Source organism: Belliella calami, from assembly GCF_022549695.1.
GTDB lineage: Bacteria > Bacteroidota > Bacteroidia > Cytophagales > Cyclobacteriaceae > Belliella > Belliella calami.
Map to the genome: position 1 here is coordinate 1 of NZ_JAKZGS010000018.1, position 57671 is coordinate 57671.

Genomic DNA, 57671 nt, shown 5'->3' on the forward strand with positions numbered 1-57671 from the left:
ACAAAGATCCAGAAAAATTAATGTACATCCTTGTTGATGCGGAGCTATTGGATTAGAATCAAGTTCATCTGAATGGATTTAAAAGATAAAAGGTCAGCGAAATTATTCGCTGACCTTTTATCTTTTTATTTGAGTTGTTTCAATAGCACCAGATTCTAGAGTTTAACATGGAAGTACAATTCATTTATAAACAATCTTGAAACTTGAATGATGGCTATTTTAATAAGTATGATTTTTCTCCATCTCCACAAAATCAGCTATCAATTTTTTGGTTATTTCCCCTACTTTTCCATCACCGATCTTTTGGTCATCAATTGTGGTAATAGGTAGGATTTTCTTTGTGGTGCTCGTGATGAATAATTCATCTGCATCAAGCAATTCCTCAAAACTAATTGACCTTATTTTGCATTCAGGAGCTAATTCTAGAACCCTCTTTCTTGTGATGCCATGCAAAATATGATTATTTGGTGTGCTGATTTCTCCATTTTTCACCATGAAAATATTACTTCTCGAACTTTCAGAAACCACTCCATTAAAATGATAAATGACATCCTCAGCACCAGCATCCTTCCATGAAGGACTTAACCATACTGGATAGGCATAGTTGGTGGTTTTGATGTCGGCGATCATCCGTACATGTTCTGCACTGAGTAATTTCACCCCATTTTCATATTTTTCTTTGCCTGGAAAAAGTAATTCTTCACAGAATATGAACAGCTCACCCTCAGCAGGGGAGAAGTGATTCTCTGAAACTCCACCCGTTAGCAGCATCCTTATGCCTCCATCTCGAAGGTCATTTTTTTGCACTAACTCAAGTATGATGTCTTTTAATTCACTTTTGGTAAATTTTAGTTTAAGGTGTGTTTTTTCGGCAGACCGTATGAATCTATCTAGATAATCAGATAAAAACATAGGGATGTAATTTGAAGTCCTGAAAAAGTCAAAGATCCCATAGCCCCTGATCAACCCAATATCCATCGGGTGAATTTGCGCAGTTTTAGAATCGATTATTTCGTTTTTGGCAAAGCAAAATGGTTTCATAAAATTTATTTTTGTTTTATGGCTGTTATTTAGTTTAATCTGTATATTTGCAATTATGTTGCAAATTATAAAAAGAATATCGGCTCAATCTGCCGACATCATGGGGATTTCGGCTTCTGTATTGTGTTTGATTCACTGCTTGGCTTTTCCGGTTTTGATTTCCATGGGTTTTATTTTCAATACAGATGATCATCATGACCATGACCATGATCATGCACATGTTCATTGGCATTGGATGGATTTTGTGTTCGTTATTTTGGCTGTTTGGGCAGTCATAAACGCCGTTAAAAGTACACAATCTAAAGGTATAAAAATAGCACTTTGGATTGCAGTTTCGATTTTTTCAGTAGGTGTTCTGATGCATGAGATCTATAGCTGGATGATTTTCGTCTCTTTGATAGCTTCTGTATCTTTGGTAATAATTCACATTATTAATTGGAAATATCACAGAAACTGTAAGGTAATTGTGAAATAATTTCTTTTTTAAGTGAATTTGGTATTCCTTTGTTGTATAAGATTATAACAAAGGATGATGAGATTTAACATTGTGATTGTATCAGTGGTTTCATTTTTGATTTTAACATTTTCTTGTCAATCTGAAAAAGTTGATGAAAATGAATTGTTGAGAGAAGAAGTGATAGCTATCCATGATGAAGTTATGCCTCATATGGGAGAGCTCAAAGCATTGAGGAAAAAAATTGATGCGAAAGCAAATTCGCTCGAATCAGATAGCCCAGAGGTTAATTCTGAAAAAGTGAAAGAATTGAGAGTATTGGCAGTGGAATTGGACGAGGCTTTTGATGGAATGTTTGTATGGATGAGGCAGTTTAAGAATTCTTATGAAGATATGTCAGAAGAAGCTATTCATGCTTATCTTTTGAACCAAAAAGAGTTGGTGAAAAAAGTAAATAATGATATCAATGTTTCTATGAAAAAAGCAAACGAAGAGTTGAAAAAGAGTGATCAATAATTTTGATCACTCTTTTTTGGTTTCTAAATATTCTGCTACTTTTTTACCATCTATCACCCCTTTTTCGTTGCCCCAAATGTTATAAATGTAAGTAACTATTTGTGCTATTTCCATATTTGTGAGGTTTGGATTGGCAGGCATTGGTTGATTATAAACCTGGCCATTTACTGTTATTTCTCCCTTTAAGCCATGTTTTATGATTCTGACTGTTTTACCTGGTTCATTTTCCATATAGTCAGAGCCTTTGAGTGGAGGGATTAGCTTACCCAAACCTGTTCCATCATTTTGATGACAGTTGGCACAGTAGTTTTCATATAAGATTTTACCTTCAATTGCGTATTGAAGCACTTTTGGATCTTTGATGTCAGATAACTCTCTATCGATTTTGTCTTTTTCTGGAGCACAGCCAAAGAATAAAAGGGAGATTATTAATGTCAGGAATATGTTGAATTTCACTTTCAGTTATTAGGTAATATTTTTGGGATGTCTTTTATCATTCTGTCGACTTGATTTTCTTTTGTGCCATCATATACCCCTCTGATGTTTCCATTTTGATCCACCAATACAAATGCACCAGAATGAAGGATTCCTCCAGGTTCATTCTTATCTTCCATGGCAGTTGTTAGATAGCTTGTTTGTCCAATTTCAAATATCTTTTCTTGATCTCCTGTCAGAAAATGCCATGTATCGTCACTTTCAACGCCAATTCTTGCAGCAAATTCTTTTAATAATTCTTCGGTGTCATGTTCTGGATCCAAAGTGTGGCTCAAGATCATGAAATCTGGATTGTCTTTGAATTTTTCATAAACCCTTAGCATTTGGGTTTTCATGATAGGACAAATCGTAGGGCAAGTAGTGAAAAAGAAATCTGCCACATAAACTTTCCCATTGGTGGTGTAATTGGAAATCTTTTTTCCTTCTTGATTTGTAAATGAGAAATCTGCGATTTTATGGCGAACTGTGTCTATTACTGTTTTCCCTTCCATTTCGAATTCATTTACGTGCCAATTTCCCAAAATAGGAAGTGGTTCGTTTGAATCTGTTTCTTTTGAGTTGCAGCCAAATGAAATATATAGAATCGATGTCAGCAAAAAGATGCTTCTAATTTTTTTCAACATTTTATTACTATTTTTAACCTTGATTTTTATTTCTAATTCTTTTATAAAATTTTATTCCCAACATCATGGTCACTCCTAGTGCCAATATCCCAACGATGCCCCAGACTACACTGATCAGACTTTTTAATACAATGAGAAAGACTATAGCAAAGAGCAAAACAGTAGCTACTTCGTTCCATATCCTTAATTGTGTTGAAGTCAACTTGGAAGTGCCATTTTGCAGATCAGTATAGATCTTTTGACAATAGAAGTGATATAAATAGAGTAGGAATACAAAGCCTAATTTGGCATGCATAAACCCTTGTTGCAAGTATCCCCAGCGGTATGATAAAACCCAGAATCCAAAAACAAGTGTGAGAATGGCAGAAGGCCAAGTGATAATATACCACAAGCGATTGGCCATTAGATTGAGTTGTGGTACGAGTATTTTTCTTTCGTTTTCAGGTTTTTGCCAAGCTTCAGCTTGATAAATAAACAGTCTGACGATATAGAATAACCCTGCAAACCAAGTAACTATGAAAATGATATGAAGAGCTTTGATGTATTCGAAGGCCATTATACTTTTTTTCTGCTAAATTAAGGCTTTAAATCTAAACATCCTTAAGAACATGCCAACTAGATATTTGTTTTATGTTATTATTTTGATTGTTGTGTTTCTAGTTATTTGGATAGGCAAAGAATCCTTTACACAACCCGGAGTAAATGATCTCGAATTGGAATTTGAAGAAATGGCGTTTTACAGAAATGAAAACAATACAGGCCCTGTCATTCGAGTTTATTCAGTATATGCAGCCGATACGCTTTGGAATATTTTGGAAGAGTATGGAGCATTTATGCCTCATACCAAATATGGAAATACAAAAGTTTTCTTTTTTGATTCAAAAGAAAATAGTCCTAAGACCACTTTTCCTGAAGAGCCATATTTTGACGAGAAGTATTACAAACACTGTATAGGTAAATATGAAAAATCAAGCATGGGAGATGAAAAATTTGTAAAATTCCCATTTAGGTAGCAATCAAATTCATCAAGAAAAATATTGGGTTTTGAAAAAAAGAAGAAGACTTTCCGAACAAGAGTATATAGAAGGTGTATTGGCAGGAGATCGTGTGGTTTTGAGTCAGGCGATCACTTTGGTGGAGAGTGCTTTACCTTCAGACCAACTGATTGCTGAGAATGTGATGTCAGCGATTTTGCCATTTACTGGAAAATCTATCCGGATAGGGATTACAGGAGTGCCAGGAGTTGGGAAAAGTACGTTTATTGAGCGTTTTGGGCAATTGGTGATTGAGGAAGGTTTGAGGCTGGCCGTTTTGGCTGTCGATCCAAGTAGTCAGTCAGGTAGGGGAAGTATCCTTGGTGACAAAACGAGGATGGAGATACTATCTATGGACAAGAGAGCCTATATCCGACCTAGCCCTTCTGGTACAGCTTTAGGAGGGGTCAGTGCAAGGACTAGGGAAGCAATGTTGCTGTGTGAAGCGGCAGGGTTTGATGTTATTTTTATAGAGACAGTGGGTGTTGGTCAGTCAGAGATTGCTGTCAAGGGTATGGTTGATTTCTTTCTTTTACTCATGCTTGCTGGTGCTGGTGATGAATTGCAGGGGATCAAGAAAGGGATCATTGAGATGTGTGATGCTTTGATAATCAATAAAGCTGATGGTGAAAATATAGAAGCAGCCAAAAGAGCCAAAAGAGAATATGCCAATGCTTTGCATTTGTTCCCAATAAAAGAAAACACATGGCTTCCAAAAGTAATGATTGGCTCAGGATTGAATGGTGAAGGGTTGCAATCCATCTGGGAGATGATTCTATCTTACAAGGAAAAGATGATCAACAATGGGTATTTCGAAAAAAACAGAGCTGATCAAAGATTAAATTGGATGAATGACCATGTCAGATATCTTCTTGAATCCACTTTTTACCAAAACCCTACAATAGAAAAAAGAATCAATGATTCCTTGACTGACATCAAGTCAGGAAATGTATCAGCGATCAAAAAAGCTAGAGAGTTGGTTGAGATTTTCATCCATCAAATCAAAATGGATGATAAGTAGCGTTTTAGTAAGAACGCATTTTGAATTTCTTTTTCAATTCATTGACAGAATTTCTGAAAGCAGTATCTGTTTCCATCAAATCATTTACGGTCTGTACCGCATGAATCACCGTACTATGGTCTCTGCCTCCAAAATGATAACCAATTGATTTCAAGGAATGATTTGTGAATTCTTTAGAGAAATACATGGCTACTTGCCTTGCCGTAACAATTTCTTTTTTCCTCGTTTTCGCTTTTAGATCATCAAGTTTTATGTCGAAATAATCGGAAACTGTTTTTTGGATAAAATCTATCCCAACTTCGGTTTCTATATCCTTGACAATATTTTTCATGATCTGCTTTGCAAGAGTAAGATCAATCTCTACTCTGTTTAGCGAAGCATGGGCGATTAAAGAGATCATTACCCCTTCCAGCTCTCTTACATTGGTGTCTACCGTGTAAGCTAGGTATTCAATCACGTCATCAGGGATGTAAATCCCCTCAGACTGCATCTTTCTTTTGATGATCGCTACCCTTGTTTCAAAATCAGGCATTTGCAAGTCAGCCGTAAGACCCCACTTGAACCTTGATAGCAATCTTTCTTCCAACCCTTTCAAATCCCTGGGAGGACAATCGGATGTCATGATGATTTGCTTTTTGTTTTGATGCAGGTGATTGAAGATGTGGAAAAACATCTCCTGGGTTCTATCTTTTCCTGCCAAAAATTGAATGTCATCGATGATCAAGACATCCACTTGCATGTAGAAATTTGTAAAACTTTTGATATTTCCATCTTTGATGGAATCCATAAATTGGTTTACGAATTTTTCAGATGATACATAAAGGACGAATTTCTCTTCAGGACCATTTTTGATTTCGTTTCCTATTGCTTGTACCAAATGGGTTTTGCCAAGTCCTACTCCTCCATATACCATCAATGGATTGAAAGAAGTAATTCCCGGCTTGGTAGCTACCGCAAAACCAGCAGACCTAGCTAATCTATTGCAATCTCCCTCTATGTAAGAGTTGAAGGAATAATTGGGGTTAAGGTTAGATTGAAGAAGCATGTCACTATTCAATGACTGCATTTCAAATGGACTTTTGCTTTCTTCTAATGGCTTTGGTTTTTTTGGATTGTTGGCAGCGGCGTTTCCTTGGGGATAGCTGACCATATATGGTTGGTTTTGGGAATTGCCCCTGTCCACCACTACAGCATATTCAAGCCGTCCATTTTGACCCAAAGTAGTTTTAATGGCTAGTTTGAGAACTTCCACATAATTGTCCTCTAGCCATTCGTAGAAAAATTGACTTGGAACCTGAATTGTAAGGCTACTTCCTTCTAATCTTACAGGATTGATGGGTTTGAACCAAGTAGAGAAACTTTGTTCACTGACGTGTTGTTCGATCACACGTAAGCATTCCTTCCATACTGCATTAGCCTCTGAACTCATTTATTTTATTGAAATACTGTATTTTGAAAAGATTGAATAAACTCCTTGTCTTATTTGAAGGGCATCAAATTTGGGGAAAATTAATTTAAATAAAAAATCAATTTCAGCTTGATTTTCTAATAAATTGTTAGATTTCTGGAACTTGCAAAGGTTATTTTGTCACTGTTTGAAAATTCAAAATCTAATTTTCCTAATCTAAGAGCTCCCGTGCCCACTTGATTTACAATTGTTGTGTGGCCTTCAGCATTTTTTACCAATGTCGGTTCGTCTAAGAAAGTATGCGTATGTCCTCCCAATATCAAATCAATTCCAGAAACTTGGCTGGCTAACTTGAGGTCGTCAATTTTTTCAGATCGATAAGAATATCCCAAATGTGATAAACAGATGATTAAATCACATCTATTCCGCTTCAGCTCTTCTATCATTTCTTTGGCAACTTCCACCGGATCCAAATATTTCGTTTTGCCATAATTTTTGGAACCCACTAATCCTTCCAAAGAGATACCCAACGCAAAAACACCAATTTTTATTCCACTTTTTTTGAAAATCTTGAAAGGGCGGAAGGCCTCTTTCAGTATTGTATCTGAAAAGTCGTAATTAGAAGATAATATTTCAAACTTGGCGTGTTCTAATTGCTGTAGGATTCCCTCCAAGCCATTATCAAATTCATGATTTCCCAAAGTACTCGCATCATAACCCATTTGACTCATAAGTTTGAGCTCCAATTCCCCCCGATATAGATTGAAATACGGGGTTCCTTGAAAGAAATCTCCAGAATCCAGCAAGAGAACATTGTCAGAATCAGACCTTACTTTATTGACTAGTGATGCTAGTTTTGTCATTCCGCCCTGATTTGCATTTCTTCCTCCATCATTTGGGAAAGGCTCTATTCTAGAATGGATGTCATTGGTGTGAATGATTGTGATGCTTTTTGAACTAGCCTTTAGGCTGGATAAAGCCATTACAGAATCACCAATACTTAAGCCTAAGCCCGTCAATATACTATTTTTAAGAAACGATCTTCTTTGCATCTTATCTGTAAATTTGTCTGCCTTCTATTTCAGCGTTAAGGTTTTTTCCTTCGCTTGTTTTTTCCTGAATCATTTCGATCAGCATGTCTCTCAGTAGTATGTTTGAGTTCTCTTTGATGTGTAATCCCATCAAAAAGTCCATGTTGTCACCACCATTCGCCAAATAATCATTAATAGCTAAAAGATAGGTTTTCCCTTGCTCTACGGATTTTCCATTGACAGAAAATTCTTTAAGCTGATTGTCTTCTCCATATATTCTCATACCGCTCACTGACATGTTTTTTCTTTCTGTCATGAATTCAGCTAGTTTTATGACGTCATTGGATTGTAATTCTAAGACAACTAGGTAATTGTCAAAAGGAGAAAGTTCATAAATATTCCCCAATGTAATTTTTCCCAAAGGTAGTTCGTTTCTCATTCCACCATTGTTGATGATAGAGATATCAACCGCAAGTCCGAATTTTTTTTCAACATATTCTTTTTGTATGTCGGTAACAAAATTCCCTAGCAAATTTTCCCTGCCTTCTTTTGTCAAAGCTTTTTCCGAGACACCAATTACAGTTCCCATTTTCTCTTCCATAGTTTCTTTGTAAGGAGAAACGAATTGGACGAAGCTCTCTTCTTGCTCAATTGTTTCATCAGCTGCTTTATAATTACCCTGAAACTGAAAACCCAACTGCGGGCTACAATTTAGAAAAAGTAATGAGATCATGCTGGCAAAAAACAATTGCTTTGTCAGTGATGTGTTATTCATTAGAATTGTCCTTTAAGCTTAGAATTATGATTGTTCCAAAGATAAAATTTTTAATTGTTTATACCCTAATGACTTTTTGAAGGATCTTATTTTTCATTACACAAACTCAACGTAATCCTTTTTTCTATATAAAATAAAGGACAACTTTAGGGATGGACTATCAGAAAGTAATAGAAGAAGTATATAACGAGGTCTTGGATGAAAACCCAAGAGGCAAAGTTGCAACTTATATCCCCGAACTTGAAAATGTCAATCCTGATCAATTTGGAATAGCTCTAGTTGACTTGGAAGGGAATGTTTATGGAGTAGGGGATTATCAAGTACCTTTTTCGATCCAGAGTATCAGCAAGGTACATACATTGACTATGGTTTTTCATGTTTTCAAGTCAAAACTATGGTCAAGGGTAAATGTCGAGCCTAGCGGTAATCCTTTCAATTCTATAGCCCAGCTTGAGTTTGAAAAGGGAATTCCTAGAAATCCGTTTATCAATGCAGGAGCTTTGGTGATTACTGATGCCTTATGCAGCAAATTTAAAGAACCGGTCAAGCAAATATCAGATTTTATCAATGAAATCTCAGGCCAAAACTGTGTAAAAATTGACCATCAAGTCAAAAATTCAGAAAAAAACCACAGCGAAAGAAATACTGCAATGGCATACTTTCTTAAAGCATACAAAAACTTTGACAATGATATTGCTGAAGTCTTGGATGTTTATTTTTCACATTGTGCCATGGAAATGTCTTGTGTTGATTTGGCAAAGTCCTTTTCTTTTTTGGCAAATGATGGGTATTCGATCTTTGCAAATAGGGAGATAGTTTCTGAAAGCCATGCAAGAAGAATCAATGCATTGATGTTGACTTGTGGGTTTTATGATGAATCAGGTGAATTTGCTTTTAGGGTTGGGCTGCCAGGTAAAAGTGGAGTTGGTGGAGGAGTAGCAGCTGTCATGCCTCATAAATTCAGTATAGCAGTTTGGAGTCCCGAGCTGAATGAAAAAGGCAATTCCGTCAAATCTGTGAAGGCTCTGGAACTATTGACAGATAAATTGTCTTTTTCGTTGTTTTAAGACAAAAAAAAAGTAAGTGAAGGATTAACCTTTACTTACTCTTTTTGGCTTATCTAAAGATGCGTGTCTGTAATGTTACACTTTATGTAAAAAAAGACTTCACATGTTACAGATACTTATACTTGCCAACAACTTTTGGCAGCGGCATAGACAATATAAATTCAAATCTCTCACCCCAGTTTTATTTGGCTAAGCGGTAATAAAGCAGGTGGTCTTTTGTATAAAATCAGATTTGAAAAGTGTGCTTAGAGTCATTGAAATGACTTTTTTTTATGATCTTTAAATATCAGTTTTCAGTCTCAATGCGTGCCTCTACTTTTCTATCCAAATCATTGGATGATTTCTGGGAGCCACGAATTACTTGACCTCCAGACTCAAAAGAAATTTTTGAAGCGCTTATCCCGAATTTTTCTTCCAAAATACCTGCAACTGCTTTCATTCTTTCATCAGCCAATTTCAGATTATAGGTCACATTGCCTGTATTGTCTGCATATCCAGTCAGCAAGATTTTATACCCTTCATTGCTATTTACAAACTCTACCATTTTACCAAGTTTTTGGATTTCACTTTGATCGGGTTCTCTTTGATTGACTTGGAAATAGATGATCTCTTTAGATCGCAATAGCTTTATCTCTGGATCATTTTCTATAAATACAGTATCTCTAACGATAATTTGATCGGGGATTTTTTGAACAATGCTATCTTCAGTTGCCTTATATTTGGCCATTTCTGATTTTTTTTCAGCGGCATTTTTGGCCAATCTATTTAGCTCGCCTTGATCCAATCCTAATGCTATAAAGCTCCAAGTTGTAGCAACTCTATTGACCCTATTGATTTGTTCCAAATCGATTTGCGTCTCTTCTTTTACAGCTTCCTCGTTAGCATTTGTAGGATTCTGATCATTGGAGGATACGGCCTTACCGACTGCCGCACCTCCAAAGAATGCTCCTATAGTTCTCCAAAACCCACCTCTTTCCCTTCTGTTTCTTTCAGGTTGTTGTACCACTCTATCCCTTATTACAGTTTGGTTGTTTGTAGTGATTCTTTGAGGTTCAGTATATTGTACTGGGGAGGGATTGTCCGATGAGGATCTTCGACTTCCCATATATATTACTTCTCTCGGTAATGCATTGAGGCTATCTCTTTCGGCTTTCAACCTTCTTGATTCAGCTTCTAACTTTGTAATTCGCTCTGCTTGCGCTGAATTTTTTTTTTGGATATCCTCTTCTACTCTAGACTGCAACTGACCTAATGTGTCTGATTGGTCGAATTGATTTGCTCTTTGAGAAAGCAGTGGCCTGGATTGATCTTCTACTAATGAAACAGAATCTTTTGCTGAAGCGATGTTTTTTGATTTTTCACCAATTACTTCATCGCTAAATCTACTTTGAACCGTCAGCGTGCTGTCTTCTATTACCCTAACTGATTCATTACCGAACAAGATAGAATCACTTTGATTCATTGGTAACAAATAATTGTACGGTAAGTAAGACCTGACCTGAGATTGGATTTGATAATTGTTTTTAAGATTTGCAATACTGTCAATTTCAAATTCATGTTGCATTTTACTCTTTTGAATGCTATCTAGGCTATATCGTAAATCAAAAACCCGTTTTTCAGTAGCGTTTTTCAAAGAATCTTTCTCCGACGCATTTAGGATTGTGTCATTGGCTAGATAGTCCAAATTTTGAATCAGGTTTTGTTGGATTTCCAGAAGTGTTTTTTCTTCCAGCCTGTTTTTCAGAATTTGCTCTTTTCTACTTGCAATCTGTTGATCCCATGTCAATATTTTTGTTTTGTACTCTATGCTATCTCTCCACCCTTGATCAACCATCTGGATGTTGGTGTAATAATTATAAGTGTTTCCATATTTCTCAATAGGTTCAGCTTCGGTCCTTGCTTTTAGAGATTCATTAATGGAGTCCTTTTTAGCTACTTCTATTGCTTTTGGGCCTATTGGCTGATTGTCTGTGTAAGAAGGATATGTTGTACTGAGTCTGGGTGCGCTAAAGGACGTTTTACTAGCTCCGAAATTGAACTTTATACCTACACCATGATAGATTACCCAGTCGTTCAGCCCATTGTTTTTGCCTCTGTTGGGCTCTATTGGATCTACTACATTTGGTCCGGGTTTGGCAGCATATGCTTGGAAACTATTGTCGTAACTGTCTCTGTATGTTCCGCTGACATCATCCAAATAATCTGAAAATGAATGGATAAAGTCACTTTGGGCGAATATCTCAAATCTATTCCCCAGTCTCAATCTAATACCAAGACCAAAGTTTGCATAAAACGTACCTAAGTCATATCCATCTTCCAATTCGGTTCTAAGAGGGCTAAGTTCGGTTTCATAAATGCCATTATTCAGGGTATTTGGATCAAGGTAATTGTATTGATTTCCTTCATCATCAAGTAAATCACCACTGATATCAAAATCCAAGAAACCAAATCCCAAAGTGAAATAAGGTGCTAAAAGGGATTTGGATGATAGGAATCTGTCATTATCAGTTTTGAAGACCAATGAGATGCCCATATCTCTAGTGTTGTTTTGGAAATTTAGGGCACGGTCAAAGTTTCGAGAAGTACTTAGGATTTCCCCGTTTCTTTGGATATATCTATCACTCATCGAATATTGGTATTGACCATAGCTAAATTGTAGACCAACAGTTGGACTTAAGCTTTTTTCTAATGAGATCTTGAATGAATATTGATCAAAATAATTTTCATTAAAATAGAACAAATGATGGAGGGCATCTGTGTTGGAAAGGCCTCTTATCCGAAATGGGGTAAGATCTCCATAATAGTTTGAGTAACCTCCACTAACTCCCAATCTCCAATCAAATTCTTTTTGTTGCCCAATCAGGCTTGATAGAGAGATGGTACATGCGAATATTGTGAATATTAGCTTTTTCATCAGATTACCTCCTGTTGTTTAGCCCAACCCATAGGTTGAATTCAAGGCTTAAACCCACATAAGGCTGGATATAATCAGTTTTGTTGCCAGTGGTTGCATCCTCCAAGTTGATCATTACAGCGCCGGCATTGAACCTCATGAAATTGAACATTTTATAGCCCAATCCTGCATAAATAGGTAGATTGACAATAGGCCCCGAAATTTTACTGCCATTTTCCGACTCAAAATTTTGGACAAAGACACCTGTGGAAAATGAAGCATTTCCCAAAAATTTCCTAAAAGTTCTGTTGCCAAGGGGAAGGGAAAGTCCTAGATATGGACCGTTGAAATATTCTGTAGACCCCAAAGTTCTTTTGACTGCAAAAGCACCATATCCAAAGTTCAACGGTAAAGTATTTGGTTTCTTCTCTGTAGGATATGCATTTACCTCTCTTATGTCAACCAAAGACATGAGGCTTCTTGCCAGAAATTGATCGAGCTCATTTTGTACAGTTGCTGTCAATTCGCTGATATATTTATCTGCATAGACCGCTTTTTCATTCTCTCCATCTTTATTGCCTAGGATATTGAATCTAGCTCTTCTAAGTTTTAATTTGTTTTTTTGAGCCAGTTTTTGTCTGACTAAGTCACTGAAACCTGGAAAATCTCTCCCTAAAAAATGTCTGTAATCGATCAAACCATTTTCTACTATTTGGTTCATTTGGGAGATCAATACTTGATCATTGTTGTAAGATTTGATCCCGCTGGAAGCTACTTCTAAATTTGCATTTATATAAGAGGCCAAGTTTTTGTTGAGTGAGCTTTTTACTTCCTCCATCTGTGCTTCTTCTGCTCTTTCGTAAAAATAAAACTCTAGGTTGTACTCTGTGTTGCTTTTAAGTGGATTTCCTATATAGAGTTCATATTGGTTGATTTGAAAATCAAAGGCTGTTTTCCAGCTATACTCCTCAGTTTGGTTTTCATTTTTGCCAGGCCTGTTTATTTTTACTTTCACAAACTCTATATTCTGTGGCAATGTTCCCCTGATGTAAAATGGTTCTTCAGCAGGTAGAGGCACACCTGAGTTTACTTGATTTGAAATGACATTATATTCTACGGATTTGATTTGTGCAAAAGAATGGCTGCAAACCGTAAATACTAAGATGATTATAAATATTTTTTTCATAACTATATTTGATTTAAAAATTAGGTTGAAAATTTAAATTTACTTGTACTTTTCAATTTTATCTGAGATGAAAACATCTTCGTTATTTCTTATTTGAATTCGGTAATAAACCAAAACTTCTTCAGCTCCAGCTTTGAAAACTGCTTCTTGAGCATTTCTGGCGATCTTCATTAATTCGTCTTGCTCACCTTCCATTACTGTTTCGAATGGAGTGACTACATAGGGAATACCCGAATTTTTGATCACTTCAATTGCTTTATCTACGAGTTCATAGCTGTCAATGGATTTGCTTTTTGGGACGATTTGAATTCCGAGATTTACAATGTTTTTTTTCATAGGTGTGGGGTTATTTTGTTTGCCCAGATGGCATAACCTTTTTTATTCATGTGTAATTTGTCCTGAACAAATAGACCTTCTTTTGGTCTCCCATTTTCGTCTAGCATTTCATCCCAGATATTGATAAAAGTCATGTTCCCTAACTGCTGGCATAAGGCTAATGTTTTTTCATTCAATTGTTCGAATTGTTTCTGCTTTTCCCATCTGCTAGGACTTGGTTTGGCACTGATGAAGAATAATTCAGTATTAGGGTTATGCGAAATGATTTTCTTGTAAAGCGCTTTATACTCTTGCAAAATTTGCTTAACAGCTTTTCCCTCTTGGATATCATTTTCTCCTACATAAATGAAAACCTTGGAAGGAGAATAGCGAAGGATCGTCTCTTCGATATAAAACAGTAGTTCATGTGTCTGTGACCCACCAAATCCAGTGTTTATAATTTTATTGTTTGGAATATCCTCTTCCAAATTTTCCCAAAGCCGAATGCTTGAACTTCCTGTAAAGACAATTCCTCCTTTTTGGTATGAATTTTCTGGGTATTTGTCTAAAATAGAATTGATTTCATTCTGGAAAGGCTGACCTTGAGCGTATCCATTGAATGCTATAAACAATAGAAAGAAAAAGGCTAGAAATAAATTTCTGTACTTGAGGAGGGGTTTCATCAATAGGGTTGGTTTTGGTGGTGAATTTGACTAGTCTTTTGTTTCATTTCTGAACTATGACTGTCCGAAATTGGGATTTTAAGTGTTGTTAAGATACGCTTATTGTGATTTGTAATTGATGTTAATCAAGTTTATGTCACAGAAATGTATGCTTTCAAGTTGTTTTCGCCCTATTTTGTCACATTTTAAATGTTTTCTATATAGAAGCGATTGGTTTTGTAGATGATTAGTCCGTTTTTTGAGATAACAACTCTATTATTTTAGAAACACATTTATGAAAAAAGTCACTCAATTCTTTTGGTTTTGTAGCGGAGCCAATTTCAATTTGCTGAAAAAGGCTCCTACAGATGGGAATAAATTTTTTGGAATTGGAGGCACAATTTTCTTTACTGGATTGCTTGCCACCATCTCGGCAGGTTACGCTTTGATGACTGTTTTTCAATCGATTTGGTACGCGATTGGATTTGGGATTATTTGGGGTTTGATGATCTTCAATCTTGATAGGTTTATTGTGTCCAGTATGAGAAAAAGAGCGAAATCTTGGTCAGAATGGAAGATGGCAATTCCTAGATTGATAATGGCTGTGATCTTGGCTTTGGTTATTTCCAAACCTTTGGAGTTGAAGATTTTTGAAAGGGAAATTAACAGGAAGTTGGATGAGAAAAAATCCGAAATGATCGCTCAAAGCAAGGAGTCTTTGAAAAATGGATTCAAAGAAATCGATGAGCTTGAAGTTCGAAAAGACAGTCTAAAATCTGAATTGGGAAATGCAGTCAAATATCGAGACAGATTGCAACAAGAATACGACTACGAAAGATTTGGAACTAAAACTGACGGGACTAGTGGTCTCGTTGGATTGGGTTCAAATGCCAAAAAGAAAGAACAACAGCTTGATGCTGCTCAAAGAAGTTTGGATTTATTGAATCAGACCTATCAGGAAAAAATAGATTTGATAGATGAGGAGATCAAGAGATATGTTTCTTTGAGAGAAGCTGAATTTGCTAAAATACAGCCAAACATCGATGGTTTCGATGGGATGGCTGCAAGAATTGATGCATTGTCGATTTTGACCCAAGAAAGTCAAGCGATGAAAATGGCAAACTTGATGATTGTTTTGCTTTTTATAGCGGTAGAGACTGCTCCGATTTTTGTCAAATTGATTTCTCCACGAGGGCCTTATGACGATCTTCTGGATTTGGCAGAAAAAGGAGTGGAAGTATATACCAGCGAGCAAACTGTCAAATTGGTTAAGAGAAGCGAGTGGCGACAAAGAGCTTTTTCTGATTAAAAGAAATACTTTTAGAATCAAGAAACAGCATCTTTGGCTACTTGATCAAGTCTTTTCATATTGTTGCTAACTGATCTCCATTCGCTCAAACTTATAATCGCTATGATCCTGCTAAGCCTAGTCCCGGGATTCACCATGCCTTCTGCTAACCCTGCTATCACCTGATCTCTCAATGCGATGCAGGAATTTCTATCATCATGCGAAAAGTACTCGTTTGCAAACTTCCAGGCTCCCTCTCTCGCAAGTTTGATACTGAAATTCACCAAAATCTCGTCCCTTCCTTTGGCAAAGCGAATGAGTAATTTGAATAGTGGTGATATAGCTCCAATATTGTTTTTCACACCATCTACCAATTCTGAAAGTACATTGTTGATAATCACAAAATCATTTTGGATGGTGAGCAAGTTTTTTTCTCCAACCGTTTCCACTGCTGCTATACCCAGATCTAGGTTGATATGCGCATTGATACCCAAAAGCAAGTGTTGGAGAACAATGTGTTTTGTGTTTTTGGCAGCATCAAAACTGATTTTCCAACAAACCGTCAACCCCGCTCCATTTTGATAAGCTTCATAAGCATCGATAAATCTCTTTGCAAAGATCACGTCAAGCTTTTCCATTCTTGGATTGTCTTCAAATTCACCCTTCAAAATGCCTTCTTTGACCCGGATCGTGACTTGTCTGTAGAGAATGGCAAAGTAACCCAGACGTGATTCTTTTGCGGCACATTCTGTCACAATTTCATCCATTCGTGCTATTACATCATCTATCGTTTTCATCTAGCTATTCGTTATTAAAGATTCCAAAAAATCTCCTACATAATATGCAACCAAAGCTGCGAGAAAACCTAATGCCAAGGTTTCACCAATACTTTTGAAAATGTTTGTTTGATTGACGAAACTTTTGAGCCAACCTACTGTAGTAAAGGCAATCCCTGTAAATATACTTGTCCATAGGAATACATCAAAACTTGTCTCTTGAAAGAAATCATAAACATAGATCATCAATGGAATAAAACCGACCACTATAAATGAAATCAATGTTGCCAAGCCGATCTTGAATGGACTTTTGGTTTCTTCCATCATATTGAGCTCGTCTTTCATCATTTCGTCTACCCAACGATCTTTATCTGCAGTAATGACGTCCACTACTTTTTGTAACAAATCACCTTCAAACCCTTTGTTTCGGTATATTTCTTCGATTTCCTCACGCTCTTTTTGAGGTAAGTTATCCACTTCCCAATATTCAATAGCCTTGTGTTTGTCAAAATTTTCCTGATCTGATTTGGAAGAAAGAAACGCCCCCACAGACATCGAAAAACCATCTGCCAGCAAGTTGGCAAATCCGAGGATAATAATGATCGAAGGGTCAAGGTTGGCGCCGACAGCACCAGCCACCACTGCAAAAGTTGTCACAGCGCCATCAATGCCGCCATAAACGAATTCCCTCAGATATACTTGGATGTTGCCAATAAATGAAATCTCCTGATGTAATTTTGTCTCTTTCATACTTTTAAATTAAGGAAAAAAGGAGGTTTTGTAACAAGAGAAAAATAAAATGCTGTAATTTGGAATGCGTCTTATTCTAAAAATCCATCAAATAGTAACATTATGGAAAAAGCAAAAAAAATAATTATAGGAACCCTCTTGATATTTTTTGGGATTATCCTGATTGATTATGTGATAGAAGTACTTTTTAGAGGTACTGAATTTGTGGTATGGAAAACATACATTACTACTCTCAGAGTTTGGCTTACAAGGCTGATAATCTCAATTGCTTTGGCTTTTTATAATGTATGGAAGCAGGAGAAAAGAGAAAATGCGAAAAAAATGGATTAAGGTGGTGTTTTAATGAACCTCAGTTTTTTGGGGAGTAACCATTAGTAATGCTTATATCATTTTTGTTTTTGCACTTTTACTAATCGATTGAAAACCAATAGCTATTTCCGAAAGAGACATAGGGATTAAGGTTGGAATTCATTTTAACTCATTTTCTTCAAGTATTTCCTCTCCAGTTTTGGTAGGGATAAGATTTTCTAATTCTTCTGTGGTAAAAAGCCTAGATCGAATCATAAACCTGATTCCCATTGGAATTTCTATTGAAAAGCTACTTCCTCTACCAGGTGTGATGTCTAGGGTGAGTTGGGTGTGTTTCCAATATTCAAATTGATCTTGATTCATAAAAAAATCACAGCCATAGACATTACCAAGCCAAATATCACTTGCACCAACTTTGAAATCTCCTTTTTCGAAGCACATAGGGGACGATCCGTCACAGCAACCGCCACTTTGGTGAAACATCAGGTCTGTACCAAATCTTTTTCTCAAAGTGTCGATCGTCTCTTTGGCAGCGTCGGAAATGAGTACTCTAGGAACATGTTTGTTATCAGACATTTGTTTTTGGTTGTCATGGTTGTAAAATAGAAACCTTTGAGGTCTATTTCAGACCTCGAAGGTTTCTAGAATCTAGCAAAATTTCAATTTTCTAATAGGCTTGATAGGGCATGGAAAATCTTTGCTTTCTTTTAAAGACCTCAAAGATTTTCTTCGTGCCCAAATCCTGAATTTTTCTACATTGTCTTTTGCTTTATAGAAATAACCTTTCAGGTTTCGTGCCCGCATTCCTTGAAGACTCGTGCTTTTGATGAAAACTGAAAGGTTGAAGGATATTAGAATTTTCTAAAAGAATCCAAGCTTATTCTTATCATAAGAAATTAACATGTTCTTGGTCTGACGATAATGATCAAGCATCATAAGGTGGTTCTCTCTTCCGAAGCCAGATTTTTTATATCCACCAAATGGCGCATGAGCAGGGTAATTATGATAGCAGTTCACCCAGACACGCCCTGCTTGAATAGCTCTCGGTACTTGATACAATTCATGTGCATCTCTTGACCATAAGCCAGCACCAAGACCATACATGGTGTCGTTTGCGATTTCTATTGCTTCTTCTGTGGTTTTGAAAGTTGTGACAGATACTACTGGACCAAAGATTTCTTCTTGGAAAATCCGCATTTTGTTATTCCCTTTGAAAATGGTTGGCTGAATGTAGTAACCTGTTTCCAGACCTGAGTTCAAACTGGCTTTTTCTCCGCCGCATAGAACCTCAGCACCCTCTTGCTTTCCGATATCCATATAGGATAGGATTTTTTCATATTGATCATTAGATGCTTGAGCTCCCATCATTGTGTCTTCAGCAAGCGGATGTCCCATTTTGATGGCTTTGGTTCGCTCTATTACCTTTTCCATAAATACATCGTAAATATCTTCATGAACCAATATTCTGGAAGGGCAAGTGCAAATTTCGCCTTGATTTAATGCAAACATCACAGCACCTTCTACTGCTTTATCGAAAAACTCATCATCAGCATCAGCTACAGATTTCATAAAGATGTTTGGAGATTTACCACCAAGTTCCATGGTGACTGGAATCAGGTTTTCAGATGCATATTGCATGATCAATCTACCTGTAGTAGTCTCGCCAGTGAATGAAACTTTGGCAATTCTTGGTGATGATGCCAAAGGCTTGCCAGCTTCTGGACCAAACCCAGTTACTACATTCAGAACCCCCGGAGGAAGGACGTCTGCAATCAGTTCCATTAGTACCATGATACTTGTTGGGGTTTGTTCTGCTGGTTTTACTACTGTACAACATCCAGCTGCTAAAGCAGGTGCGATTTTCCAGGTGGCCATTAGTAGAGGGAAGTTCCAAGGTATAATTTGCCCGACTACACCTAAGGGTTCGTGGAGAGCAATACTTACAGTGTGTTCGTCATGCTCCGAAATCGAACTTTCATCTGCACGGATTACCCCAGCGAAATATCTAAAATGATCAATCACTAAAGGTAGATCAGCTGCACGGGTTTCTCGTAATGCTTTGCCATTGTCTATAGTTTCTACTCTAGCCAGCATTTCCAAGTTTTCTTCTATGATATCGGCGACTTTGTTCAAAAGCTTGCTACGTTGGGCAGGAGAAGTTTTGGACCAAGATGGGAAAGCAGCATGTGCCGCGTCAAGGGCCAAATCCACATCAGCTTTGTTGCCCCTGGCAGCTTTCGCAAATGGTTTTCCGTCGATAGGAGAGATGTTATCAAAATATTCACCTGAGGATGGTGCTACCCACTTTCCTCCAATAAAATGGTCGTATTTTTCTTTGATTTTTGGCCTTTCTACGGGCTTTGATTGAGATAATGTTAGTGTTGACATATGATTTTTATCTTGGGTTTTTTCAAAGTTCTTTAATAATTTGATGAAAAAATCAACCTATTAAATCATATTATCAACCTGAGGTGAGGTGTCATTTGATTGACATTGTGTTTGAATTGATTTTGGAAGATTGCTTATCTATAATTAAGCTTAAGGACATGTGTTTGTCCTTTTTATTTGAAATCTAAACTTTAGTTATATGGCTATGAAGCTTGCGTGATAAACTAGCCAAAAAAAAATACTGCAACCCTGAAGTGTAAAATTTTGTTTATAATATTTCTTAATGATTGACATAATTGATAACTTTAAAAAGCCCAATAACCTAAAAACCAAAGAAATGTCGAGCAATTTTATAGCAGGAGTACCTTGGAGATCAGATAGAGATCTAAAGACACTTGTAGAAAACCGGACTACTTACACTTTAAACAATTGCGAGTTAAATATTTTTGAAACACATCAAGAAGCAAAAGATGTCAATTTGGTGTTTGGTGATTTGGTTTTGACTACGATGCTGAAGGGCAAGAAGGTTATGCATCTTTTTGATAAAGCAGGTTTTGATTACTTGCCAGGAGAATCAGTAATTGTACCACCAAATGAGTTGATGAAAATTGATTTCCCTGAAGCTAAGTTTGATAATCCTACGCAATGCATAGCATTATCCATTTCTCAGGAGATGATCGAAAATACATTTAATTTGCTCAATGAAAGGTTCCCTGATAAGATCCTTTCGGAAGATTGGGGTTTGGACTTGTCTAATTTTCATATGATAAACACACAAGACCTGTCAGAGATCATCAATAGATTTATCAGAATTGGTGTAAAAGAAAGGTCAAAGGAAAAAGATGTAATCGCAACTTTAGCATTGAAAGAGCTGCTGATTCGTCTTACTCAGACCCAAGCTAGGGAAATGCTTGAAAAGACGTATAAACAATTGGCGTCAAGCAATAGGCTAGCGCACGTTGTTGATTATATAAAGAAAAATATAAGAGAAAATCTTACGCTGGAAGTTTTAAGTGCCAAAGCTTGTATGAGTAAGGCTCATTTTTCTAGGTCCTTTAAAAATGAACTTGGAATGTCTCCAATGGAATATATCCTAAAACAACGTCTTAATTTAGCAAAGAATTATCTTCGGATGGCGAACTATCAAATCCAAGAAGTTTGTTTTATGGCAGGTTTCAATAATATAACCTATTTTATACGTGCCTTTAAATCAGAATTTGGAACCACTCCCAAGGTTTTTCAAAATTCTATCTAAATACAGTAGAATCATTGGTCTTCGTTATTTATCAAAAAAATATTGTAGAAGTTTTTTGCCATTTGTTATGTTTTTGTTATGTTTATAAAAATTTGGTAGTGAAAAAACTTTAAAAGTTGAGGATTTACCAAACGAAATATGGCTGAGGTCAGTTACAAATAAACCCACTCAAGGAGTCTTTTACAAAGACTCCTTTTTTTATTGTTAAAATTTAAACGTGATTATTGAGTTTATGTGTATAAATTGAAAAAACTGGTTAAAATTTTAACCAGTTTTTTCAATTTATACATTTTTATATTTTTTTGACACCTTCTAATGAGCCAAAATGGGCTTTCAAGTTGTCTGAATAGGGTTTTTATACTTAAATTTCAAACTAGACTGGTCAGAGTGGCCAAAAAAGTAAGATCAACGGGATGCCTACCAAGATAAGGATTACTTCCAAAGGTGCCCCTAATCTTAGGTAATCCGTAAACTTATAACCTCCCGGTCCCATCACTAAAGTGTTGCTTTGGTGACCGATTGGCGTTAGAAATGCACAAGATCCGCCTACCGCAACAGCCATCAAGAAGGGTTCTATATTCACCTGCATTCCAGAAGCTATATTTACAGCAATAGGAGCCATCAGTACTACAGTAGCGGCATTGTTGATAATGTCTGAAAGACACATGGTGATAATCAAGACCAAACCTAATATCGTCCATGCGGGCATAGAGTCTTTGAATGTCAGTAATTTCTCAGCTATCCAACTTGCTCCACCTGATGTTTCGAGGGCAGTGCCGAGCGGAAGTAGAGCTCCCAATAAAATGATTACAGGCCAGTCTATAGATTTGTAAAGTTCCCTGATTGGAAAGATTTTGAAGATAACCATTAGCAACGCTGCTAGGGTGAAAGCAATCTGCACAGGTAACAAACCAGAGATGATCAAAGCCAATGATAAAGTGAATATCCCGACAGATAAAAGTATTTTTTTTGGTTGGCCTAAGTTCAGCTCTCTGTCGGCTAGCGGCAGGCATCCCATTCTTTCTATTGCTTCATCTACTTTATCTTGGTCTCCTTGGACTAAGAGGACATCGCCTACTTGGAATTTTACATGGTCAATCCGCTTGCTTATTTTTTGGTTTTGTCGAGAAATAGCCAACAGATTTATACCATACCTATAGCTTAGGTAAAGTTTAGCAGCAGTGGTATTGATGATATTTGAATTTGACATGACGACAGCTTCCACCAATAATATATTTTCAGGTTTGACTTCTTTTCCCGTTTCTTTTTCTTTACCGACCAAAGTTGTTTTTGAATCATCTATGAAGGATTTGATATCATCTGGATCGCCTTGAATTGTAATGACATCGTTCTCTCGAAAAACAAAATTTCTGCTAGGGGCATAGGTCATCTGTCCACCTCGGATAATATTTAGGATCTGAATATTGCCTTTTGTAAATTGGTGAATCGATCGGTGTGGTTCGTCTATTAATTTCGAGTCTTCGACAATCTGTACTTCGGTGATGTAATCATCGATTTTGAATTTGTTTTTTTCATCGTCATTTGATGCTCTTTTAGGGACAAATCTCCAGCCAACCAAAACTATAAATAGCAATCCAATAATAGCGAGTCCAACTCCAACAGGTGCAAAATCAAACATGGAAAATTTTTCCCCACCTTGTTCTGCCATAAATGTAGAAATGATAATATTTGGAGGTGTTCCTATCAAGGTGGTCATCCCTCCCAATAGGGAAGCAAAAGAGATAGGCATCAGATAGGAAGAAGGAGATTCTCCATTTTTATTTGCTATATGGATAGCCAGTGGCATTGTCATAGCTAAAGCTCCTACATTGTTCATAAAAGCGGAAGCAATACATACCATACCACATAGAATTGCTAACTGGACCGTGAAGGGGAAATTTTTCTCCATCAATAATTTGGCTAACCATTCTATCAATCCTGATTTTGCCAAACCATGGCTGACAATAAGGATCATAGCGACTGTAATGACTGCAGGGTGTGCAAAGCCATTGAAAGACTCGTCAGCTGGAATTAGCCCGGTAATTACTAACAACAATAGGCAAATGATTGCTACTAGATCATGCCTGAGTTTTCCCCATGAAAAAAGAAAAATTGCAAGAGCTAGAATACCAAATACTATTTCTTTTTCCATTTTTGATTGTTTGAAATGCCAGTTTTACCCTAATGCAACATCTAAGATCATCATCACTGTAAAGCCAGCCATGAATCCTAAAACTGCCAAATCAGTGTATTTATCTCTCTGTGTCTCGGGGATTACTTCTTCTACTACTACGAATATCATAGCTCCTGCAGCAAAAGAAAGTGCATATGGAAGGATGTTTTGCATGTAAATCACTGCTACGGCTCCGATCACTCCTGCTACAGGTTCTACTACAGCCGAAAGTTGCCCATACCAAAAGCTTTTTCTTCTACTTACCCCTTGCCTTCTCAAAGGCATGGATACAGCCATCCCTTCTGGGAAATTTTGAATTCCAATACCTATCGCAAGAGCGATTGCAGCAGATATGCTCGCTCCTTCCATTCCCATAGATGCAGCTCCAAAAAGTATGCCTACAGCAAGTCCCTCAGGTATATTGTGCAAGGTGATGGCAAGCAAAAGTAAGGTTGATTTATGCCATTTCGTCGCAACTCCCTCAGATTCACTCTTGTTGAAGTTGATGTGTAAGTGGGGCATAAATTTGTCCAAAGCAAAAATGAAAAACCCTCCAAGTAAAAAACCGACCGCAGCTGGAATCCATGGGTAATTTGGGAAAATATTTTCCGAATGCTTGATACTTGGTGCCAACAAGGACCAAAAACTAGCAGCAATCATCACGCCTCCTGTAAAGCCAAGAAGTGTATCAAAAACCGATCGCTTGACTTCTTTGAAAAAGAAAACCAAAGATGCTCCCAATGCTGTCACCAGCCAAGTGAAAGTAGTGGCTAAGAATGCAGATTTTACAGGGCCAAGTTCAAGTGCATAAACTTCTAGGGACTCTAACATAGGTTTAGGTTTCTACAAAAGTATCTATCTTTTTTCATTAAAATGACAATCAAAGCTTTTAACTATAATTCTGCCATAAAAATAATGATCATCAAAGAATTTTGAAAAAAGTATCTGATGCAAAAGATAATCTCCGGTTTTAATGGGGTTGTTAAAAATAAAAAAAAGAAGTCTCAGTCAAATTGACCGAGACTTCTGTTGAATTGAATGGTTAGATTCAATTACTCTGTGGTTCTTCTATTTCTATTTCAAGATTTAAAAGTTCTGGTTCAATTTCTAATAATTCCGGAGCTTCCTCATTTGATATTTTTCCTCTTTCAACCAATTCTGCAATCATATCCATTTGCATGGTCATATCTAATCCTTCTTTATGATCTTTTTGGAACTTTTCCAGCAATTCATCATCTGAAAGATCAGAATATCGTTCTTTTCTTTTTTCTTTGAGTTGATTTTTTTTCTCAATTAGAAGAGTTTCTTGCCTCTCTTCCATTTTGCTTTTCCAGTCACTTACATAGTCATCTGTTAGTGTTGTGCCAAAAAAGGGAGTCTCATCGATGGCAACAGTTTCTTTTGTACCATCTTTGTGTACCAATACAAACTCTTCATCTGTTTCTTCTAGCAAATATTCATCGCCATTATCAACATCGATGATTTTATCATCTTGATAAATGTAACGCTCTTCTACAGATTTTTCTTGGCTACATGCCAAAAGCATAGAAGTACTTAGGATTGTAATCATTAACTTTTTCATGTCTAAATTTCTTTTTGATTAATATAAAGTTTTATTTTCTTTTGCCATCCAATTTTGAAATACAACCTTTGCTTCGTCTTTCATCAGTTGATGGAATTTTATCTTCCGGTTATCTATGGGTTTATCCAATTCCTCATAAATGAACTGATCGTCAAAACCAGCTTCCGCAGCATCTTCTTTTGAGTTGGCATAAAAGACTGCTTTTGGCCGTGCCCAATAGATAGCGCCAAGGCACATTGGGCATGGTTCACAGGAAGTGTAAATTTCACAATCTTCCAATTGGAAATTGCCTAGGTTTTGACAAGCGTCTCGAATCGCAACCACTTCTGCATGTGCAGTTGGATCATTGGTCGAGGAGACTGAATTTGCTCCTTTGCCTACTACCTTGCCATTATGCACAATAATACAGCCAAAAGGCCCACCTTTTCCCGAATCCATTCCCTTTTGGGACAAATCTATGGCCATTTTCATAAAAGTTTTTTGTTGTTCCGTCATGGAAATACTTGGTTTAGTTTTGTTTCTTGAAAAATATTCTACGGAGCAATAACGGGATATCGGGCAAATAGTTTAGTCTTTTTTCTATTTTTTAGATGTAAAATCAGTTTTAATGGAATAAAATTTTGTTTTTGCCTCTCCTGTTTATTGATGATATATTTTATGGAAATCCTCTTTCTGAATACCAGCCATTTAAAGTATTGTTTGGAGTAATTTCCAATCAACTGTGGTCTGATGACCATACCATGGGGCACAAGTTGTCGATGATTATTCGCATAAATTTATTTAAATGTATTTTGAAAAATTCACCTACTGATATCTTTGCGGATATTCACATACCTTTTTATGATTCTAAGCTTCTTTCTCATTAGCTTTAATTCGAAGGTTGATTGCTTGCATATGTTCAATATCGAGGAGTATCTAATATCAATTAATATCGGATCCAATTTAAATCAGGCTTTTCTTTGGTTTGTAGCAAAGTTCCGTATATCGATATTCCTTTTTATGCAATCCACTTGTTCAAGAATTGCATAAAGCCATCTTTATAATTTTCACTTATTGTCAATGTAGCACTTCCTATCTGTACTGTATTCCTAGAAACTGATTCAATATGGTCAAGGGCAATTATGTAAGACCTATGAATTCGCATGAATTTTTCAGAGGGCAACAATTCCTCCATGCTTTTGAGGCTTGTCAACGATAAAAGTGGGTTTGGTTTGTCATTCAGGTGTACTTTGACGTAGTCCTTGTAAGCTTCTACATAAGCGATATCCTTTAGCATAACCTTTACCAATTGGTACTCTACTTTTAGAAAAATAAAATCTGCTTTTGTATCTGATGTAGATTTTTCTGAATCAATTTTGTTTTCAAAGTATTGGTATGCTTTGGTCGTTGACTTTAAGAAATCTTCATAACTGTAAGGTTTGAGCAAATAGTCAAGTGCATCAACCTTATAACCTTCAATTGCAAATTGGTTGTAGGCAGTAGTGAAAATAATCCGGGGTTTATTTTCTCCTTTTTTTCCGTCGATGATTCTGGCAAGCTCCATTCCGGAAAGGTCTGGCATCTGGATATCCAAGAATATCAGATCAATCTCATTCTTATTAATAAATGTCAGAGCCTCTATAGCATTGTCAAAAGTCGCCTTAAGGTCTAAGAAAGAAGTTTGTTTGATAAACTTCTCCACCAAATCCAAAGCTAATGGCTCATCGTCTATGGAAATACAAGATATTTTCATCTCAGATTGATTTTTAGGATTACCTGATAGTTGTTTTCTTCGGTGTTGCTCTCTGTTTGAAGATCGTATCTTTGATCATAGAGTAAATCTAACCTTCTTTTTGTGTTTTGTAAGCCTATTCCACTGGCTTTTGATTCAGGGGAATTTTCGTTGGATTTGAAGATTTTGTTTTTGGTAGTTAGTATCAATTCCTTTTCGGTATATTCCAAAGCGATGAAGATAGCGCTTTCTTGCTGGGAGCTAATGCCGTGTTTGAAGCAATTTTCTATAAATGGCAAAAGAAGCATTGGGGCGATTACAGCTTCTTCGATTTTTTCAGGGATTTGGATTTCCAACTTTACTTTTGAAGAAATCCTTAGCTTCATCAATTCTATGAAATCTCGAATAAAATCAAGTTCCTTTGTCAATAGCGTATGGGTTTTTTCAGTTTCATAAAGAACATATCTCATCATTCTGCTCAACTTCAAAAGTGCTGTTTTGGCTTTCTCGACATCAATATTTGTCAAAGAATAAATGTTGTTAAGCGTGTTGAAGAAAAAATGCGGATTGATCTGTGCCTTCAGGTAATTCAGTTCAGAATTGATTTGTTGCTGATTTTGCTCAAGTCTCAATTTTTCGTCAGCCTGCCACTTTTGCACAGAGGCGATACTGGTACTGATTCCAACCGCCATTAAGAAAATCAAAAGCTGAGAAATATCCCAATAATAGTTTCTTGGTCTTGGAACGTAGGCAATATCTGGTCTAAATGCCTTGTGCATCAATTCTTGCAAATTGGTGTAATCATCATATGCGATGAGTGCTACTACGTAAACTAATCCAGCTATAAGGTTTATCAGCAAGAAAAGTGGGATTTTGTTTTTGAAGAGTACTTTTGGAATAAAGTAAAAATAATTCAGATAAAAAATGCTCAAAAGCATGGAAAAGTTGATGGCTTGCTTTACCCAATATTCGATAGGCCTTTCTACACCTGCAGAAAGGGGAGAGAGTACAAATATTACAAATCCAAACAATGCCCACCCAAGAAAATGAATAAGTATTGATATTTTTTGTTTGTCGTATGAAGCCATATTCTTAGAATATTGTGTTTTGCGTAAGTAAACAAAAATAAAATTCTGAATTTAAACTAATTCGATCTACGAACAGTGGGATTTTCACGCTGAAATACCAAAAACAAAAGATAAAACTTTTACTGAGATTTTGGATTTTCATTCATCAGGTTATTTTTCTTGTTGGTCGATGAAAAAGACCTTTCAGTCTATTTGATTTTTTTTTGATTCTAACTCAATGTTCCTTTGTTGTCGGATACTGACTTGATCAACTTCATGTGGGATTTAGTAATTCTACTTTGAACCTCTACCATGTCAAAAATCCCAATCTGACAAAGTAACTGAATATCATAATCAAATATCAAAATGAAGTATCAATTATTAATATTAACATTTTTACTGTTTGCAGCATCCTTTATTAATGTGATGGCACAGACAGGTTCTGGACAAAAGGTCGTTTACAGGATTTCAGGTAAAATTTTGGATGCAGATACAGACGAGCCTATACCTTATGCTGCAGCTTCTCTTTTGGATGCAGAGAGTATGCAAAGTGTCGCTGGTGCTGTAGCTGATTTAGATGGTGAGTTTTTTATTACTGGTTTCAAGGATGGGAGTTATATCCTTCAGTTAAGTTTTATAGGGTTTGAGTCGTTGAACTCTCAGCCGATTGAAGTAGCTCCAGGGAATACAGATATCAAATTAGGCAATTTGAAAATGTCTCAGGAGGCACTTGGTCTTGAAGAAGTGACTGTACAAGGTCAAAGATCGCTGATTGAAGAAAAAGTAGATCGTACAATATATAATGCGGAGAATGATAAAACGACTATTGGCGGTGATGCAAGTGATGTATTGAGAAGAGTGCCTATGCTATCAGTAGATTTGGATGGAAATGTTTCCATGAGAGGAAGTACAAATATTTTGGTCTTGATAGATGGAAAGCAATCCGCCATTGTTGCAAATAATATTGCGGATGCGCTAAAGCAAATCCCAGCTGAAGAAATCAAGTCTGTGGAGGTGATTACATCTCCATCTGCAAAATATGATGCCGAAGGTACAGGTGGGGTCTTGAATATCATCACCAAAAAGAATAACCTTCAAGGAGCTTCCTTAAACATCAATTCAAGTGCAGGTCTTAGAGGTTCCAATTTGGGGTTGAATGCGAGCTTAAAAAGAGGGAAAATGGGCTGGACGCTTGGTGGCTTTGGTAGAAGTGGATATAATATTTTGGGTTCTTTTGACAATACTCAAACATTGATGAATCCAGAAGGAGAAAATACTGTAATCAATCAAACTGCTGACACTAGAAACAACATGCTTTTTGGGAGATACAACTTGGGTTGGGATTATGAGTTGAATAAATATAATTTCCTGACAGCATCAGTAAGTGTAGGAGTGAGGAATATGAGAAACAGACAAGATGGTTTATTGACTGAGACCTTTGTAGAAGATATGCTGGAAAGTGCACTTTTGAGAGATGTAAATGTCGATAACTTATCGAATAATGTAGATGTTAATTTCAATTATACAAAGACTTTTGAGACACCACAGAAAGAGTTTAGTATTTCAGGACTGTACAGTAGAAGCAATAACAACAATGACTTTGTCAACAGCTTGTACAATGGGACATTCACGGATATAGCAAGCAGGATCAAAAACGAAAATCTTGGAATCAACGAGGAATTCACGATCCAATTGGATTATGTGACCCCAGTGGGTAATTCGGGTAACCAGATTTTGGAATATGGTGCAAAAAATATCTTGAGAAAAGCGATCAGTGAATTTGCCTTCTTCACAGCAGATGGATCTGATGGGGAGTTTCAGCAAGTGGATGATGTTGTTTTGTCAAACGAATTCAATTATGACCAGAATGTTACGGCGGGTTATGCATCTTATACTTTGGGCTTTTTGGAGAATTACACCGTAAAAGCTGGTTTAAGATATGAATACACCAATATCAATGCTGATTTCAAGAATTCAGAACTACCTGCAGATATCCCGTCTTATGGAACCTTTGTGCCTAGTGTAAATATCGGTAGAAAATTGGCCAATGGAAATATGATCAAGGCTGCTTACAACAGAAGGATTCAGCGTCCATCATTGCAGTTCTTGAATCCAAATATTGATCAAAGCAATCAACAGCAACAGTCCCAAGGAAATCCATTGTTGGATCCTGAATTGACTGATAATTATGAATTGGCTTACAGTACTTTTGTTGGTGGAAGCTCTTTGAATTTCACTTCTTATTTTAGAAATACTACAGGATCTATTCAGCCTGTAAGGACTGTAAGTGATAATGATGTGATCTTCACGACATTTGAAAATATAGGTAATGAAAGAGCTGTAGGTTTGAGTGTTTTTTCTAATATCAACATCTCGGGTAAGTTCTCGCTTAATGGAAGTATAGATTCCTATTATGCCATGTTGACAAACGGTTTGGAGAATCCAATGTTTGCAGCATCCAACGAAGGTTTTGTAGTGAGTGGTAGATTGTTTGGGAATTATACATTGCCAAAAAACTGGCAAATACAAGCATTCACATTTGCCAGAGGTAGAGCAGTACAGCTTCAAGGTTCAGCAGGTGGCTTTATGATGTATGGATTGAATCTTAATAAGCAATTCAATGAAAAGAGAGGAAGTATTGGTTTTGGAATGGAGAACTTCTTTACCAGAGAATTCCAAATCAGAAATGAATTGATAACTCCAACGATCATGCAGGAGAGTATCATTGGTATGAGGAATATGAATTTCAAGATTAACTTCTCTTACAGAATTGGTAAGCTTAGTGTAGAAGGAAGCAGGAGGAAGAAAAGAGGAGTTACCAATGACGATATGAAAGAAGGTGGTGATAGTGGTGCTGGTGCGGTTATGAATAGCAATTGAGAATTTGGTTTACGATAGATTCAAAAAACCACTCAGACCGAGTGGTTTTTTTTGTGAATTGGATAGAGTAGATTCCGTACTAATTTTTTTGAAATACTGCTTCAAAAATATTAAAAACAAAAAGCCTGCTAAGAAAATCCTAGCAGGCTTTTTACTGAATCTAATCAATTTTACTTTTTATACATTACTTGCTTTACAGCGTCAATAGTTCTTTTTACATTTGGAATTACTGCTTCAATGTAGGTAGGAGCATAACTCAACGGAACATCCATTGAATTGACTCTGATCACTGGTGAGTCCAGGTAATCAAATGCATTTCTTTGGATATTGTAAGTGAGTTCGGAGGAGATCGCAGCGATAGGGTTAGCTTCTTCTACCACAACACATCTGTTGGTCTTTTTAACTGACTCCAAGCAAGTGGCGTAATCGATAGGCCTTACAGTTCTCAAATCAATCACTTCTGCTTCGATACCGTCTTTTGCCAATTCCTCAGCTGCTTCCAAAGCTACTTTCATCATTTTTCCGAAAGAGATGATCGTAACATCTTTTCCCTTTCTTTTGATCTCAGCAACTCCTATTGGCAAAAGATATTCGCCTTCAGGAACTTCCCCTTTATCACCATACATCAATTCAGATTCCATAAATATAACAGGGTCGTTGTCTCTTATAGAGGCTTTCAAAAGGCCTTTTGCATCAAATGGATTTGATGGTACGACTACTTTCAGTCCTGGAGTGTTTGCAAACCAGTTTTCAAAATTGGAAGAGTGGGTAGCTCCCAATTGACCGGCATTTCCGGTAGCGCCTCTGAATACGATCGGTACATTATATGCACCGCCTGACATCGCGTACATTTTTGCTGCTGAGTTGATGATCTGATCAATTGCAACAAGAGAAAAGTTGAACGTCATGAATTCAATGATTGGTCTTAGTCCGTTCATCGCCGCACCAACGCCCAATCCGGAGAAACCAAGTTCTGCAATCGGTGTGTCATAGACTCTTTCAGGTCCAAACTCGTCCAACATGCCTTGGGATACTTTGTATGCTCCGTTATATTCTGCCACTTCTTCACCCATGAGAAACACGTTTTTGTCGCGTCTCATTTCTTCTGACATGGCTTCTCTTAATGCTTCTCTGAATTGTATAACTCTCATTTCTTAGTCAAAATTTTCGATCGTAAAAATAGAAAGTAATCGTTCAATTCCAAAACGCTACAGAGAACTTAAGGATATATTTTTGGATTGATCTTCTTTTATCTGATTTTTAATGTTTGATTTCAATCAGGTTTAGTGATTTCTTTCCCTGAATTTATCCAATTGTTCAGTCCTCCCTCAAGCATATATACTTTTTTGAAACCTAGTTCTTTCATTTTTTCTGTAGCGGGGATAGTTCTTTTCGCGGATCGACAGTACACGTAATAAGTTTTCTTTTTATTTAAACTTTCAAGTTTTGACTCAAATTCGCCACCTAAATAATCAGCAAAAACAGCATCTTTGATATGACCTTCATTCACCTCGTCAGGAGTTCTGATATCCAATATGACTGCTTTTCTTCCTTTTTTTGAAAGTTTTTCGAAATCATTAGCTGATAATGTTTTTACGTCCGACTGTGCATTAGACTGAATGGCATTGAAAGAAAGGGCGAAAAAAATGGAGAATAAGAATTTTATGATGCTGGTAGAGTTCGTGTTTTTCATCTTCATTTTTTATGGAGTTTAAATTACCCTAATTTAGCAAAGCTTTTGATAATTTTTACCATTCAAATAAAAGAGGTTTTGAGAAAAATAGGTTTGATTTCGGATTCACACAGCTATATAGATCAAGCTGTTTTAGATCATTTGAAAGAAGTGGATGAAATATGGCATGCTGGAGATATTGGAGATTTGGATATTCTCAAGCATTTGCCAAAGGAAAAGACCTTGCGTGTGGTGACAGGTAATATTGATGACAGTGAAGCGAGAGAAAAGTTTCCAGAAGAGATTTGGTTTGAAATAGATGGTTTGAAGATTGGAATGCTTCATATAGGAGGGAAACCACCTGTTTACGCCAAAGGAGTAAAATCAAAAATCATTGAAAATGGATGTCAACTATTTGTGTGTGGGCATTCGCACATATGTAAGGTTGAATTTGACCCGAAAGTCAATTGTCTGTATATGAATCCAGGAGCCATCGGGAAGCATGGTTTTCATGTGATGCGCACCATGCTGCTATTTGAAATATCTCAAGGGAAACTGCAGAACCTCCGTGTGGTGGAGCTTGGGAATAGGGCAAAATAAAAAAGGCAGCGATCTCATCGTTGCCCTCTTTATTTCTTGAAAAAAGAAACTAGGAAATAACTTCTTAGAAGTTTTTCTTCAACTCTTCAACATCAACATTTTTGATTACCGGCTTGGCACTCAATTGTTTGATTTTGATAACTCTAGTAGTTTGAGCTTGTCTCTTTCTTTTTAATTTTCTCTTTAATGTAGTAACAGCCATTGTCTTATCTGTTTATGTGAACTCAAATGAAGCGCAAAATTAACGGATTATTTTGGAATGACCACTTTTACATTGAAATATTTTAAAAAACATTTGAAATATGTCTCTTTTTCTTCATGCGTAGTAATTGGAAGGATTGAAATTATAGGAATTGAATGCATTTTAGTTTCTGGTGATCTCCAATCACCTTGGTCTGTGTCCGCTCAGACCAACCTCTCAATCTCCCTAAAATAGAAATGTCCACGAGGGGTTTCTCGACTTGAAATTGTTAATAGCGATTTCCTTGAATTTCCCAAAGAAGTGCCTTATTCTTTCGGGCGATCTATTAACTTTGCGCAAAATTAAATAACAGCATGGCAATTCAGAAACCTACTTTACCAAAAGGAACGAGAGATTTTGGACCACTTCAAATGGCGAGAAGGAATTATATTTTTGATATTATCAAAGATACTTTCAAGCTTTTTGGCTATCAGCAGCTGGAGACTCCATCGATGGAGAATCTCAGTACACTGACAGGGAAGTATGGTGACGAAGGAGATCAGTTGATTTTTAAAATCCTGAATAGTGGTGATTATCTAAAAGACGTCTCTGTAGCTGATTTAGGGGCTGGAGCAGGTGCCACTTTGTCGAAAGTTTCTGAGAAAGGACTTCGTTATGACCTGACTGTGCCTTTTGCGCGGTATGTGGTGATGAATAGAAATGAGATCACTTATCCATTCAAAAGATTTCAAATCCAACCTGTGTGGAGGGCTGATAGGCCACAGAGAGGAAGGTATAGAGAGTTTTACCAATGTGATGCCGACGTGGTTGGAACGGACAGTTTGATTTGTGAGTTGGAAATTCTGTTGATGATCAAGCAGGTTTTTTCTCAGTTGGGACTGAACGATTATGCTATCAAACTCAACAATAGAAAAATATTGACTGGTTTGGCGGAAGTGATCGGTGCAGCAGGAAGGGAGTCTGAGCTTTGTGTAGCTATTGATAAGTTGGATAAAATTGGCTGGGAAAAAGTACAAGAAGAATTGATTCAAAGAGATTTTGAACAAGCTGCTATTGATAGGCTGAACCCTATCATCAGTCTTCAAGGCTCGAATACTGAGCAGCTGGATTTCTTGTCAACTTTCTTAGCAACTTCTGAAGTTGGATTAAAAGGAATAGCGGAGTTAAAAGAGGTTTTTGAGTTGCTTACCAAATATGGCGAAGATGAGAAATTTGTAGATTTTGATGTTGTCTTGGCTAGGGGGTTGTCTTATTATACAGGAGCAATTTTTGAAGTGAAAGTGAACAATGTGTCCATAGGTTCTGTGAGTGGAGGAGGGCGATATGATGATTTGACTGGAGTTTTTGGGCTGGATGGTGTTTCTGGAGTTGGTTTTTCCTTTGGTGTAGATAGGATTTATGATGTTTTGGAGGAATTGAATCTATTCCCGGAGAAGCAATTGGAAGGAACCAAAGTCTTGATTACCTATTTTGATGAAGAGGGAAAAGATTATGGGTTGATGGTTTTGAACCAACTTCGAAACAGCTTGATTTCTGCCGAGCTTTATCCTGACGCAGCAAAGATCAAAAAGCAGTTTACTTATGCAGACAAAAAGCAAATACCATTTGTGATTATATTGGGTTCTGAAGAAATCGAAAAAAAACAGGTGAGTTTGAAAAACTTACTAACTGGAAATCAAAGTTCATGTACTTTAGAAGATGCGATCATTGAGGTCAAAAATTTGATAGGTGATTAAATGATATAATTATCCGCGATGACATCAATAGGAGGATTTCCAGTTTGATTCACGCGGATAATCATTAATTTATAAAAGATAATTTTTGATGGTTATTTGGAGTTTTTTAATACAATTTTTGAAATCAATCAACTTCCAAGATGGCATTGACTGGTATGTGAATACCTCCTTTGAGCGTTACAAATTCTAGTCCGACGGCCCATATGGTAGTGTTTACCTGAAAAATTTTTTGATCTGCTGTTTCAAATGTGATCTGAACTTTACTTTGAAGTAAATTTCCTAAAGCTTGAGCTCTAAATAGGTTGTTCCATCTTTTTTTGATATCCTCTTGCGATGATAAAACTTCATTTTTATTGAATTTCAATGAAGGGATATTCTCTTTGTCAATTTTTTCAATTGTTCTCATAGGATAAATTAGGTTTAATTTTATCTGCAATCTATTATCTACTCTGAAAATAACAAAAATGTTTCTGTTTATTTATTTAAATTTCAATTTAAATTAAAATAAAAAATAATATTCTGTTAAAATGTTTTTTATCAGTATTTAATATAATTTCTGTTCTTGAATTTCTATTCATAAAAACATTATATTTGTTGCGTTAAATATCGAGATAGAATATGTTTGATTTTATGAATATTATGAACAAAGTGAAAGAGGCTCAAGTCAAAATCAAAGAGACTCAGGCGCAACTTGTTCATTTGACAGCTGAAGGAGAGGCCGGTGCTGGCATGGTTAAAGTCGTAGTAAATGGTCATAGAAAGGTCGTTTCTATCGACATGGATGAATCTTTGATCAATCCTTCAGAAAGAGAGATGCTTAGTGATCTCACTATAGCTGCGATCAATAAGGCTTTGGAATCCATTGAAATAAAAATCAAGGATGAAATGAAGTCGGCGACGGAAGGAATGATGCCAAATATTCCAGGGATGGATTTAGGCAATATGTTTTGATGCAGAAAGCTGCAATAGTTATCTTGAATTACAATGGGGAGGAAATGCTTCGTCGCTATCTCCCCTCAGTAATTTCTTTTTCAACTTATCCTATTATTGTAGCAGACAATGCAAGCACTGACGACTCATTAGTGTTTTTGGCTGAGTATTTCCCTCAAGTCCGAATTCTAAAACTGCCTCACAATAATGGTTTTGCAGGAGGGTATAACGAGGCACTAGGGAATATCAAAGAAGAGTTTGAATATTGTATTTTACTCAATTCAGACATTCAAATTACAAACTCCTGGGATTATGTGTTGATAGATTTTTTAGAATCTAATAAAGACTTTGTTGCTGTTCAGCCAAAAATCAAGTCTATCCAAAATCAAGGTTATTTTGATCATGCAGGTGCCGGCGGAGGGTTTTTGGATGAATTTGGTTATCCATATTGTAGAGGGAGAATTTTTGAATCAGTTGAAAAAGATCATGGACAATATGACGATTTTGTAGAGGTAGATTGGACTTCTGGCGCTTGTATGGCTGTCAGGAACAAATCATACCATGATTTTGGTGGGTTTGATTCACGTTTTTTTGCACACATGGAAGAGATTGATTTGTGTTGGAGGTTTAGATCGAGTGGATTTAAGTTGGGATATATCGGAAAAGTAGAAGTTCAACACCTAGGTGGAGCCACTTTGTCTAGGTCAAACCCAAAAAAGACTTACCTGAATTTCCGCAACAGTCTTTTAATGCTCCACAAAAATTTGACTGGATCCAGTTTTAAAGTGAAATACCTAATTAGGTTTTTCTTGGACGTATTGGCGTCGGTAGTTTTTCTACTCAAAGGAGAAAAAAGCAATGCGAAAGCTGTGATTGAAGCACACGCGGATTTTCACAAAATGAAAAAAATAGATTTTACAGATTCTGTGGCACTAAACTTGCCATCAAAATCAAATTACAAGATAAAATCAATTCTGTGGCAATATTATGTCAGAAAAAAGAGAAGATTCTCTGAGATTTAATCAAATAAAACTGGGTTGTTCATTCTCCTAAAGTATTTCCTGATTTTCATCATCATTGCCATACTTACATAGATGATGATAGGAGATCCCATAGTAATGAAGGAACTGTAAATAAAAAATAGGCGTATGCTGTCAATTGGGAAATTCAATTTCTCTCCCAACCTAGAGCAGACTCCAAATGCACGGTCTTCAAAAAAGAGTCTAAGTTTATTCATGATGATTGATTTTCAGTTAGTTTCGAATAAATGTAACAAATAATTTGCAATAATTTGAATAATCTATTTTAATGCCAAATGTTTAGAATCACGCAAAATATTTCACCTGTCCTCCTTTTGGTAGTTCTTTTTTGGAACTGTAGCCCAAAGCTAAGCAAATTTGATAATTTATTAGATGGGATCTCAGCAAAACCTCAGTCATTGACGATGCATAGGGACTCTGTGAGATTCAAACTAGAAGGAGCTATTCCTCTTCAATATCTCAAAAATGATGTCCGGATACTTCTTTATCCTGAGTATAGTTATGGAGAAGGAGCATTGAGGTTGGCAGAAATTGTAGCCTTTGATGGGGAATATACCCAAGTCATTAATGAAGCAAAGATTGATGCCGATTTTGTTTTTCCATATTTGCCAGGAATGGAATCGGGAGATTTGATGCTCAAAGGACTGGTAATGCAAAAAGGAAAAGCCAGAAATATCGCTTCCAAGAAAATAGCAGATGGACTCTACACCACTCCGCTGCTGGCAAGAATCGGTCAGATCACACCTGATGAGCCTATTCCTCCGATAGGAGTGTACATGAAAACTGATTTTTCTGATTTGCAAAGGGAAGTTATACAGGATTACAGTTTAATGTTTCCACTTGGGAGTAGTTTGCTGCGTGATAACTCACTTGTCAAATCTGATGGCTCGCCTTTATTGACTCTTTCTGAGACAGCAAAAGTTCTCAAAAAAGTAATTATAACAGGTTTACATTCATTTGAACCACAGGAGCTAAATAACAATGATTTGGCATTGAGAAGAGCTGAAGTTGCGGCTCAGAAAATCAGAACAATGCTAAATAATCCCAATGTGGAAGTTACTGCAAATTCAAGAAAGAATGACTGGTTTGATTTGAGAGTTTTGCTTGGAGAATATGAAGGAATCACTGCTGTGCAGAAAGAAGAATATTATAAAATAATTTTGAGTGAAAAAGCATTTGATACGCAACTTCGTGAAATGCAAAGGCTAAGTACTTATAACAAAGTGTCAAAAGACCTTTTTCCTAAACTTCGTCAAGCAAAAGTTTCTGCCGTGTATGAAAACACTGGCTTCTCTGATCCAGAAGTAGCTGCAAGTGTTTACAAATTGCTTAATAATGGCACTTCATTGGAGGGATTGACTAACGAACAGTTGGTCTATGCAGGCCAAGTAGCCAAAAGACTTCAGGAAAAAGAAGATATTTACAATTTGTTGAATGCTAAAGAAAAGTCAGAATTATCTTTGAATAATTTAGGTGTGGTATATCTTAATCAAGCTCAAAGAGAATTGGACCTTAGGACGAAAAACCAGTTGATCAGTCGTGCAATCAATCTTTTTAAAGATGCGAATAGGATGAATGCTAATTCGTATTCATTTCACAATTTAGGTCAGGCATACTTGTTAAGAAGTGATTATTTCGAGGCTTATGTAGCTATTTCGGAAGCGTCAGCGCTTGAAAGAGACGAGTCAAACGAGTTTCTTCGATTCAATGAAGGACTTCGAGGAGCGATAGATATCATCAATGGAGATTATAAGCTTGCAACTATCAGGCTAAACCGTGCTCCGGAAAATGAAAGTAATCTATTCAATAAAGGGTTGGCTTATTTTCTGGCAGAAGACTATAGAAATGCCTTGGAGGCTTTTGAAGAAAGCGTACAATATAATCGTGAATATGGATACGGATTTTACGGTTTGGCCATGGTAGCTACTATTACAGATGATAAACAAGCTTTGTTTGAAAACTTGAAAAAAGCTGTGCAGAGTAGTGAGTTCTTAAGAAATCGTGCAATGTCAGATTTGTTGTTCAAAAAATACAGATCAGAACCTGAGTTTATTGAAGTTTTCAAATAGAATAAAGTGATTATCCACTGAAGAAAGAGGCTTCTCGTAAAGAGAAGCTTTTTTTATTTGAAAAAAATAATTTTAGTATTCTTACTTTTACAAAAAAATTAAGAAATTGAACTTTCATTCTTTTTTCAATATATCAACAATTGCAATAATAACGTAAAGTATGTCCACAAGAAGATCATTTCTCAAAAAAACAATACTTTCAACTCCTTTGCTTTTGCCTGGCATGATCGGAAATGCATGTGCTCAAACTGAAAGTAGTGAAAGTGGAGATAAATACAAGCCGCTTATTTTGTCAACATGGGAGCATGGAATGGCAGCAAATGACAAAGCTTGGGAAATATTGAGTGATACAGGAGATTTAGTAGCGGCTGTTGAGCAAGGGGTGAAGGTTACTGAGTTGGATTTGGAAAATCTATCGGTGGGGCTGCAAGGCTTGCCAGATAGAGAGGGGATTGCGACATTGGATGCTTCCATAATGAAAGGAGATGGGTCATGTGGCAGTGTAGGTTTTGTAAGGCAAATCAAGCACCCGATATCTCTTGCTAGAAAAGTAATGGAACAGACTCCGCATGTGATGTTAGTAGGGGAAGGTGCGAGACAGTTCGCCATTGAACAAGGGTTTCCTTTGGAAGACGAGAAATTAAGTCCAAAATCCGAAGAACTCTTTCAAGAATGGAAAAAAACCTCACAATACAAGCCCATTATCAACATAGAAAATCATGACACTATAGGGATGATAGCTCTGGGAGCTGATGGTAAGTTGGCTGGCTCTTGTACGACATCAGGATTGGCTTACAAAATGCATGGAAGAGTAGGAGATAGTCCAATTATAGGCGCTGGCCTGTTCGTCGATGATGAAGTAGGTGCAGCTACAGCAACAGGTCTTGGAGAGTCTATAATTAGGATTTGTGGGAGCTTCTTGATAGTTGAATTGATGAGGCAGGGAAGGACCCCGCAGGAAGCTTGCGAAGAGGCTGTAAGGAGATTGATTTCCAAAAATAGAAACATAGATGATATTCAGGCGGGGTTTTTAGCGATCAATAAAGATGGAGCCTATGGTGCATATTCTGTTAGACAAGGATTTAATTATGCAAGACATCATGCTGATGGAAAAGGTCTTATTGATTCAAAATTTAAGCTATAAAACAAATGGATAAAATACTATTAGAAGCACCTGTTTTCACCATAGAAGCAGCATTAAAAGCAGCAGAATTTGGGGTAGATCGAATTGAACTTTGTTCTGATTTTGGAGAGGGAGGAGAGACGCCAAGTGTTGGGGCTTTGGCCTACCTGAAAGGGAAAATAAATATTCCGATTTTTGTGATGATTAGGCCTAGAGGAGGAGATTTTGTCTACACACCTGAGGAAATAGAAGTGATGAAAAAGGATATTCAAATTCTAGGTTCATATGGTGCGGACGGATTTGTTTTTGGAGTATTGACTCCTGATGGAGAAGTAGATAAGAATAGCTGCAAAGAATTGATGAAAGAGGCTAATGGAAAGCCCTGCACATTTCATCGGGCATTTGACATCAGTGTAGATCCGGAAAAAGCATTGGAGGCTATTATCGATTGTGGTTTCGAGAGGCTTCTTACCTCGGGGACTAGAAATACGCTTTCAGAAGGGATTTCCTTAGTGAAGGAACTTCTGCAGCTAGCTCAAAACAGAATAATAATAATGCCTGGTGGAGGTTTAGAGCCAGGACATGTCGAGTCCTTAAAGAAATCAGAGTTCCTTAAAGAAGTCCATGGGAGCTGTAAGGTATTTCGACCTACAGATTCTAACTTTTTTTCACAGCAAGTTCAGCTTTCGAAAGATCCGAATGCTTTCAAAAGTGTATTGAGCATCAGCAAAGAAATTGTGGAAGAATTTAATAATGAGTTGAAACTGTAAGTGGGTATAAAATTTCATAAAAGTCAGGTGTTTAGTTTTATTTCGGGTGTAAAATTGGGATTTTGTAAATTTTAATTTTGATAGACTGATTATTTTGCTTATTTTGAATTTCACTTAAACCCGAAATTAGCCATGGTAAAGAGTTTTCAAGGAGTAAGAGTAGTGGAGCCAAAAAAAACAGCTGCTCCTATTCTAGTTCAAGATCATATGTCCACCAATTTAGTGACTTTTTACCCTGATGATTCAATAGATCATGTATTGGACTTGTTGACAAAAAGAAAAATTTCTGGAGCCCCAGTTGTTGACCAAGAGGGCAATTTGGTTGGAATTATTTCAGAAGTAGATTGTCTTAAAGAAATAATCAAGGGGAAATATTCAAATACACCGTCTTTTCCAGGGAAAGTTTCAGAACACATGACCACCAATGTCATCACGATGAAGCCTGACCTGAGTTTGTTCGATGCTGCCCAACAGTTTTTGGATAAAAAGATCAGAAGATTTCCCGTAATGAAAGATGGCAAACTTGTTGGCCAATTGAGTCTTTCAGATATTATTAGGGCTTTTCCAAAATTAAAGAATACTACTTGGTGAAATTCAGTCTTGGTAAGACACGCAAACAGATTCTTAAATAAAATTTTCTTAAAAAGGATGAAAGTGAAAATTTCACTTTCATCCTTTTTTCACTTTCAAAGATGTGCCTTCAGTGCTGATGACAATGACTTTTTCACCTTTGTCTATAAATTCACCCCTAGAGTATGCATCATAAACTTCATCTTCTACGAGGATTTTGCCACTCGGCATCAATCTGGTATGAGCTATACCTTCTTTTCCGAGTAGATTATCCTGATAGGAAGTCGAAGTATAGCCTTCTGACCTTTGTTGTGTATTAGCAAGTGAAATTGTACTAAATGCTTTCCATTGATTGACTTTTGGAGCAAAGAAGAATATCAACGCCATAGCAACGATAGCTGCCAATATGACTGTAAGTATCGCTATGAATAAATCTCCAGAGGGTACAAACGTGAAGTCAAAAGCATCATTTGGAACCATTCCAAGTGTCAGCCCAGTCAATATCCCAACAATTCCCAGTATTCCGAAGATTCCAAATCCAGGAATGACAAATAGCTCCACTAGCAATAAAATGACTCCGACAATAAATACAGCGATTTCCCAGTTTTGAGCCAAACCTGTAAGGTAATATGGGATAAAATAAAGAACTATTGCAATCAACGATGCTGCCAAAGGAAACCCAACGCCTGGTGTTTGGATTTCAAAATAAATTCCTGCAAAAATGATCAAAATTAAAAAACCACTGACTGCAGGATTAAGGAAAACCGAGATTATATTTTCTACATTTGAAGTCGTGTATTTCTCGATTTCGTAGGATTCGAATCCTTGTTTTTCAATGATTTCCTCTATACTGTTTACTTGTCCTTCGCTAAATCCATTTGCTATGGCTTCGGATACTGAAAATGTAATCACAGAACCTTTCTCGCTGACACCTTCCACCTCTAGGTTCTGGTCGACCATTGCTTCCGCAATTTTGGGGTCTCGACCTTTTGCTTCGGCAGTACTTCTCATCATGGAGCGCATATAGGATTGGTATTTGTCGGGAGCAGCTTCTCCTCCGCCTCCCATCACAACAGTTGCCGCTCCGATACTACCCCCAGGAGCCATATATATACTGTCGCATGCTATAGAAATTAGCGCGCCAGCTGATGCAGCATCTTTGTTGATCCAAACGTGGATCGGTACTTTTGTCTCCAAAATCATCGTCCTGATATCGTCAGCATCATTGACCGCCCCACCGTATGTATCCATTTCGATAATTATCATATCTGCATTTTTGGCATTGGCATCTTCTAGCGCAAGTCTCACTTTTCTATTCATTCGAGGATCTATATCACTGGTAATTTCAAAAGTATAGACCTTTTTAGTTTTTTCCTGACGCATGCTGTCTTGGTTAGACAAGCCTAAAGTTGGCACCAGAAGGGACAATAAAACAATAACGGTGAACATGTTTTTCATACAATCAATTTTTGATTTTTGAATATACCAATTAATACAACATGATTGTCCGCAATGTTACAACTAAGTAGGATAATCATTCGAAATTTATGGTCATTATTATTTAGTTGGTTTTTTAAAGATTGCCAAAGATTGTTTTTTTTCACTAAGGATAATCTTTAAGCTTACTTTTGAAGTCAACCTTTGTTACAAAGCAGGTTTGTAATAAAGTGTGTTTTTCGCTACATGGATTAGGGTAAAATCCTAAGATCTTTAATTTATTAAATATTAACAATCGGAAACCCTATTACGAGGTTCTGTGGAACGATTTGTGAGGGAGGCTATTTCAAAACTTGTTTTTGAAAAAATTAATCAGAAATTTGTGTCAAAATAGCTATCACGATAACTTATGAAAAGAATTACACTAGTTGCATTTTTAATTGCCCTGAGCTTACAAGTAAATGGTTCTGAGTTGGTAAGATTGGATTCTGTTGGAATAGAAAAGGTGGGGGATAAAACTTTTATTGTTCATCAAGTCGAAGAAAGAGAGACAATGTTCGGTATTTCGCGCAGATATGCTACATCTGTAAATGAGATCATTCAGAATAATGAGGAATTGAAGGCAGGATTGAAAATGGGCCAAAGAATTAGAATCCCATACATCGCTCCGGCAGCCTTGCCACAAGGATCCGTTTTACACAATGTTGGACAAGGTGAGACTTTGTTTTCTATCTCAAAGAAGTACAATGTGTCCGTAGGAGACATCATGACATGGAATAACCTCAAAGGTAATGATTTAAGCTTGGGACAAGCTTTGGTAGTTCAAGGGGTAGCAAAACAAGAGGTGCCTCAATCAATAGCAGAAAACACTAAGGAAGTGGAAAAAGTTGTGGATGCTGGAAAAGCAAAAGCTACATCAAAGAAAGAGGAAACTAAAAAGAAAGAAGAAGAACTCAAAAATAATGCTCCTAAAGCAAAAGAGGTCATGTCAAAAGAAGTTGAAGAAATCAAAAACAATGGTACTTCCGATACTGTCTATCCAGGGGATTGGATCACACATACTGTAGCACAAGGAGAAACTTTATTCTCGGTAGCCAAAAGATATGATTCCAAGGTCGAGGATTTGATAACTTGGAATAACTTGACATCTAACAATCTCTCTTTGGGACAAAAACTGAAAGTAGGAAGAGGCGAAGCCGGACCTTCAACAGTTCCTGTAATCAGTTCAACAGTGCCTGTTATAGTTAATAATGAAAGGTCGGAAGCAACTCTTTCGGGAGGAAGGGCAGAAGAAACTCCTTATAAAAACATCAAAGAGACAGGTTTGGCTGAAGTGATAGAGGGTACTGGCAATCACAAGAAATACCTTGTGTTGCACAAAGAAGCACCTGTCGGTACTATCATGCGCGTGAGAAATGAAGAGAATGACATTACGATATTTGCCAGAGTTGTAGGGAAGTTGCCGAATACTGGAGATAATAGCAGGCTTGTTGTAAAGCTGTCAAAAGCTGCATTTGATCAACTCAGAGCTGTGAACTCAAGATTTCCTGTTGAAGTTTCTTATTGATTTTTTTCAAAGCAATATTTAAAAAGACACTTAAGGCCGATTTGGGAAGTTTCCTAAATCGGTTTTTTTATCTTTTTGAGTCTCCTTTGTTTTTTGAGCGAAAATGTGACTTTGGTAATTCCAAAGGAAGCTTGTACTTTTGCATGAGCTTAGGCTTTATCCATGAATAAAATCCAAATCATATTTCACCATGCATTCAGATACGTTTGGAATGCACTCTTTATCATTAGCTACCCTGTGTTGGCTACATTTGGGATACTTTTTATAGGTGTAACTTACCTTTTTTCCGCCCTTTCAAAATTATTGACTAAACTTAGGTCTGATCAGGAGTCAGAAACTATTCACCAATCAGAATGGGAGTCTTTACCCAATACCAATGATTTGCTTGAAGCTAAAGTGTACAAGCAGATTATGTTCGGGCCATCTTGTTTTCAACTCAGAAGAAAAGATGGGATACCTTCCGTATTGCAGGATTTTTATTTCGGGTCGAAAATCAGGTTTATGGAAGAGGGGATCTTGTTGGAAAAATGGAATGCTACGGAATCTAAAGATTTGCCTGATTTCGATATTTGTATTTACTATCCGGATGAAGACAAGTTAAAATCATTGACTAATATCAAATGTTTTGATTGGCACCTTTCAGAGGTAGAGGATTCTAGTCTTTCTTTCAAATGGTTTGATGGGATTCAAGGGGGTGAGGTGAAAGTTGCGATTTGAAATGGATTTAAAAGGTTTTTTGGATGAAAAAGTAGAGAAATATAATCAGCCAAGCTTTATTACGCTCGATCCAATCTCCATTCCTCACAGATTTACCAAAAAGCAAGACATTGAGATAACAGCATTTATCGCATCAATTCTTGCATGGGGACAGCGGAAGACAATAATCAACAAATGTTTGGAGCTATTTGAGATGATGGATAATGCCCCATATGATTTTATGCGCAATCATACGGAAAGTGATCTGAAACCATTTTTAAGTTTCAAACACAGAACCTTCAATGATATAGATACCTTGTATTTTGTGGAGTTTTTTTCTTGGTATTATAGCAATTACGATAGTTTGGAAACTGCATTTCTCCAAGGATACAGTGAAGATGTCAATGTAATGGGGTTGTTGTTGACTAATTTTCATGATTTTTTCTTCAACCTTCCCGATGCACCACAAAGAACGAGGAAGCATATAGCTACACCAAAGCGAAAAGCAGCGTGCAAGCGAATCAATATGTTCCTTCGCTGGATGGTGAGGCAGGATGACAAAGGAGTAGATTTCGGGATATGGAAAACCATTCAGCCTAGCCAGTTGATTTGTCCTTGTGATATCCACGTGGATCGAGTAGGAAGGAAGCTTGGGCTGATCACCAGAAAACAAACCGACTGGATCACAGCCACAGAACTCACGCACAAGCTCCGTGAATTTGATCCAGCCGACCCGGTCAAGTATGATTTTGCGCTTTTTGGATTGGGTGTGGAAGAGAAATTTTGATTTACTTTATTAAAATCAATTCTTTTTGAGGTTCTATCAAATATCTCGCCCCATCAGATGTGACTACAGCAGTTTCTTCTACAGACATGGTTTTTGTTCCTCCGTTTGGTAGTTTCCAAGCATGAAATCCATCAAATGCAAAAAGCATCCCTTCTTTCAATGGCTTCATTGCAGCAGGCCTTGTGGTTGGATCGGCCAACATTCCTCCTCCTAGATTAGGTCCAATATCATGGGCGACATAGCCAACAGGATGTCCTGTGCTCCACATTACATATTCAGAACCTCTTTCTTCCATCCAGTCTCTTTGAGCTTTATCGACTTGGTATCCCAGAATTCCTGGTTTCATGGCCTCTAATGCAATTCTATTTCCACCTATTGAAGATTCGAAGTAGAACTGTACAGAATCCGGTGCTACCTCTTCCCCATCTCTCAGTACATAAGCAAATCTTTGGATGTCAGATACCCACATATCAAATACTCTAATGCCGAAATCAATCTGAATCACATCACCTGGCATGATTACTTTTTCTGTGGCATGGGAATGTCCTCTGTCTTCACCTGAGTTTACATTTGGGTTTTGGTCGGGTGACCATGCATCAGTTACTCCATATAGCTCCATTTTCTTTTTCAGAAATTTTGCGATATCGGCATCAGTACTTTTGCCAGGGATGATTTGAGCATAAGCTTCATATTGCCAATCAGAAGTCAATTGGGCAGCTTTTGCCATGATTTCTACTTCAGAAGGTAATTTGATTGCCAAGAATTCATATACCAAATTGTCAGAAGAAATTAGTTTTTCAGCATGGTTTCCAAGAGCTTCTTCCAATGTTTTTCTTTGGGTGTAACTTAATCCATCAGCCAATTCATTCTCGTTTGAGCTGTTGATAGCAATGTTTTTGAAATTTTTAGATTTGATGAATTCAGCTGCTTGCGAAATTGCAGAAGCACCTCTTTCCACAGGGATAACATTGCCATGGATCTTTAAATCGGCCAAAGCAGTGGCTTCTCCGATTGGAGAAAATACAGTAGAAGTGAACTCTTCTTCAGCTTTGTGAAAAAGGAATACGGCCGTACCGCCAGCATTTTCTCCACCAATATGATGGGCAATGGGGTCATTGTTGTTTTCCCTACAAATGATTACCCAAGCATCTACATTCGCAGCATTCATTGCTTGGGGAAGAAGTTTTTGAAGCCTTTCTTTTCTGATTTCTGGCCAAGGACTAGATCCAGAAAATGGATTTTCAAAAGTTTCAGTTTCTGGTGTAGATGGCTGACAGGCATTTGCCATTAGAATAATAATCAATGCAAACAGCGAGGATTTCAATACATGGAATAAATGTTTCATTTATCTTAGGGGTTATTCTTTTACTGATTCAAATTCCTAAAAATCGAGCATTGCTATAAAGCCCTTCATCTGAGGGGTCATTATATTTATGGGAGATTCTGTCTGGCAATTGAATGATAAATTAAATTCAGATGAAAATAAGCATTATAAAATCAAAAATAAAAACCCTAATTACAGTAACGGTAAGCTGTCTTTTGTTTTCTTGCCGGACAGAAGAAAAAGTCACTTTGTATTTCAACGCTGAGGTGATTACCATGTCAGAAAACGGTAGAGTGGTGGGTGCAATGGCTGTTCAGTCTGGAGTCATTGTGGGAGTTGGCTCTTATGAAGTACTAAAGTCGCAATTTCCCAGGGCTACTCAAGTTGACCTCGAGGGAAAGACAGTCGTCCCGGGTATAGTTGACTCACATGTGCATGCACATGAATTTGGTCAGCAAACACTTAAAGCTAATCTGGAAGGGACCACTACGGTAGATGAGATGGTGGATCGCTTGAGAGCTTTTTTTCCTAATCCGGCAAAAGGAGAGTGGCTGTTGGGATTTGGATGGGATGAGGGTGAGTGGGCAAGCATGGGTTATCCAGATCGAGCTGCTTTAGATTTGGCTTTTCCTGATAATCCAGTCAAGTTACAGGCATTGCATGGGTTTGCTGGCTTCTATAATGGTAAGGCGCTGGAAATAGCGGGGATTGACAGCAGAACACCTGAGCCAGAAGTAGGGGCGATCATCAGGAGGGAAAATGGAGAGCCAACAGGTGTTTTGGAAACTTCAGCTCAGCAATTAGTCAATCGCTTTGTGCCTGAAGAAACTGTGGAAGATGCAAAGCGTGCGATTCTTTCAGGTTTGGAAAAATTAAAGTCCAAAGGTATAACTGCCGTCCATGAAGCTGGCATGACAAAGATTTCACTTCAGGCTTACCAAGAACTAGATACTGCAAATTTGCTTCCAATCAGGGTTTACGGTATGCTCAATGGAAACGATGATGAAATGATGGAAGAATGGTTTGAAAAAGGTCCAGAAATGGATTTAGAGCGGAAATTTTTGGTCAAAGGGATCAAGGTGTTTTATGATGGTTCCTTGGGTTCAAGGACGGCGTTGCTCTTTGCCCCATATGCAGATAATCCCAAGGCGGCGAGAATGACCGAGAGGATTAGTATTTCTAAGATCAAAGATTTGGCATTTCGGGCAACAGAAAAGGAGTTTCAGTTGGCCATACATGCTATCGGAGACTTGGGGAATGATAGGATACTAGATGTATATAAAGAAGCTATTCATAGTAAACCTTTTGATCATCGCTGGAGGTTGGAACATGCTCAAGTGGTCTATGAAAATTTCTATTCACGAGCTTCGGAGCTTGGAGTTTGGGTGAGTATGCAGAGTAGTCATGCAGTAGGCGATCGAAACTGGGCAGAAGATAGGCTGGGGCCGACAAGAATCAAACATGCCTATGCTTGGAGAAATATGCTTGACCATAAGGTTCCTTTCATTCTTAACTCGGATATGCCTGGTGAACCTTGGGAACCTATGCAGACCTTGTACTTTGGTGTGACACGAATGGACTTGGAAGATAACCCGCCTACGGGTTGGTATGCAACCCAGGCTTTGACGGCTGAAGAAGCACTGAGAGCCATGACTCTAGATGGAGCTAAGTCTGCGTTTATGGAAGAAATGACGGGATCTCTTGAAGTGGGAAAATTTGCAGATTTTTTGATTCTATCAGACAATCCATTGAAAGTCGAGCCGTCAAAAATTAAAGAAATTCAAGTTGAGCGGATCATTGTACAAGGGAAATAAGTACGCTAGCATTTACTTCAAGAATTTTTCTTTAAATTCGAATTCGAAAAAAATATGAACACATGAAAAAATCAAATGCTTGGATGATTGCCATTTTAATGGCTGGATCAATGACCTTTTATGGTTGCGGAGGAGAGAATAAATCAGAAGAGGAAGAAACAAATACTGAAATGGAAGAACTTGCGCCTGTACAAGAGCGTGCTAGTCCATTGAGGACTACAGAAGGTACAGTGGGTGACAATGTGAAAGTGAAAGTCCAATATGGCGCTCCTTCAGTAAAAGGAAGAGTAATTTGGGGTGATTTGGAGCCTTACAATGAAGTGTGGCGAACTGGGGCAAACGAAGCTACTTTTGTTGAGTTTGATTCCGATGTTACTGTTGAAGGATCTGTACTTCCTTCTGGAAGATATTCTCTATTCACAATTCCCAAAGAATCTGGGAAATGGACTGTTATTTTCAATTCTGAGTGGGATTTGGAACATGGTCATTTTCAATACAAAGAAGAAAATGATGTGTTGAGAGTAGAATCTACTCCTTCTTGGGCTGACGAGAGTCAAGAACAAATGACAATATCGGTAGAAACGCCAGGGATAGTGGTAAAATGGGAAAAATTGGTTTTGCCTATTGTGATAGGATAACCACCAATATGTTTATTGATTTTATAATTTTTCATATTGAAGTATTGGTTTCAGTATTTCGATTTCTAAAAAGTACTTAGATAATTCTAATTTTTTGCAACAAGAAGAGGTCTTTAAGACCTCTTCTTGTTGTTTCACTATCGAAGTGCTAATTTATCAACTTGTTTGTTTTTCACATAATTTTTTAAGTGAAACATTCTGGTGCCGGAGGATTCATAGCGGGTATTCATATAATTAAATTGTTTTTGAGAAGGAGTGTGTTTTATTTGAGGATTGTTTTCCTAATTGTTATAAATACAATCAGAAATCCTGTGTATAAAATAAAGAATGGAATAATAAAATCTACCAATCCAAATGATAGTAAAATAGCCATAATTAACAATTGGAAACCCAATCCATAGATCGAAATTATTGACATGTACCATTTTGGGAAAATTGGAGCTACACTTGCATCTTTATCAAAACTAAAAATAATCTTGTCAAAAACACCATATAAAATACTATAGGTGTCGTATAGAAAGTCAACTGTCTTTTGATTTTCAATTGGAAAAGCTATTGGTCGTTCGTCTTCGATAATTTTGCTAGTACGCTCTCCACCTTCTGTGTTGTGTCTAAGAATGACGTAATAGTAATTGTACAATGTACCTTGAAGCTGGACGCAAATAAAGGCAATCACCATAACCCAGATTGATGATTCTGTAACTTTCCAAATAGCTAGCAGAAAAAAGAAGTTTAAGAAAATGTCAAAAATGGAATCTAAATACCGTCCTGTATAAGATGGTCTGTTTTTGGTTCTGGCCAATTCCCCATCAGCTGCATCCAGAATTGACTTGAGAATAAGAAATACTCCTGCTACGAAGTAATAGTTGTTCAAAATGCAATAAATGGCAATCAATCCGCAGATTCCAAACAAATAAGTAACTTGAACCGGGGTGATTTGGGTGTGTTGTACTTTGTTGACAAAAGCTCTAGCAAAAGGTCTCCCATAGTCAGAGACGTCTACAAACTTTCCCTCAGAAGGTAATTTAGGCATATGATTTTTTAGCAATCCACTTGAATCCTTGCAAAACTCCAAGTGAAGCATCATGATTAAAGAGTTGATAAGGATCCAACACGGTAATATTTGAAATTGTTTTCTGTGTTATATGTTTTATGATTAAAAGCTATTTTTCCAGTAGATTATAATTCTAGCACTAATGTTTGATTTAGATCAATATTTATCAAAATCTAATATCAATTAATAACTTGTCCGCTTTTGGTGGGTCGAAATGAAACAAATAGAACTATCTTTTTGAATTACTATCTACATAATATGTTTTATGATTATCCGCTTTCTTACACGTAGCCAAACAATAGATTGTTGGATGAACGATTTGTGGTTCTGTTGACAGTGAACTGTTGTCTGATGACGAATATCCGCAACTTACAAAGCCACTTCTTACCCTATGTACAACATTGCGGATACTCATAATATGTTTTGATTTTAATAGAATCTAATGTTGAATTTGGAAGAAAGGTTTTCTTATCCAATTAATTTTCAGAGTGTTAAATATGTGGTCGGTAAAATTGGTAAAAAATAGTTGAATTTAGTGTATAAGACTAATAATAGATGAATAGTGTTTTTTGTTAAAAAAAAATGATAATTTTTTCATTTTGTATAACTCCTAATATTTGAAATATAATTTTTTTGTTAAACAATTATTGATTTCATGTATGAATGATTAAATATTCTAAAAATAGCATTTAAATAAAATTATATTTTACCTGTGAATAAATATTGTTTATTATAAATTGTTTATATAAATAATCAATAATTTTGTTAAATGTATGTTAATTAGGTGTTAAGTCATAAATCAAAATAATATTACTGTTTCATTATGTTTTAAATAGAACTTTAGTAACTTTTTTTATAATAAAAAACATTAATATTTGTAATTATTAATTATTGATTAACCTTAATAAAATAAGATGAAGAGAGTTTTATTGTGTTATCTGTTACTCTTGTTTGGTGTCCAGGGAGTTTGGGCACAGAGTAAGACAGTGACCGGTAGAGTTACCTCGAGCGATGAGCCTGAGGGGATACCGGGAGTGAATATTTTGATTAAGGGCTCAGGCTCTGGAACTACAACAGACTTGGATGGTGGCTTTTCCCTAGAGGTAGGGTCAAATGATGCTGTACTTGTATTCAGTTTTGTAGGCTATACGACAAAAGAAGAGCGTGTTGGAAATCGCTCAGAAATTAATGTGGTATTGAAATCGGATTTGTCCGAATTGGGAGAAGTGATTGTGACAGCACAAGGGATAGAACGTGACGAACGTTCCCTGGGGTATGCAGTCCAATCTATCAAAGGAGATATGGTCAGCCAAAAATCGGAGCCAAATCTTTTGAATTCACTTCAGGGTAAATTGACTGGAGTAAATATTGTTGGTGCTTCTGGTGCTCCAGGTTCATCTACGAATATCAATATCAGGGGGATCACTTCATTTACTGGATCCAATCAGCCTTTGATCGTTGTAGATGGGATTATTTTTAACAATGATACCGATAATACCCAAAATACACTTTTTGGATCACAGCCTTCTAATAGGCTGAATGATATTGCACCAGAGTCTATCGAGTCTGTTAACGTATTGAAAGGTCCTGCAGCATCTGTACTTTATGGATCCAGGGCTTCTGCTGGAGCTATAGTGATCACGACCAAAAGTGGTGCAGGTTTGGAAAACAAAACCGAGGTGACTGTTACATCTTCTGTAAATGTTCAAAATGTATACGGTTTGCCAAAATTCCAAAACCAATATGGACAAGGAACCCAAAATGATTTCAACAATACTGCTACAGGTTCTTGGGGGCCGGCATTTGGAACTCCAGGTTTCGAAAATGTTGAGACTAGTTTCGGAACAACAGTGCCTTACCAAGCTTATCCAAATAATATAATTGATTTTTATCAGCAAGGTAGAATCATCCAAAATGGTGTAAGTATAGCTTCAGGAGATAGAGATGATAATTTTATTGTCGCAGTGAACACTTCCCTTCAAGACGGAATTATTCCAAACTCTACTTTTGATAGGTACAATGTGCAAATTGGAGGAAATAAAAAGCTGAACAATGGTGTGAAAGTTGGTGGGAATGTCACTTATGTCAAATCAAGCTCAAGAAATACCCTTACAGGTAATGGAGGGTCGGCTTTTGGTCAAATCACAAGAATTCCAAGGTCATTTGATTTGGTTGGAATGCCTTTTCAGGATGATTTAGGAAACAGTTTGTTTTATAACCCTACGCAGAATCACCCACTTTGGAGTCTTGAAAATGAGTACTTGGAAAGTAATGTGGATAGGGTATTTGGAAACTTTACTGTAGGTTATGATGTGTCAGATTGGCTAAATATCACTTATAGAGTTACAGCAGATACTTATACAGATAGAAGGAAAGATATCGCTAGAATCGGATCTGCAAGAACACCTGCTGGAAGTATTGCAGAAGATATGCTGTATCGTTCAGAGCTAAATGGAGATTTAATGATTACTGCCTCCAAGTCAAACTTTCTTGCAGAAGGTTTGGATGCAACATTATTGCTAGGTCAAAACCTTAACCAAAGGAATTTTCAGGGTATAGGCGTTTTTGGTTCTGCCTTGAATGTCCCATTCTTTGACAATGTGAGTAGTGCATCTGTATTTACAGGTTCGGGAGAATCATCTTCGGTAAGAAGATTAATAGGTCACTATGCGCAATTGGCATTGGCTTATAACGATTACTTATTCTTGGAGCTTTCAGGTAGAGTCGATCAATCTTCTACTTTGCCTGCTGGAAATAATGCCTATTTCTATCCTTCAGTTGCTACAAGTTTTGTTTTGACGGATGCTTTGAACATTGAATCTGATTTTCTGTCTTATGCAAAGCTTAGAGCAAGTGCTGCAAGAGTTGGTAGGGACGCCGATCCTTATTTGTTAAACACATTCTACGGGACTGCTGGTTTTGGTAATAACCTTGCTTCCATTACATTCCCGATAGGAGTTGGGGGAGCAAATATTCCTGGTTTCCTTCCTGGGGCTAGACTTGGTTCGGAGCAGTTGACTCCTGAATTTGTGACTAGTTATGAAGTAGGAGGTAATGTCGGCTTGTTCAATAATAGACTTTCTATTGATGCAGCTTATTTCTTTACAAGATCTACAAACCAGATTTTCAACGTAGCGGTTTCAAACTCTTCAGGATATGATCTTCAAACCACCAATGTAGGGGAAATGGTCAATCAAGGGATTGAATTGGAATTAAGTGGGACTGTCTTGCAGGCAGGTCAATTTACTTGGGATCTAGGTCTGAACTTCACCAGAATAAGGAATGAAGTAAGAGAAATTGCTCCAGGCGTTGATCAATCAGGTATTCCAGGCGATGGTTTCATTGGTCTTACCCCTTCTATTGTAGTGGGCCAGCCTTATGGTGTCATTGTTGGAAATCAAATGCAGAGAAATGGTGATGGTGAATTATTGATTAATCCATTAACTGGTGCATATCAACCAACTCTTGCAGGCCAAGTGATTGCAAATCCTCAGCCAGACTGGCTTGCTGGATTGATGAATACTTTCTATTACAAAAACTTCACCTTAGGTGTATTGATTGATACTCGTCAAGGTGGTGATATATATTCATTTGGTATGGTAGATCAAAGAAATGGAGGAGCATTGGAAATGACAGGTGTAGATAGAGAATTGCCAAGAGTACTTCCAGGTGTGATTGAAGTAGGAGAAGGTCAATATGTACCTAATAATATCCAAGTTCCTGCACAGACTTATTGGGCTGGTCTAGGTGGACTGATATCTGAAAGTGGTGTTTATGATGCTACAGTTTACAGGTTGAGAGAGGTGAGTTTGTCTTATTCTTTGCCGAGAAGGTTCTTGGAAAGGACGCCTTTTGGAGATGCGAGTATCGGTTTTAGTGGTAGAAACTTATGGTTTTTTGCTCCAGGATTCCCGGGAGATCCAGAGTTGAATTCACAAGGTGCAGGTAATATTCAAGGGCTGGACTTGAACGGCGTTCCGAATACTAGAAATTATGGTGTCAATATCAGATTCACACTTTAAAAGAGAAATAATGAAAGCAATTAATAATATAATATTAGGTGCAGCACTTAGTTTGCTAGCTACTAGTTGTGGGGAATTTTTGGATATCAACGAAAATCCGAATAATCCTGAAGCTGTGACTCCAGAATTATTACTCTCTTCTGGTTTGGCAGGTGCAGCATTTGCCAACAACAATGAACTAAATAGATTTGGTTCAACAGTGATTTCTGTTACTGCGGGTGCAGCAGGATCTCCTTCAGCTTATGATATCTATGATATTGATGGCGATGATTTTGGTAATCAATGGAGATTTGAACTGTATGGCGGGTCTTTAATCGCATTTGAAGATATGATTGCAGCTGCAGACGAGTTGGGAGCACCTGCATATTCTGGTATTGGGAAAATCATGCAAGCATATAACTTTGCTTTGGCAACCGATACTTGGGGTGATGTGCCGTATTCAGAAGCACTAGGAGGTCTTGAAAATACGCAGCCAGCATTGGATAGTCAGGAAGATATCTACAAAGGCACTGATCAGATACAAAGTTTATTTGACTTAGTGAGAGAGGGTATTGATGATTTGGCAGGAGAAAGTACACTTATGCCAGGTCAAGATGATATTGTCTATGATGGCGATCTTGACAAATGGAGAAGAGCAGGATATACCTTGATGCTCAAAATGGCAAATACCATCTCTTACAGAGAACCAGCATTAGCCACTACAATTATCAATGAGGTTTTACAGGCAAATGATTATATCATGAGTAATGAAGATGATTTGAATGTGAGATTTGGGACTTCTCAAGGCAGTTATGCGCCAATTCATGAATGGACAAATGTTTCTACGTTCGCAGGTGATTTGATCATTAGCACTAGGTTTGTTAATTTGTTGAATAGTAAAAATGACCCTAGATTGCCGATATTTGTCACTGCCCCAACTGGTAGTTACGTGACTATCGACAATGGTTTTGCAGGACAAAGACCTTTGCCACAAACATCTTGGTCAAGATTCAATACCTATGTGACTGGTGGTGGTGCTGGACCAGTAAGGTTGTTGACGAATTTCCAAAGAGCATTCATACTGGCTGAATCAGTAGTAAGGCTTGGAATCGCTGGTGATGCCAATGAATACTACCAAGAAGGAATCAGAGCTTCTATGTCACTGGCTGGATTGTCTTCCGCTCAAATAGACGCATACTTTGCCGCAAATGCAGATGAAGTGACGCTGTCAGGAAATGCTGAAGAGGATTTGGAGAAAATCATCACTCAGAAATATATTGCTTGGACAGGTAACGGTGTCGAGCAATGGACTGATTGGAGAAGAACAGGTTACCCTACTTTGGCTCCGCATCAGAATGCGGGTGGTATAGATCCTAATCAAAGACCTTTGAGAGCACAGTATGTATCTCAAGAAGTGAATAGGAATCCAAATTTTCCTAACAATGTATTTCCAAATGTCCCTGTCTGGTGGAATGAATAAATTAAGAACATGAAAAAGATGAAAAATTATATATTTCTATTGGTTTTAGCCTTGTTCGCAAGTTCATGTGAGCAAGACTTTGGAGAGCTGAACAGCGACAATGTTGCTGCTGTTCCTTTGACTTTCCCTAATGCTACGACGTTTGGATTTGATCCATACATTGAAGTTTCTTTGAGTGGAGATGGAGAAATTCGATACGAGATGGAAATTCCTGAAACAAGCGGGAGAACTATCAGCGAAATTACTAAAGTGGTGGGTGGTGCTTCGGATATAAACGTTGGTACACTGAATTCAGGCACAAGCTATATTGGTGATCCGATCCAAGTAGCTGGTACAAGTACAGAATTCTTGACTTCGATTTCCGAATTTGAAGAAAAGGTAAGGACAAATAGCGAAGGAGAAGTTACTCCTGTTGAAATTGATGAAGAACTTGCCTTTTTGTTTCTTGTGACACTAGACAATGGTGATCAGATAGTCTCGACAAGAGTTCGAGTAAGAGTAGTTGAATAGTGTTTTGACAAGAGATACTCAATACAAAATAAAAGGGTGGCAGTTGATCTGTCGCCCTTTTTTTGTTATACCCATTGGGTTTTTACAATATAAATCCCAATGGGTTCAATATGAGTTAAAAAAATAATTTTCAGTATTTCTTTTAAAAAATTTTGACTTATAAATTTAATCGATTATGTTAGTGTCATATTATACTATGACAGTAAAACAACGTGATATGATTTCAGTCAAAAAGTTAAGTTTTTCCTACCCTAAAAAGCCGTGGCTTTGCGAGGAGATGGATTTAGAATTGAGTGAGGGCAAGATTATAGGGCTCTTGGGATTGAATGGAGCAGGGAAGTCCACCTTGATGCGCTTAATGGCAGGATTGCTAAAGCCAGTTTCAGGTGAAGTGAGTTTTGAGGGTGGGGCTACATTTGATCGATCGATTCCTTTTTTGAACCAAATGATTTTTGTTCCTGAAAAAGTTTCTGTGCCGGAGTTTTTGAAAGTGAAGGAATATTCGAGTGTTTACCAAGATTTTTATTCTGGATTTGATTTAGATCGATTTGAAAAGCTGCTTTCAGAGTTTCAGATTATAGGGAATCAACGGGTTTCCAATCTGTCTTATGGACAGCAAAAAAAGTTGCAAATAGCCATAGGGTTGAGTACTGGGGCGAAGTTGTTGCTTTTTGATGAACCAACGAACGGCTTGGATATTCCTTCAAAAAGCACATTTAGAAGAGTGCTTTCGGGAAGCTTGCAAGAGGATCAGACGATGGTTATTTCTACACATCAGGTCAAGGACATCGAAAATCTAGTCGATCAGATCATTGTCTTGGATGAGGGAAAAGTGAAGTTGCATGCAGATCTGGAGGAGCTAGAGAATCAATTTGTCTTTTCCCAAGGACCTCAAGCTCCTGATCAAGCTGTTTTTGTAGAGTCACATCTTCTTGGAGCTCAATATATAGT

General features: G+C 37.2%; 55 protein-coding genes (1 of these 55 running past the window's edge). 26 read left to right on the top strand and 29 right to left on the bottom strand.

Features of this window, described 5'->3' with window-relative positions; translation table 11 throughout:
• Nucleotides 1–219: 219 nt before the first annotated feature.
• The gene (locus MM236_RS16545; RefSeq protein WP_241276104.1) at nt 220–1041 is read right to left on the bottom strand and encodes an aminotransferase class IV; all 822 of its coding nucleotides are present in this window, start codon (nt 1039–1041) and stop codon (nt 220–222) included.
• A gap of 55 nt (nt 1042–1096) precedes the next feature.
• On the opposite strand from MM236_RS16545, the gene MM236_RS16550 reads away from it, so the two are divergent.
• Both MM236_RS16550 and MM236_RS16555 read left to right on the top strand, forming a co-directional pair.
• Nucleotides 1097–1516 (top strand): MerC domain-containing protein, encoded by a 420-nt coding sequence (locus MM236_RS16550; protein WP_241276105.1) that lies wholly within the window; start codon nt 1097–1099, stop codon nt 1514–1516.
• A 54-nt stretch (nt 1517–1570) separates the two neighbouring features.
• Nucleotides 1571–2011: a hypothetical protein gene (locus MM236_RS16555; RefSeq protein ID WP_241276106.1), complete on the top strand. Its 441-nt coding sequence runs from the start codon at nt 1571–1573 to the stop codon at nt 2009–2011.
• A 6-nt stretch (nt 2012–2017) separates the two neighbouring features.
• On the opposite strand, the gene MM236_RS16560 is transcribed toward MM236_RS16555, so the two are convergent.
• Genes MM236_RS16560 through MM236_RS16570 form a run of 3 tightly spaced genes read right to left on the bottom strand, consistent with a single transcriptional unit; the run spans nt 2018 to nt 3685 of the window.
• The gene (locus tag MM236_RS16560) at nt 2018–2467 is read right to left on the bottom strand and encodes a c-type cytochrome (RefSeq protein ID WP_241276107.1); all 450 of its coding nucleotides are present in this window, start codon (nt 2465–2467) and stop codon (nt 2018–2020) included.
• Nucleotides 2468–2469: 2 nt separating this feature from the next.
• On the bottom strand, nt 2470–3129 hold the full coding sequence (locus MM236_RS16565) for an SCO family protein (protein ID WP_241276108.1): 660 nt from the start codon (nt 3127–3129) through the stop codon (nt 2470–2472).
• Between the two features lie 13 nt (nt 3130–3142).
• Entirely contained in the window at nt 3143–3685 is a 543-nt protein-coding gene (locus tag MM236_RS16570; RefSeq protein ID WP_241276109.1) for a CopD family protein, read from the bottom strand.
• 52 nt (nt 3686–3737) lie between these two features.
• Between MM236_RS16570 and MM236_RS16575 the strand changes: the two genes are divergently transcribed.
• The gene (locus tag MM236_RS16575) at nt 3738–4142 is read left to right on the top strand and encodes a hypothetical protein (protein WP_241276110.1); all 405 of its coding nucleotides are present in this window, start codon (nt 3738–3740) and stop codon (nt 4140–4142) included.
• A 31-nt stretch (nt 4143–4173) separates the two neighbouring features.
• On the top strand, nt 4174–5184 hold the full coding sequence (meaB, locus tag MM236_RS16580; RefSeq protein ID WP_241276111.1) for a methylmalonyl Co-A mutase-associated GTPase MeaB: 1011 nt from the start codon (nt 4174–4176) through the stop codon (nt 5182–5184).
• A gap of 4 nt (nt 5185–5188) precedes the next feature.
• Here meaB and dnaA read toward each other — a convergent pair whose 3' ends face one another.
• The 3 genes from dnaA to MM236_RS16595 form a co-directional block, all read right to left on the bottom strand.
• The gene (gene dnaA / locus MM236_RS16585) at nt 5189–6613 is read right to left on the bottom strand and encodes a chromosomal replication initiator protein DnaA (RefSeq protein WP_241276112.1); all 1425 of its coding nucleotides are present in this window, start codon (nt 6611–6613) and stop codon (nt 5189–5191) included.
• 116 nt (nt 6614–6729) lie between these two features.
• Nucleotides 6730–7644 (bottom strand): bifunctional metallophosphatase/5'-nucleotidase, encoded by a 915-nt coding sequence (locus MM236_RS16590; protein WP_241276113.1) that lies wholly within the window; start codon nt 7642–7644, stop codon nt 6730–6732.
• A 1-nt stretch (nt 7645) separates the two neighbouring features.
• The gene (locus MM236_RS16595; RefSeq protein ID WP_241276114.1) at nt 7646–8398 is read right to left on the bottom strand and encodes a 5'-nucleotidase C-terminal domain-containing protein; all 753 of its coding nucleotides are present in this window, start codon (nt 8396–8398) and stop codon (nt 7646–7648) included.
• A 152-nt stretch (nt 8399–8550) separates the two neighbouring features.
• On the opposite strand from MM236_RS16595, the gene MM236_RS16600 reads away from it, so the two are divergent.
• Complete coding sequence (locus tag MM236_RS16600) at nt 8551–9465, top strand: glutaminase (protein WP_241276115.1); 915 nt, start codon at nt 8551–8553, stop codon at nt 9463–9465.
• Between the two features lie 286 nt (nt 9466–9751).
• Here the strand turns inward: MM236_RS16600 and MM236_RS16605 are convergent, their stop codons facing one another.
• Genes MM236_RS16605 through MM236_RS16620 form a run of 4 tightly spaced genes read right to left on the bottom strand, consistent with a single transcriptional unit; the run spans nt 9752 to nt 14542 of the window.
• Complete coding sequence (locus MM236_RS16605) at nt 9752–12379, bottom strand: OmpA family protein (RefSeq protein WP_241276116.1); 2628 nt, start codon at nt 12377–12379, stop codon at nt 9752–9754.
• Between the two features lie 4 nt (nt 12380–12383).
• The gene (locus tag MM236_RS16610) at nt 12384–13544 is read right to left on the bottom strand and encodes a hypothetical protein (RefSeq protein ID WP_241276117.1); all 1161 of its coding nucleotides are present in this window, start codon (nt 13542–13544) and stop codon (nt 12384–12386) included.
• A 39-nt stretch (nt 13545–13583) separates the two neighbouring features.
• A complete protein-coding gene (locus tag MM236_RS16615; protein WP_241276118.1) occupies nt 13584–13880 on the bottom strand; it encodes a thiamine-binding protein in 297 nt (98 codons plus the stop codon).
• Nucleotides 13877–14542, bottom strand: a complete 666-nt coding sequence (locus MM236_RS16620) for a GDSL-type esterase/lipase family protein (RefSeq protein WP_241276119.1) — start codon at nt 14540–14542, stop codon at nt 13877–13879. The genes MM236_RS16615 and MM236_RS16620 overlap by 4 nt, the downstream gene beginning before the upstream one ends.
• 274 nt (nt 14543–14816) lie before the next feature.
• Here MM236_RS16620 and MM236_RS16625 point away from each other — a divergent pair, with 274 nt between their 5' ends.
• Complete coding sequence (locus MM236_RS16625; protein ID WP_241276120.1) at nt 14817–15830, top strand: DUF4407 domain-containing protein; 1014 nt, start codon at nt 14817–14819, stop codon at nt 15828–15830.
• 17 nt (nt 15831–15847) lie between these two features.
• Here MM236_RS16625 and MM236_RS16630 read toward each other — a convergent pair whose 3' ends face one another.
• Nucleotides 15848–16606 carry a DUF5995 family protein gene (locus tag MM236_RS16630; protein ID WP_241276121.1) on the bottom strand — a complete coding sequence of 253 codons (759 nt, stop codon included), beginning with the start codon at nt 16604–16606 and terminating at the stop codon, nt 15848–15850.
• Nucleotides 16607–17335 carry a VIT1/CCC1 transporter family protein gene (locus tag MM236_RS16635; RefSeq protein ID WP_241276122.1) on the bottom strand — a complete coding sequence of 243 codons (729 nt, stop codon included), beginning with the start codon at nt 17333–17335 and terminating at the stop codon, nt 16607–16609.
• 102 nt (nt 17336–17437) lie between these two features.
• On the opposite strand from MM236_RS16635, the gene MM236_RS16640 reads away from it, so the two are divergent.
• A complete protein-coding gene (locus tag MM236_RS16640; RefSeq protein WP_241276123.1) occupies nt 17438–17665 on the top strand; it encodes a hypothetical protein in 228 nt (75 codons plus the stop codon).
• A 138-nt stretch (nt 17666–17803) separates the two neighbouring features.
• On the opposite strand, the gene MM236_RS16645 is transcribed toward MM236_RS16640, so the two are convergent.
• Together MM236_RS16645 and MM236_RS16650 are read right to left on the bottom strand one after the other, a co-directional pair.
• A complete protein-coding gene (locus MM236_RS16645) occupies nt 17804–18220 on the bottom strand; it encodes a DUF779 domain-containing protein (protein ID WP_241276124.1) in 417 nt (138 codons plus the stop codon).
• A gap of 285 nt (nt 18221–18505) precedes the next feature.
• Nucleotides 18506–20032, bottom strand: coding sequence for an aldehyde dehydrogenase family protein (locus tag MM236_RS16650; protein ID WP_241276125.1), 1527 nt, complete (start codon nt 20030–20032; stop codon nt 18506–18508).
• Nucleotides 20033–20369: 337 nt separating this feature from the next.
• Between MM236_RS16650 and MM236_RS16655 the strand changes: the two genes are divergently transcribed.
• Nucleotides 20370–21287: an AraC family transcriptional regulator gene (locus MM236_RS16655; protein ID WP_241276126.1), complete on the top strand. Its 918-nt coding sequence runs from the start codon at nt 20370–20372 to the stop codon at nt 21285–21287.
• A 382-nt stretch (nt 21288–21669) separates the two neighbouring features.
• On the opposite strand, the gene MM236_RS16660 is transcribed toward MM236_RS16655, so the two are convergent.
• The 6 genes from MM236_RS16660 to MM236_RS16685 form a co-directional block, all read right to left on the bottom strand.
• Nucleotides 21670–23439, bottom strand: a complete 1770-nt coding sequence (locus MM236_RS16660; protein ID WP_241276127.1) for an SLC13 family permease — start codon at nt 23437–23439, stop codon at nt 21670–21672.
• Nucleotides 23440–23463: 24 nt separating this feature from the next.
• Nucleotides 23464–24291, bottom strand: coding sequence for a ZIP family metal transporter (locus MM236_RS16665; protein WP_241276128.1), 828 nt, complete (start codon nt 24289–24291; stop codon nt 23464–23466).
• A 217-nt stretch (nt 24292–24508) separates the two neighbouring features.
• Nucleotides 24509–25042: a hypothetical protein gene (locus MM236_RS16670; RefSeq protein WP_241276129.1), complete on the bottom strand. Its 534-nt coding sequence runs from the start codon at nt 25040–25042 to the stop codon at nt 24509–24511.
• Between the two features lie 18 nt (nt 25043–25060).
• Entirely contained in the window at nt 25061–25537 is a 477-nt protein-coding gene (locus MM236_RS16675) for a nucleoside deaminase (RefSeq protein WP_241276130.1), read from the bottom strand.
• A 502-nt stretch (nt 25538–26039) separates the two neighbouring features.
• Nucleotides 26040–26774, bottom strand: coding sequence for a LytR/AlgR family response regulator transcription factor (locus MM236_RS16680; RefSeq protein WP_241276131.1), 735 nt, complete (start codon nt 26772–26774; stop codon nt 26040–26042).
• Nucleotides 26771–27841: a sensor histidine kinase gene (locus tag MM236_RS16685; protein WP_241276132.1), complete on the bottom strand. Its 1071-nt coding sequence runs from the start codon at nt 27839–27841 to the stop codon at nt 26771–26773. Before MM236_RS16685 ends, MM236_RS16680 begins: the two co-directional genes overlap by 4 nt.
• A gap of 345 nt (nt 27842–28186) precedes the next feature.
• Here MM236_RS16685 and MM236_RS16690 point away from each other — a divergent pair, with 345 nt between their 5' ends.
• Nucleotides 28187–30700 (top strand): TonB-dependent receptor, encoded by a 2514-nt coding sequence (locus MM236_RS16690; protein ID WP_241276133.1) that lies wholly within the window; start codon nt 28187–28189, stop codon nt 30698–30700.
• 170 nt (nt 30701–30870) lie between these two features.
• Here MM236_RS16690 and MM236_RS16695 read toward each other — a convergent pair whose 3' ends face one another.
• Both MM236_RS16695 and MM236_RS16700 read right to left on the bottom strand, forming a co-directional pair.
• A complete protein-coding gene (locus MM236_RS16695; protein ID WP_241276134.1) occupies nt 30871–31851 on the bottom strand; it encodes a pyruvate dehydrogenase complex E1 component subunit beta in 981 nt (326 codons plus the stop codon).
• A gap of 122 nt (nt 31852–31973) precedes the next feature.
• The gene (locus MM236_RS16700) at nt 31974–32393 is read right to left on the bottom strand and encodes a rhodanese-like domain-containing protein (RefSeq protein WP_241276135.1); all 420 of its coding nucleotides are present in this window, start codon (nt 32391–32393) and stop codon (nt 31974–31976) included.
• 78 nt (nt 32394–32471) lie between these two features.
• Here MM236_RS16700 and MM236_RS16705 point away from each other — a divergent pair, with 78 nt between their 5' ends.
• Entirely contained in the window at nt 32472–32972 is a 501-nt protein-coding gene (locus tag MM236_RS16705) for a metallophosphoesterase family protein (RefSeq protein ID WP_241276136.1), read from the top strand.
• Nucleotides 32973–33036: 64 nt separating this feature from the next.
• On the opposite strand, the gene MM236_RS16710 is transcribed toward MM236_RS16705, so the two are convergent.
• Nucleotides 33037–33174: a hypothetical protein gene (locus tag MM236_RS16710; protein ID WP_241276137.1), complete on the bottom strand. Its 138-nt coding sequence runs from the start codon at nt 33172–33174 to the stop codon at nt 33037–33039.
• Between the two features lie 353 nt (nt 33175–33527).
• On the opposite strand from MM236_RS16710, the gene hisS reads away from it, so the two are divergent.
• Nucleotides 33528–34910 carry a histidine--tRNA ligase gene (hisS, locus tag MM236_RS16715; protein ID WP_241276138.1) on the top strand — a complete coding sequence of 461 codons (1383 nt, stop codon included), beginning with the start codon at nt 33528–33530 and terminating at the stop codon, nt 34908–34910.
• Nucleotides 34911–35034: 124 nt separating this feature from the next.
• Here hisS and MM236_RS16720 read toward each other — a convergent pair whose 3' ends face one another.
• Entirely contained in the window at nt 35035–35316 is a 282-nt protein-coding gene (locus MM236_RS16720) for a hypothetical protein (protein WP_241276139.1), read from the bottom strand.
• A gap of 212 nt (nt 35317–35528) precedes the next feature.
• On the opposite strand from MM236_RS16720, the gene MM236_RS16725 reads away from it, so the two are divergent.
• The gene (locus MM236_RS16725; RefSeq protein ID WP_241276140.1) at nt 35529–35861 is read left to right on the top strand and encodes a YbaB/EbfC family nucleoid-associated protein; all 333 of its coding nucleotides are present in this window, start codon (nt 35529–35531) and stop codon (nt 35859–35861) included.
• Nucleotides 35861–36862: a glycosyltransferase family 2 protein gene (locus tag MM236_RS16730; RefSeq protein ID WP_241276141.1), complete on the top strand. Its 1002-nt coding sequence runs from the start codon at nt 35861–35863 to the stop codon at nt 36860–36862. The genes MM236_RS16725 and MM236_RS16730 overlap by 1 nt, the downstream gene beginning before the upstream one ends.
• Here the strand turns inward: MM236_RS16730 and MM236_RS16735 are convergent.
• Nucleotides 36859–37077: a PspC domain-containing protein gene (locus MM236_RS16735; protein WP_241276142.1), complete on the bottom strand. Its 219-nt coding sequence runs from the start codon at nt 37075–37077 to the stop codon at nt 36859–36861. The genes MM236_RS16730 and MM236_RS16735 overlap by 4 nt on opposite strands.
• Nucleotides 37078–37155: 78 nt before the next feature.
• Between MM236_RS16735 and MM236_RS16740 the strand changes: the two genes are divergently transcribed.
• From MM236_RS16740 to MM236_RS16755, 4 genes are all read left to right on the top strand, one after another.
• Nucleotides 37156–38949 carry a tetratricopeptide repeat protein gene (locus MM236_RS16740; RefSeq protein ID WP_241276143.1) on the top strand — a complete coding sequence of 598 codons (1794 nt, stop codon included), beginning with the start codon at nt 37156–37158 and terminating at the stop codon, nt 38947–38949.
• 160 nt (nt 38950–39109) lie between these two features.
• Nucleotides 39110–40093, top strand: coding sequence for an isoaspartyl peptidase/L-asparaginase family protein (locus tag MM236_RS16745; RefSeq protein ID WP_241276144.1), 984 nt, complete (start codon nt 39110–39112; stop codon nt 40091–40093).
• Between the two features lie 5 nt (nt 40094–40098).
• Nucleotides 40099–40842, top strand: a complete 744-nt coding sequence (locus MM236_RS16750) for a copper homeostasis protein CutC (RefSeq protein ID WP_241276145.1) — start codon at nt 40099–40101, stop codon at nt 40840–40842.
• Nucleotides 40843–40974: 132 nt separating this feature from the next.
• Nucleotides 40975–41433, top strand: a complete 459-nt coding sequence (locus MM236_RS16755) for a CBS domain-containing protein (RefSeq protein WP_241276146.1) — start codon at nt 40975–40977, stop codon at nt 41431–41433.
• A 78-nt stretch (nt 41434–41511) separates the two neighbouring features.
• On the opposite strand, the gene MM236_RS16760 is transcribed toward MM236_RS16755, so the two are convergent.
• The gene (locus MM236_RS16760) at nt 41512–42870 is read right to left on the bottom strand and encodes an NfeD family protein (RefSeq protein WP_241276147.1); all 1359 of its coding nucleotides are present in this window, start codon (nt 42868–42870) and stop codon (nt 41512–41514) included.
• A gap of 388 nt (nt 42871–43258) precedes the next feature.
• On the opposite strand from MM236_RS16760, the gene MM236_RS16765 reads away from it, so the two are divergent.
• The 3 genes from MM236_RS16765 (at nt 43259) to MM236_RS16775 (ending at nt 45899) form a co-directional block, all read left to right on the top strand.
• Nucleotides 43259–44416: a LysM peptidoglycan-binding domain-containing protein gene (locus MM236_RS16765; RefSeq protein ID WP_241276148.1), complete on the top strand. Its 1158-nt coding sequence runs from the start codon at nt 43259–43261 to the stop codon at nt 44414–44416.
• A gap of 162 nt (nt 44417–44578) precedes the next feature.
• The gene (locus tag MM236_RS16770; RefSeq protein ID WP_241276149.1) at nt 44579–45133 is read left to right on the top strand and encodes a hypothetical protein; all 555 of its coding nucleotides are present in this window, start codon (nt 44579–44581) and stop codon (nt 45131–45133) included.
• Nucleotide 45134: 1 nt separating this feature from the next.
• Complete coding sequence (locus tag MM236_RS16775; protein ID WP_241276150.1) at nt 45135–45899, top strand: TIGR02757 family protein; 765 nt, start codon at nt 45135–45137, stop codon at nt 45897–45899.
• Nucleotide 45900: 1 nt separating this feature from the next.
• Here MM236_RS16775 and MM236_RS16780 read toward each other — a convergent pair whose 3' ends face one another.
• Nucleotides 45901–47244 (bottom strand): M24 family metallopeptidase, encoded by a 1344-nt coding sequence (locus MM236_RS16780; protein ID WP_241276151.1) that lies wholly within the window; start codon nt 47242–47244, stop codon nt 45901–45903.
• Between the two features lie 131 nt (nt 47245–47375).
• Here MM236_RS16780 and MM236_RS16785 point away from each other — a divergent pair, with 131 nt between their 5' ends.
• Together MM236_RS16785 and MM236_RS16790 are read left to right on the top strand one after the other, a co-directional pair.
• On the top strand, nt 47376–49037 hold the full coding sequence (locus MM236_RS16785) for an amidohydrolase (protein ID WP_241276152.1): 1662 nt from the start codon (nt 47376–47378) through the stop codon (nt 49035–49037).
• A 62-nt stretch (nt 49038–49099) separates the two neighbouring features.
• Nucleotides 49100–49675, top strand: a complete 576-nt coding sequence (locus tag MM236_RS16790) for a DUF2911 domain-containing protein (protein WP_241276153.1) — start codon at nt 49100–49102, stop codon at nt 49673–49675.
• 262 nt (nt 49676–49937) lie between these two features.
• Here MM236_RS16790 and MM236_RS16795 read toward each other — a convergent pair whose 3' ends face one another.
• Nucleotides 49938–50762, bottom strand: coding sequence for a CDP-alcohol phosphatidyltransferase family protein (locus MM236_RS16795; protein WP_241276154.1), 825 nt, complete (start codon nt 50760–50762; stop codon nt 49938–49940).
• A gap of 881 nt (nt 50763–51643) precedes the next feature.
• On the opposite strand from MM236_RS16795, the gene MM236_RS16800 reads away from it, so the two are divergent.
• The 4 genes from MM236_RS16800 to MM236_RS16815 form a co-directional block, all read left to right on the top strand.
• Nucleotides 51644–54751 carry a SusC/RagA family TonB-linked outer membrane protein gene (locus tag MM236_RS16800; RefSeq protein ID WP_241276155.1) on the top strand — a complete coding sequence of 1036 codons (3108 nt, stop codon included), beginning with the start codon at nt 51644–51646 and terminating at the stop codon, nt 54749–54751.
• 10 nt (nt 54752–54761) lie between these two features.
• On the top strand, nt 54762–56210 hold the full coding sequence (locus MM236_RS16805; protein WP_241276156.1) for a SusD/RagB family nutrient-binding outer membrane lipoprotein: 1449 nt from the start codon (nt 54762–54764) through the stop codon (nt 56208–56210).
• A gap of 18 nt (nt 56211–56228) precedes the next feature.
• Nucleotides 56229–56720, top strand: coding sequence for a hypothetical protein (locus MM236_RS16810; RefSeq protein ID WP_241276157.1), 492 nt, complete (start codon nt 56229–56231; stop codon nt 56718–56720).
• A 217-nt stretch (nt 56721–56937) separates the two neighbouring features.
• Nucleotides 56938–57671, top strand: the 5' portion of a protein-coding gene (locus MM236_RS16815; protein WP_241276158.1) for an ABC transporter ATP-binding protein. 124 nt of this gene lie beyond the right edge of the window; the window shows 734 of its 858 coding nt (coding positions 1–734); the start codon lies at nt 56938–56940; its stop codon lies off the right edge, out of view.

Coding starts and splice junctions, on each gene's coding strand:
- MM236_RS16750 (WP_241276145.1), top strand. CDS start 40,099: ATGGATAAAATACTATTAGAAGCACCTGTTTTCACCATAGAAGCAGCA.
- MM236_RS16755 (WP_241276146.1), top strand. CDS start 40,975: ATGGTAAAGAGTTTTCAAGGAGTAAGAGTAGTGGAGCCAAAAAAAACA.
- MM236_RS16805 (WP_241276156.1), top strand. CDS start 54,762: ATGAAAGCAATTAATAATATAATATTAGGTGCAGCACTTAGTTTGCTA.
- MM236_RS16710 (WP_241276137.1), bottom strand. CDS start 33,174: ATGGCTGTTACTACATTAAAGAGAAAATTAAAAAGAAAGAGACAAGCT.
- MM236_RS16630 (WP_241276121.1), bottom strand. CDS start 16,606: ATGAAAACGATAGATGATGTAATAGCACGAATGGATGAAATTGTGACA.
- MM236_RS16670 (WP_241276129.1), bottom strand. CDS start 25,042: ATGAAAAAGTTAATGATTACAATCCTAAGTACTTCTATGCTTTTGGCA.
- MM236_RS16725 (WP_241276140.1), top strand. CDS start 35,529: ATGTTTGATTTTATGAATATTATGAACAAAGTGAAAGAGGCTCAAGTC.
- MM236_RS16640 (WP_241276123.1), top strand. CDS start 17,438: ATGGAAAAAGCAAAAAAAATAATTATAGGAACCCTCTTGATATTTTTT.
- MM236_RS16685 (WP_241276132.1), bottom strand. CDS start 27,841: ATGGCTTCATACGACAAACAAAAAATATCAATACTTATTCATTTTCTT.
- MM236_RS16565 (WP_241276108.1), bottom strand. CDS start 3,129: ATGTTGAAAAAAATTAGAAGCATCTTTTTGCTGACATCGATTCTATAT.
- MM236_RS16660 (WP_241276127.1), bottom strand. CDS start 23,439: ATGGAAAAAGAAATAGTATTTGGTATTCTAGCTCTTGCAATTTTTCTT.
- MM236_RS16635 (WP_241276122.1), bottom strand. CDS start 17,335: ATGAAAGAGACAAAATTACATCAGGAGATTTCATTTATTGGCAACATC.
- MM236_RS16675 (WP_241276130.1), bottom strand. CDS start 25,537: ATGACGGAACAACAAAAAACTTTTATGAAAATGGCCATAGATTTGTCC.
- MM236_RS16790 (WP_241276153.1), top strand. CDS start 49,100: ATGAAAAAATCAAATGCTTGGATGATTGCCATTTTAATGGCTGGATCA.
- MM236_RS16760 (WP_241276147.1), bottom strand. CDS start 42,870: ATGAAAAACATGTTCACCGTTATTGTTTTATTGTCCCTTCTGGTGCCA.
- MM236_RS16800 (WP_241276155.1), top strand. CDS start 51,644: ATGAAGAGAGTTTTATTGTGTTATCTGTTACTCTTGTTTGGTGTCCAG.
- MM236_RS16775 (WP_241276150.1), top strand. CDS start 45,135: ATGGATTTAAAAGGTTTTTTGGATGAAAAAGTAGAGAAATATAATCAG.
- MM236_RS16745 (WP_241276144.1), top strand. CDS start 39,110: ATGTCCACAAGAAGATCATTTCTCAAAAAAACAATACTTTCAACTCCT.
- MM236_RS16625 (WP_241276120.1), top strand. CDS start 14,817: ATGAAAAAAGTCACTCAATTCTTTTGGTTTTGTAGCGGAGCCAATTTC.
- MM236_RS16695 (WP_241276134.1), bottom strand. CDS start 31,851: ATGAGAGTTATACAATTCAGAGAAGCATTAAGAGAAGCCATGTCAGAA.
- MM236_RS16780 (WP_241276151.1), bottom strand. CDS start 47,244: ATGAAACATTTATTCCATGTATTGAAATCCTCGCTGTTTGCATTGATT.
- MM236_RS16770 (WP_241276149.1), top strand. CDS start 44,579: ATGAATAAAATCCAAATCATATTTCACCATGCATTCAGATACGTTTGG.
- MM236_RS16680 (WP_241276131.1), bottom strand. CDS start 26,774: ATGAAAATATCTTGTATTTCCATAGACGATGAGCCATTAGCTTTGGAT.
- MM236_RS16720 (WP_241276139.1), bottom strand. CDS start 35,316: ATGAGAACAATTGAAAAAATTGACAAAGAGAATATCCCTTCATTGAAA.
- MM236_RS16620 (WP_241276119.1), bottom strand. CDS start 14,542: ATGAAACCCCTCCTCAAGTACAGAAATTTATTTCTAGCCTTTTTCTTT.
- MM236_RS16570 (WP_241276109.1), bottom strand. CDS start 3,685: ATGGCCTTCGAATACATCAAAGCTCTTCATATCATTTTCATAGTTACT.
- MM236_RS16555 (WP_241276106.1), top strand. CDS start 1,571: ATGATGAGATTTAACATTGTGATTGTATCAGTGGTTTCATTTTTGATT.
- MM236_RS16795 (WP_241276154.1), bottom strand. CDS start 50,762: ATGATGCTTCACTTGGAGTTTTGCAAGGATTCAAGTGGATTGCTAAAA.
- MM236_RS16765 (WP_241276148.1), top strand. CDS start 43,259: ATGAAAAGAATTACACTAGTTGCATTTTTAATTGCCCTGAGCTTACAA.
- MM236_RS16550 (WP_241276105.1), top strand. CDS start 1,097: ATGTTGCAAATTATAAAAAGAATATCGGCTCAATCTGCCGACATCATG.
- hisS (WP_241276138.1), top strand. CDS start 33,528: ATGGCAATTCAGAAACCTACTTTACCAAAAGGAACGAGAGATTTTGGA.
- MM236_RS16655 (WP_241276126.1), top strand. CDS start 20,370: ATGTCGAGCAATTTTATAGCAGGAGTACCTTGGAGATCAGATAGAGAT.
- MM236_RS16545 (WP_241276104.1), bottom strand. CDS start 1,041: ATGAAACCATTTTGCTTTGCCAAAAACGAAATAATCGATTCTAAAACT.
- MM236_RS16575 (WP_241276110.1), top strand. CDS start 3,738: ATGCCAACTAGATATTTGTTTTATGTTATTATTTTGATTGTTGTGTTT.
- MM236_RS16690 (WP_241276133.1), top strand. CDS start 28,187: ATGAAGTATCAATTATTAATATTAACATTTTTACTGTTTGCAGCATCC.
- MM236_RS16610 (WP_241276117.1), bottom strand. CDS start 13,544: ATGAAAAAAATATTTATAATCATCTTAGTATTTACGGTTTGCAGCCAT.
- MM236_RS16650 (WP_241276125.1), bottom strand. CDS start 20,032: ATGTCAACACTAACATTATCTCAATCAAAGCCCGTAGAAAGGCCAAAA.
- MM236_RS16730 (WP_241276141.1), top strand. CDS start 35,861: ATGCAGAAAGCTGCAATAGTTATCTTGAATTACAATGGGGAGGAAATG.
- MM236_RS16810 (WP_241276157.1), top strand. CDS start 56,229: ATGAAAAATTATATATTTCTATTGGTTTTAGCCTTGTTCGCAAGTTCA.
- MM236_RS16600 (WP_241276115.1), top strand. CDS start 8,551: ATGGACTATCAGAAAGTAATAGAAGAAGTATATAACGAGGTCTTGGAT.
- MM236_RS16740 (WP_241276143.1), top strand. CDS start 37,156: ATGTTTAGAATCACGCAAAATATTTCACCTGTCCTCCTTTTGGTAGTT.
- MM236_RS16735 (WP_241276142.1), bottom strand. CDS start 37,077: ATGAATAAACTTAGACTCTTTTTTGAAGACCGTGCATTTGGAGTCTGC.
- MM236_RS16785 (WP_241276152.1), top strand. CDS start 47,376: ATGAAAATAAGCATTATAAAATCAAAAATAAAAACCCTAATTACAGTA.
- MM236_RS16615 (WP_241276118.1), bottom strand. CDS start 13,880: ATGAAAAAAAACATTGTAAATCTCGGAATTCAAATCGTCCCAAAAAGC.
- MM236_RS16605 (WP_241276116.1), bottom strand. CDS start 12,379: ATGAAAAAGCTAATATTCACAATATTCGCATGTACCATCTCTCTATCA.
- MM236_RS16645 (WP_241276124.1), bottom strand. CDS start 18,220: ATGTCTGATAACAAACATGTTCCTAGAGTACTCATTTCCGACGCTGCC.
- MM236_RS16700 (WP_241276135.1), bottom strand. CDS start 32,393: ATGAAAAACACGAACTCTACCAGCATCATAAAATTCTTATTCTCCATT.
- dnaA (WP_241276112.1), bottom strand. CDS start 6,613: ATGAGTTCAGAGGCTAATGCAGTATGGAAGGAATGCTTACGTGTGATC.
- MM236_RS16590 (WP_241276113.1), bottom strand. CDS start 7,644: ATGCAAAGAAGATCGTTTCTTAAAAATAGTATATTGACGGGCTTAGGC.
- MM236_RS16595 (WP_241276114.1), bottom strand. CDS start 8,398: ATGAATAACACATCACTGACAAAGCAATTGTTTTTTGCCAGCATGATC.
- MM236_RS16665 (WP_241276128.1), bottom strand. CDS start 24,291: ATGTTAGAGTCCCTAGAAGTTTATGCACTTGAACTTGGCCCTGTAAAA.